The following is a 51,723-nucleotide window of genomic DNA, read 5'->3' on the forward strand; positions in this document are numbered from 1 at the left end:
CGGCATACGAGATCCTGAGATGTCTCGTGGGCTCGGAGATGTGTATAAGAGACAGGCGCAGGATCAGCTCCGGGGTTCGGAACGGGCGAAGGTGAGGTCCCTCGAGGCGTTAAAAGAGCTGGCCGTCCTGCGGTGTGGGCTCCGTCGGAATCTCACCGCGTTCGGTCGCGCACATGAAGAGTTGTGCTCGGAGTTCCTTGCGCTGCTGCTTGGTCAGACCTCGGAAGTCGACGAAGCAATGCCCCGGTGACCGTACATGGCCGACCGGAAGCGAGCACGCTGAGTCGTCGATGACGTAGCGGTTGGCTGCGATGACCTCTCCAACGGTCACGCCCCAGACACCCTGCGACTCGCTCTTCGCGTTCTGGTTGAACCAGTCCCGGGCTTCCTGGGCGGTCACGATGGCCGAGCGCGAGTACGACGGCATGTTGTTGTCAGACGAGTTCGGACCGAACGCTATGGTGGCGATCTGGCCGTTGTCGACGAGCATGTGTGGTGCGATCTGCCGGTAGGCGAGCTCGTCCTCGTCACTCATCAGCTGTTCGCCGTCGAGCAGCTCCACTGCGACTTCGATCACGACTGCAGCCCCTGCACGAACTGAAACGCCTCCGCCACGCTCACCGTCGACCGATGCACACCACCGCGGTCCTCACGTTGCACGGCGAACAGTTCGAACGTGCCGTCGGGCAGTACCTCAACGCTCGCGACGGCCTCAGCTGACCCCCACTCCGCGAGCACACCACCTTCCTCGGTCGGGAAGACGCCGGGTCGTTCGATGGGCGCTTCGTCGATCCGGCGCAGCAACGCCTGCGCCGCGTCGAGGGCGACCGCGGAAATCTGCGCCCCATCTCCATCGTCCCAACCCTGTCGAAGGGAGGCGAATTGTGTGAGACGGCGACCCCATGCCGTGTCGTCGAACTGGATGCGCTCCACCCCTGTCGCGGGCCGGAAGCGCCACAGCTCACCGTCGCGGTATTGCAGGTGACCGACGATGCGGGTGAGCGGGCCGTTCGCGGCGTCGTCCACGACCGCGCGAAGGTCCTCGAGGAGGTCTGGGTCTTGATAGGACCCACGCAGAACCGCACCGTCAGCGAGCGTGACTTCGAAGCCGCGTCGGGCGGCGTTGATGGCGGTGACGTGAGCAACCACGCTGCCCTCAACCGTTTGCAAGCCCTGCTCCGACGTCGGCGCGTCATCGGCGATCAGGAAGTCTTCGATCCGGGACAGCTTCTCGATCGCAGGAGCGCGGGTCTCGACGGAGATCGTGATCGGGGCGGCATCCGCTGCCACCGGATAGAAATCGATGCTTTGATTCGGTTCGAGACTCGCGCCAAGACTCGATAGCGCTTCCCGGAACTGGCGGTCGGCTTCGGGATCGAGCGTCGGCGGTGCCGGCAGCGGAGCGTCGGAGTAGGCGGCAACTAGGAACGCGTCGGCGGCGTCCTGGGCGTCGGCCTGGTACTGCACATAAGCCTGCTGCTGCTCGAACGCGAGGTAGACGTCGGCGCTGCCGTCCTCGATGCGCTCGATCGTCAACCCGACGCTGTCCGCGAAGTCGGCTGGGAGGTCGTCTCCAGGGTGCTGGCGGCGCCACTCAGCCTCCGCTGCAATCTGGACGATCCGCTGATACTTCTGCAGCTCGACGAGCGACGCGACCGGGAGCCGGCCCCCCGTGAATCGCTCACCACGGAGGCGAACTCGTCGCAGCTCCGCAGCGTTGTTGTCCCCCACGCCGCTCATGCTAGCCGCCCCGTGACCTGCATGACTCGGGACGCCGTCTGGGTGGAAGCGAGTCGTGGCGAGACAAAGCTCGCCCCGTGTTTATGGCGCAGCTCGGTGAAGCACCGAGGGTAGGTCAGAGGGACGTCGACCTGATTGACCGGTCCTAGTCAGTCGGGCAGTCCGTACCGGAGGTCGTAGCCTGTGTCGGCGAGGAACTGGAGCCGGTCGCGGACCTCCTGCAGTGAGGCCGCGTCGTCGGCGTTGCGCAGGTCGGCGCGGAGGAGCGTGTTCGCGGTGATGATGTCGTCGGTCTGGTCTGTGTAGCCGGCGGCTGCTGCGGTGAGGAAGATGGTGGGGTCGGCGGGGCGGATGAGTTCGGTGCCGGAGTAGCCGACCGGGTCGGGCTCGAACCCGAGATCGGCCATGTCGAGTTCGTGTTCGGTGTACGCGACGAGCCGGTACGGCATGGCTCGCTTGCTGGCCTTCGGGTAGCCGGGGCGGTCGGAAATGGCGCGGCCGGAGATCCGGCAGCCGGCGCTGATGAGACGCTCGGCTTGCTCCTTCAAGGGCAGGTCAGATGTCCACCGAGTCCGGACGCCGCCTGGGCCGGGGTAGCAGGCGATGGCGAAGTCGATGAGCCCGCCGACTTGCCGTGATTCCCATCCGATGTCGGTTCGGTGTACACGTTTGCCGAGCCGTGCGATCGCGTCATCGACCTGCCCCGCAGTGAGTCCTGCCCGCACGAGCCTGTCGAAGTTGGAGCCGTTGATAGCGAGCATCCGGGCGACGGCGAACGTGATGTAGATCGGTGCGGCGTCCTTCCACCGCTCGTGCACTCCGAGGACTTGCTTCCCGTCGATCCATACGCGTCGCCGGTCGATGTCGACGAGTAGAACGGTCGAGGTCTGTTCGGCGAGGGCAATCTGCGTGACTGTCACGGTCCGCGGCGCCAGGAGCAGCAAGTCCGCGTCCGCGACTGGTTCGCTGCGAGGGTTCTGGGTGAGGGTGGGGAAGCGTGCGCGGCGGCCGTCGGCGAGGCGGATCGTGTCGTGCGTCTCCACGACCGCGGCCAGACCGGCGAGTTTCAGGACGGCGAGGGCGTCAGTGAGATCGGTGGTGTCGCCGAGCCCGTATGGCATCGTGATCTGCGGTCGACCGGCGTACGCAGCGGCCACCCATTCGAGTCCTGGGCCCATCAGCTGCGTTCCTCCGGGGTGTCTGGTCTGATGAGGGCCATGAGCCAGCCCGCTTCGGTCAGGAACGGCTCCCACCCGTCACGGGGGTCACCGGGTGCTGGTTCGCACCGGTAGCCAGAACCTCCGTCGGCGCTATGGACGATGACCTGCCGGAGTTCGGAGCCGGTCGGGTCGCGGAAGTACATGTGTCCGTGGGTGCCGGCGAGGTCGAAGGCGACGCTGAGTAGGAACAGGTCCGGGCGGCTGGTGGCGCTCACCATTCACGTCCCCGGAACAGGGCGATGACTGTCTCGAGCGGGCGCCCTTCCCGGATCCACTGCAGCGGCGTCAGGGCGCGGTTCTCGACGGTGAGGTGGGTGCAGGGTATGGTCATGAACTCGGTCACCGCCGCCGCATCCAGGAGCGGCTGCGGTGCCGCCGCGTAGAGCACTTCCAAGCCTGGGAGCAGGACGGAGCGGTCACCGAACTCAGGCAGGGCCGGGGCGAGGATCTGCCAGTCGGGGATGCGTTCTTCGCCCTCGAGGTCGAAGCTCAGTAGGCGGTTCGACCCGAACAGCTCGCCGACGTCGTCGATGCTGATTTGCAGGGCTGCTGCGGCTTCTGCTTCGGTGAGGGTCGAGTCGAGGAGGTGCCGGCGGATCCGGGCCTGCGTGGTTCGCCACCAGTCCTCGGGTACGTCGGCTGCGTTGACGGCGCTGTGTTCGGGGTCGCGTGGGATTTGCCGGCCGTTGTCGGCGTAGGCGCTGAGTTGCTCCGGGGTGACCTCCCCGCGGGCGTACATCCACAGCTGTGACTGCCAGGGCATGTCGTCGGGGAACCCTTCGAGGTACCCGGAGTGGATCACCGCCCGGACAGCTTGCTCGCGCCTGGCGACTTCGGAGGCTGGGATGAGGAGGGTCTGCACGATGCGGTTCGCTTCCCGTACCGCCGGCACGGTCAGGTCTGACAGGACCGTGTTGTGCTTGTCGTAGAGCTCGTACCCGGGCTCGGCATCGATGGGGCGGACGAGGATTTGCGTCAGGTGCGCGTTCGGGTTGTCGGTGTCCTCGAGGAGCACATGTCCCCAGAGGATCCGGTCGTTCGAGAGGTGCATGGACACCAGACGCATCATCAGTGAGTACCTCCAAGTTGGAAGTGGTGCGGGGGTGGGTCAGGACTGTTCGGGTTCGGAGTGGGTGCGGCCGAGACGTTCTGGTGCCCAGGTGAGGATGAACCGCATGATGCGGTCCGCTTCCGCCATCGCCGGATCCGACGGGTCCTCGGCGTCGGGGTCGACGTTGCTGAGCCGGAACCACGGCGCCTGGTCGGCGTGGTCGATGAGGACGACTGAGGGCTTGTCGTTGGGGCGGGTGGGGTTGGTGAACATGACGGAGCCGAAGAAGCGGGTGTCATCGAACGCCAACGTCATGGACAGCAGCTGCAACATCATCGGCGTCCCCTCGTCAACTTCCACTGGGGTGCCAGCGGAGGTCATGTGCAAGGTCGGCTTGGAAGTGCAGCAGCTGCCGCAGCCCGTTCACCGCGTCGGTGTTCACGTCCACCCAGCTGTCTTCGTGGATGACATGCGCGGTGATGAACTCATCCGTGCAGCACCCCTGATCGGTCGCGGTCAGGATGGTGGTGTCCTGCGGGATGACGACCGCCACGGTGGCGTCATCCGCTGATGCCGGCTCGTAGCCGAGCGCCTGCATGTCGGGATGTTTCGCGAAGAACGCGGTCAGCCGGTTCGGCGGGACCAGGACGCCGGCCTGCTGCGCCGCCCACCGGTCCGACATCACCCCACCAAGCCCGATGAGTTCATCTGCTTGCGCGTCGATGCTGTCGTCGCGTTTCCAGCAGATACGCACTCCGCCGGGACCCGGGTAGGCGGCGAGAGCCCAGTCGATGAGGGAGGGCCGGTCCGTCGCTTCCCACCCCAACGGCGTGTGAAACGCATGAACGCCAAGCGTCGGCATGACTGCACGGACGTCGTCCGCCGGGATGCCGATGTGTTCCGCGACCGCATGGGTGCCGCCGCCGTGCAGGGCGATGGTCCGGGCGATGGCGAACACGTGACGCCAGCCCGGTGTCGCGTCTCGTTGCATTGACGTTCCGTGCACTTGCCGGCCGTTCGCCCAGACGCGTTGCCGTTTCCCGTTCACGACCACCAAGTCTGGATACCGGCGCACAAGCGACAGGACGCCGCCCTCCGATCCACCTGGCAGGAGGACCAGGTCGTCGTGGTGGCCGTCCCCAGTTACGTCATGAGCGGTGGTGGTGGGGTCCGGAGTGGCGAGGAACGCAGTCCGGCCGTCCTCGAACCGGAGCCGGTCGAACGACTCCACGCGAGCGGGCATACCGGCGGCGGCGAGGGCGGTCAGCGTCTGGGTGATGTCGATGGTCCAACCGAGCCCGAACGGTAGCGACAGGATCGTCTGCTGCTGCCGGATGTCCTGCACCCACTTCCGGTCAGACATCAGCAGGGCCGGCCGCTTCCACGCCACGACCCAGCGACCGGAGTTCCAGTAACACGTTCGTCACCTGGGTTGCCGCTTCGACCAGGGGGTCCGCTGGATTGGTCAAGGGTGCCCCGTTGAGGAGATTGAACGTCCACGTGTCGTCGGAGGCTCGGACGGTGACGTGCCGTTGCAGGATCGCCGAACCGGTGGAGTTCGTGAACGTCATCCCGACCAGCGTCGGCCAGATGACGGCGTCGAACTGAGCAGTCAACGACAGCAGCCGCAACGGGACCGGCTCGAACCTCGGCGGCCGACGGTCAGGCATCGCCAGCCAACCTCGGGTCATCCTCTGACAGGCGCTCCAACCCGAGACCGGACGCCTCGAGGATCGCGTTCTCGGACTTTTCCGTGGCGACGAACGAACCGATCTGCGCGTTGACCGCGACAAGCGTCCCGATCCGACTCCGCGCATCGAGAACGACCGCGGCGACCTCGTCGTCGGCGCAGTCGGAGGTGAGTTCCGGCTTCGAGGGATGCAGGGCAGGGAACTCCAGCTGCTGCACCGGCGGATGCCACTTCACACCGATGCGCAGGATACGGCCGTCGGCGTCGTTGCGGTAGAACATCGCACCGAACGGGTGACCCTGATTGAGGGCGAGGTCGGCGCCGTAGAGCGTCCACCCTGTCGCGGCGTACGACGGCTCCCAACGCTGCACGATGAGGGCACCGACACCCATCTTCAGGCCCGGGATGAGTGCCTGGCCGTCCTGCACGTCGGCGTAGAGCTCGCGGAGGTCAGCGGCCCGGTGATTGCGAAGCGACGCGAGCGGGATCCGAGTGAATCCGCGCATTGGGTCCAGCTGTCGCCTGCGGTTTTCATCATCATCGTCAGTACTGGCTCTCACCCTGCATCCCTTCGTGGTCACGAGGTCTCGCCGCTCGTGTTCATAGTAAGGAACGATGCCCGGTCCGTCTACATCTGATCGACCACGCCCTCTGCCTCGGGACCTATGCCGGCGCCATCAGGCAGGTGCGCCGGATGGCCTCGCAGAAGACGGCGTGATCGAGAATCGACGCTCTCGATGCGGCTGAGCACGCGATAACAGGCTGTCAGCTGGTTTCTGCTTCCCGCTGTGAGCGCAGGGGTGAGTCACCAGGATCCGCGTCAATCCGGGGGAGCAGGGCGGCCGACGGGGGCTTCCTTACTTACTTACCTCTACCTCTCTCTTATATGTTGGTAGTAGGTATATAGCTGGGTTCGGTACACATACGTCCCTATCCCAGTAGCCGTACCTCCCGCGGAATGCGTCGAGATCGCAAGACGCCGTGATCGAGGACGCTCGGCCTGCAGGATGCGGCCAGTCGACGAGATCAACCGCCGTTCCGCGCATAGCCGCTTCGACGCCGCACCCCGTGGTGTGAGAAGGAGCAGCACATGCAGGAACGAACCTGGTTCACCGACGACCTACCGGACGGGGTCAGCATCGCGACGGTCATGGATGACATCTCCGTCGTCGTTGACCCTTCCGGACTTGTCACGATCGACGGGCCCGCTGGAGGGTCCACGACCCTCGACTTCGACGACGCCGTCGTTCTCAGCGCCGTCCTCATCGAAGGAGTCCGCATCCTCCGCGAGAAGGGCTGCGTCGAGCGGGATGCCGTCCTCACTTGGCTGAGAGACCACGGGGCCCGCTGACACGCCCGTCCACGTCACGCCGGGTCGTCCGCGCATAGAGGGTGCAACCGAAAGGGGCACCCCATGCCGACAGCATCCCGCGCAGACCGACTCGACGCCTTCATCGCCGCCGCCACCGCCAAGCACGACGGGAAGTACGACTACTCAAGGGTCCCCGAGACCTTCGTCAACGCACATACGAAGGTGACCATCGGCTGCCCGGACCACGGGGACTTCGACCAGGAACCAAACGAGCACAAGCGCGGACAACGCTGCCCGGACTGCTCCGGCCGTCGGAACTCGCGTGCGTCAGTCCGCGGCGCCCGCTTCGTCACACGAGCCGCTGGTATACACGGGAACCGGTACGACTACTCCGCCGTCGCGTTCGTCGACCAGCACACCGAGGTCACCATCATCTGCCGACGGCACGGCCCATTTCTGCAGCGACCGACGAACCACCTCGACCACGGCGGGCCGAGCGGGTGCCACCGCTGCGCAGAAGAGCGCCGGCCGGCCGCGCTGAAGGACGCGTGGACAAAGCGCGACCGTTCGCAGCGCCGCGACGCAGACACCGGCGAGTACCTCGCAGCATGAACAGGAACGACCGGGCCGCCGTGGGGAACGGTGACCCGGTCGTGGGGCTCGTGTGTGACGAGCCGCATTTCAGCCCAGCGACGGTCAGTTCGCCGCGACGTACGTGTCGCGAACGTGCTAGCTGATCCGACCACGCGCGGCGACCTTTTGACCGTTCGCCGACGCCAACTCGCGGATCTTCGTCAGCTCGTCAGGAGTGCTGGGACCCTTTGACGCGGGGCGGGAGAATCCCACCCGTGCAGCCGCCTGGTTCGAACGGACTAACCGGGTTCGAACGGACTAACCGGGTTCAAACCGACTGACCGGGCTGCTCTCCGCGCGCTAACGAAGGCGTCGCCCCTACTCAACCCGAACCACCGGTACGACTCGCGTCCCGTCCTCGTCCCGCCAGACACCTGATTGCGGAGCGTTGCGCCTAGCGTCGCCGGGTCCGCCAGCTGGCTAACTCGTTCGACAAGTTGGCGAGCACCAAAGTCGTTGCCGCGTCGACCTCGCGATACGAATAGGCGTCATCGGTTGTCGCTTCAACCAAGCCGTATCCTGGCCGATCAAGGCGCATACCGCTGAGCTTTGGGGGGATGCCATAGTGCATCGACCGATTGCGAAGCTGCCGAAGACTAGCGAGAAGCTGCGCCTCCGAGGAGTTCAGCACCGCTTCGAGCCCGGCACGCAAACCTGGCGCATCCGAGTTCGGGAAACGACCGAGCAGCTGCCGCACGGCGCTCAGCGCGTGCGTCGCTGCCACGAACCGCAGACGGAACACACTCCCGCCGAGACCCCGTTCAGCGGGCGCGAAGACGTGCAACGCCGCATTGACGGAACATTCCGCGAACATCGCGACGTCTCGCGCACCGGCCGGCAGTGCTGGCTCGTATGACTCATCAGCAAACGCTGCCGCGGAGAGCTGCACGAGCTCCGGCCGTGACGCTTGCACATGCGGAAGACCATGGATTGCCGTGTTCGGGCGTCCGAACGACCGTTGCAACTGGATGACTCGAGATCCCATGCTCTCGCCGAGATCGTGGGTTCGACTTCCGGAAGCCTGATCGAGGGAAGCAAGCGCCTGGTAGCTGGTCAGTCGAGCCGAGGCGAACGCGCGACCGTCGCTTTCCAGGAACGCGAAGTCGTTGTTGGCCCCGAAAGTGGCGCTCTGGTCTCGCCCGATGCGGTTGAACTCCTCGACAACCGAGTCAACCGTCTTCTTGTTGTCATCGAGCAGTTTGACGGTGTGCCGCGCGACCGCAATCTCCTCGTCCCACCCGACCGACAGCGCCGCCGCGGCGTCCGGTCGGCGTCGACGCAACTGGTCCAGACCCTCATGAAGGATGCGTGCGACCTGCGGCGCGACAGCAAGCCCGACCGTCTCTGACCATGGCGAGGCGGCCTCCGTCATCACCAAGGAGACGACGAGGCTTACGTCGTCCGCAAGCATCGCGACGTCAACCTGTTCTGGCGTCGGCGCTTGACCCGCTCGGCGCCTCGCCTTCGCAGCGCTCCCACTCATACCCACCATGATGCCGGAGGTCAGCGAACTGCTCCCCGCCGGAACACAAGCCGAGTGGCGGGTGCGATGCTCAGGGACCCGCTCGCCATCGTGAGGCCGTGGCGGCGTTAAGTGACGGCGCGCTCAAACGCTCGGTGCCGCTCTAACAAGCCGTCGACGTACTCGGCCCGGACCGGCGACACCTGCTTGAACACGGGATGAAGCACGATGTGCGCTCTGCGGGCATCACTGAGGGCAGGCTGAAGCGGCCAGCGGTTAGCACGACCGGCCGGCCCTCACAAGCGAGGAGCAGATCCTCACAGTTCAGACGTCGACCAACCCGGGGCAGACCCGTCGTCATGATCGCCTCCGGCTGCCATCGCTAAATCGTCCAGTAACGTGAGGGCGATGGAAGAGCTCGCGCGTTTCGGAAGGGCGTCACTCGCGCAGGTCGCCGAGTTGATGGGTCGTAGTGAAGAGCAGGTGGCGGAAGCCGCAGTCCGCCTAGAAGGCGACGGCGCCGTCGTGCGTGGCATGCTCGCGGCGTCAGCGGTCACCGCGCTCATCTCGGAGGCGGAACCAGCTCGACCACTGCAGGACGCAGAGGCGCTACTACGCAACGCCTTCCGCCTGGCGCGAGAGAACGCGAAAGCCGATTGGGCATCGATGGCCGTCCCAGTGCTCAAGAATCGACTGCTGCAGTTGACCGACGGCACATTCCGCGAGAAGGACTTCGGAGCGCCGAGCATCTGGCACTTCGTGACGCTGTTCCCCGGGCTGGTGGCCTGCGAGGGGGTCCGACCATCCGAGCGCGTGCGACTGCGTGAACCCGAGCTGATCGAGACGGACGACCGAGATGAATCCGCCGAGCTCGACCCAGTCGGGAAGGGTCGCATCCGCGACGACCTCTGGCGCGCAGTATTCGACTACCGGTCCGGTAAGACGTACGCCTGGGACGAAACGCGGGGCCGGGCCAGCGATCACGCGGACCCTGATAGCGCCGGCATCCGTGTGCCCACGATCACAGCCGCAGAGCTGCGGACGTTGCGCCAAGAGTTCGTTCGTACTCAGGAGACGGTGTCGGAGCACGACGCTGCACGGTTGGCGGAATGGGTCGACGGCGCGGGGGCGACCGCGGCGCTACCCCGGTTCTACCGTCCGCTCTGGAACGCTCACCTGAAGAGCCACGCCGCTGATCGCCTGCGCACCTTCTTTGTCCAAGCAGGCCTCGACGTCCCGTCCGACCTGATAGCGCATGCCAGTCCTCCTACCGCACCAGTCTCCGATGTGGAACACGCCCGCCGAAGGGCGCACGCGTACATCGACGCGATGACTGGGGAAGAGCTGGGCCGCCTATCCATCGAGCTGAGCGTCATCGCCCGAGTGCGGATCTCCGACGAAGGGTGAGCGGCGACCGAGTCCGCGGCATCTGCATCGTCGCGCCGCCCCGTGGCGGAGACCCCAACCATCGGATCACGCCAGCACAGGCGACGTGGGTCGACGCTGTGCGCGCACACGCCGTCGCTCGCGGAGAAGAGGTGAAGATCTTCCGGACGGTCTTCCGCCGATCCGCTGTACGCAACGACTCGGGCCGGTCCTTCCACGTGTTGGACCCGTGGGAAGCCGACAGGTTCTACCGCGATATTCACCGCGGCTACGACGCCGTATTCCAAGCGGGTCAGGCCCGTATCTCACTGCAGCCGACGAAGCCGCTCGAGTCATCGCACCTGATACCGGTCAGTCGTCTCGTGCGTCCCAAGGCCTTCTTCGTCCAGTTCGACGGGTTCACTCCTCCCGCGGACAGCTTCGAGGACTTCGACTCCTGGGCTGCGGCCGTGGACTGCGGCACACATCGCGACTGCCGAGTCCTACCGCACCACATGTTCTCGCCGAGCACGGATTGGCAGGCGCTCGAGACCGAAGACCAACGACAGGCCTTCGAAGCCGCGCACGGAGGGCCGACGCACCTTCACGATGAAAAGTCGCGCCCGTGGAATCAGACCAACGCCTGGCACGGCAACGACACGCTCGAGGTGGCGCGTTTCGATCTGCCCACCGGCTTCCACTGGGATGTGGTGTCCGCCCGCAACACTTCGAGGATGTCGTCGCTGACATCAGCGTGGCGGTTCGACGGGAAGGCCTACCTCAACATCAGCCCCGACGGCTTCATCCGCGCAGGCCAGAGCAAGGGCGCAACGGCAACCAAAGAAGACGAAGCGCCAAGACCAGCTCCTCCAGAACCGGCGACGCCAAGCAAGCGCGAGCGGGACCGCGCACGCCGTGAGCGGCAGCGGGCGCAACGCCGCCGCTAGTTGCATCCACCCAGCCTCGGCGCATAGAGTAGCTGGTGATCCGGTCCGCGGAAGCGGATTGGAAGGACGGTGCGGGGTTGCTTCTCGCGCCTGAAGACACCAAGAAGCAGTGAACGTGAGCAAGCCACGGTCGTCTCGAGCCGTGAATGCGATTCATCCAAGGTCGTGGGGACCTCACGTAAGCGCCAACGCGCCTCTGTTGGTTGTCCAGAATAGGCTCGACCTATCTTCTAGTGCCCCGGCTTATCGTCCGGGGCACTTCTCTTTGTCCTACGCCTCGCCCACGACATGCGCGAGGCGACGTCTGCTTGCAGTACGGGAACGGCGGCGGATGAAAGGCAGTCCTCGCGACCTGCTCTACCAATGTGCTCATTTGCGATCGGCGCCCTACTCGAGCCGCACCACCGGTACGACCCACGTCCCGTCGGCGTCCTGCCAGCCGCCGAGTTCAGGACGGACACGCCATGCAGACAGCAGCATCGTCACCTTGAGCTCGTCCTCTGGCTCGTGGATGTTCCCGCTGAACCCGATGAGGTCACCAGCTTTGTCTCCGGTGCCGGTCGCGTCGGGGTCGAGGCGCAGGCGCCAAACGCGATGGTGCGGCTCGTACGAGATGTGGGCAATACGGACAGTCATGGTGTAGCTCCTAGTGTTACGGCTCCAGCTTCGGTGCTGTAACCCCTACTATCGGCACCGATCGTCGCTACTGACGGCCCGGGTGGCGCATGTGGCTCACACGTTGAACTGGTCCTCGTTCCAGTGGTCAAAGTGGTACACCGACTGCTCGCTTACGGGACGCTCCGACGTTGCTGCCGCCAGCGCGTCAGTGTCCTCCTGTAGCTCAGCGAACCATTCCTTCCAGTCCGAGTCCTCATCGTCCGGGAACGACGCCGGGTAGGTGTCGGCAAATACTTCCGCCTGACCGAGGATCATCGCCAGGGCCAGCTCCTGCAGCACGCTCGTCGCCGTCGGCAATGACACCGCAGCGCGCTCGCGGAGGAGCCGAACCGCTCCTCGAAGCGCGAACATGAACTCGTAGTCGTATCGGGTGAGGAACTGGGCCGGAAGTTCGTCGACGAACCACGACACGTCCAACTGTCCGAGGTGGGAGCCGCGGGGGAGTCGGGCGAGTTCGCGAAGCTCGTCAGTCGCGGTGTCGTAGACGAGGTCGCTGCCGACTGCGAATACGGCGGCGGCCGAATCGCCGAGCCTTTCGGCGAGCGGAGGCGACCAAGCCTTGTGCGAGTCATCAACGTCGAGCATGTCGTCATCGTCCACTGGGGCGCCTGCGGCTTCCAGACTTGCCCACCCAAGCGCGCGGCAGACGCCTCGTACCTTATCCGCGCGAATCGACGCTCCGCTTTCGTACCGCGCCCAGCTCTTGGCTCCGACTCCGGCCCGGGTAGCGGCGACCTCGACCGTGTGCCCGAGGCTGATGCGACGGGCGCGGATCGCCTCGCCGATGATGGTGTCGCTGGACTTGACTCGAGGGGGCATCCGACATCCTTCGGTACTGACTGGTAAGTGACTAGACAGTATCAAGGGCTGCATCAGCGACGCAAGGGTGCGGTCGGAGGGGTCCTGGAGGGCGGCCACGGCCGTGAGCCGCAAGCACTCACCGAAGGGGTGGCTCGGGTTTGTGGGCCCATTGCGAGCAAGTCGGTCCTCATCGAACAAACGGCCCCTGACCTGGGCTTTCGGCAAAGGGGGGAAAATGAGGGCGGCCCCAGGGGAAACCCAGGTTGAGGCTTTCACGGAGGACCGCTCGATCCGCACCACCGCGCGGGTCCGTAAGACCTGCAAATGACCCGCCATAGAAAACCCCCGTTCACGCGGGGGTTTTCTTCTTTTGAAGAGCGTCCTCGGTGCATCTCTGGTGCACTCTCCTGAGTGCACGACTCCGCGCCGTGGCTGCCTCCTCCTTGGCAGCGCGGTGAGTGACGGCGCGTCGGACCCGGTGTGCCAGGCCCCTTCGCCTGTTCCTCGAGTGTGCGCAGCGAAGCAAGCCTTCACGTCGGTCTCCACTGGGCCTCGCCACCGCGTTGCGCCGCTGAAGCTCTAGATCAGCGCGCAGATGTGTGGCAGAGGCCCGAGGGGAACCCTAGAACGACAGGCGCACAGCCAGCCGCGACTGTGGTGCTGGGGTATACCCCAATGCGGCAGAGCCAGCTAGACTTCTGGAACGTTTCTGGGACGTCTCTCGTTGGGTGTTCGCGTGATGGGGGAGGACGCTCTGTTCGTGTTGCAGATGGCAGTGCCGCAAGGTCCGGCCCGGTCCTCTCGTGTCCGCCCTCGCCCGCGTGAACGAACGCTTCGGCAGAGCCCGTTGATGTCGGTCGCGTGCAGTAACTTCTTGGCATGAACAATCGTGAGGCGAATTCGCTAGCAGCGTGGCTGGTCAAGCAGCCCACCCAGGAAGGCCGCGGGCGCAGCATCGCGGTGGCGCTCAAGGACGCACACCGTCTCGTGAACGAGCCGACGCTCGACATCTGGCGGCAGCAGGTCGTCCTTCCGATGCTTCCGCTAATTCCGGGGCTCGCTGAGTCGATCGAGTACCTGGACATCGACGTAAAGTTGGCGAACAACCGATCGACCCTTTCTGGTGAGATTGTCGTGATCACCGACACCCGGATTGTCCACGGGCAGTTCCAGACATTCGACAACATCAACAGCCTGCCGACCGCGACAGCGAAGTCCTGGCCGCGCAGCGCTGTCCGCACCATACGACTCGACGAACTTGAGGTCCCGGACCTCGATGACGAGGACGAACCCTGGGACGCGAGCGGGACCCTCACCCTCAAGGGCGACGACTTCAACCTGACCCTTCCCGCCCGCCCCGGACGCGAACACGCGATCGCGGAGCTCGCAGCGTCGTTCTCCCGCTGACAGAACCCTGCGGGCTGCGGCTATGAACCTAGAGGGAGTCGCGGCGCTGCTCGCCCTGCCGGCAGGGCTCCTCGCTGCGGTCACGCCTTGGGCGCTCGAGCGCACGTGGTCGGCCCACCTGGACCGCGTGGTGAAACTCCAACAGTCGGGGATCCCACTTGGCGAGCTCGAATCGCGCATGCTCGAAAGCGTGCGGAAGCGCCTTGTAGAGAAACTTGCGGTCGCGACGCTCGTTCCCCGCCGACTCGAGTTCCTGGTGCTCGGAGTGATGGGGATCGTCGGAGGAGTCGCATGGCTGGTGGTGTCCTTCATCGACGCGTCTGCGGCGGACGCTCGGGGGGTGGGCGACCCTGCCCAGATCCTTGAGCAAGGAGTGCTGGACACTCTGATGCTTGTCCTGACCGGTTCGCTCTGTCTTCTCTTCCGCGTTGGTCTCCGAAACCGTCGCATCATCGAGTTGCAGCGGACTGGTGACGTCAGGCGCGAAGAGATCCAAGACTTCCTGCAGCCACGGGACACCCCGCTGTGGAGGCGACGTAAGCAGCCTCCACAGCCAGCCGAAGAGCGCGACCCCGAAGCCTGACCCCACGCAGGTGCACGCGCTCATGGAGCTCAGGCGGCGCGCTTCTTCCACACCTCTGGCGGGTGACGACAAAGTAGCCGTCGCGTGCGGCTACCGGGTGGCGAGGCATTGTGCTGTGGGCGTTGCGGTGGCCGGGATGGTCGTCCGTTTGCGCCGTCGCGTGGTAACCGCGTGGCAGCGGCAAGCCTTCCGTACGGTCTGCGTCGTAGAGGAGGTGCTGCGTCGGGCAATGATCTAGCACCTGATCGCATACCTATGTAGAGTTAGACCTATGAAGGTCACCTATTCGCTGGCGTTGGTCGCCATGACGGTCCTCGAGATGGATCGTGAGGACGACGGGCGTCTCTGGGGTTACGCGATCTCGAAAAGGTCAGGCGTCCGATCGGGAGTGTTGTACCCGCAGCTAGACCGCATGCTTGGTGAAGGATGGCTCGCGGATCACTGGGAGGAGCGGACTGAAGGGCAAAAGCGACCGGCCCGCCGGTATTACACGCTCACCGATGAGGGGCGCAGAGAACTAGGGGCTATCGCTAGCAGGGTAAAGACAGAGCGGCAGTTCAAGGGGCTTCGGGGGGTGTTCGCATGATGCAGCAGCTCATGAGTGCTCCGGCGGCGCTGGCTGGACTTGGGGTCGCGGTGATCGTGTTCGGATTTGCGCCTGGCCTGGTGCTCGCGCTCATCGTGCGCCTGATCCCGGATCTCGAGCGACGCCATGAGTTGCAAGCTGAGCTCTATGCCGTGCCTTACTGGAAGCGACCGTTCTGGGTCGCGGAGCAGTTTGAGGTTGCGTTGAGAGTAGGGCTATCGCCGCGTATCGAGTGGATCTGGGGGCGGCACGTGTGGCATCGGTCCAAGTTGATGTCGGGTTTGGACCAGCATCGCGAGTTTCCGGAGACGTTTTGGGTCCCGGATGCTGAGGTGAAAGCGCTCATCGGGCCTGGTGACGAGGTGAAGCTCATGTGGTCAGTTTCTCGGTCTCCCGGCGAGAGAATGTGGGTCGAAGTGACCGAGCGGCATGGTAGCCGCCTTGTTGGCAAGCTCTCCAACTGGCCCGTATGCGTTTACATGAATCCCGTAGAGCGGGTGGACTTCGACATTGACGACATCATCGATTACGAATTTGCAGAAGCTGACACCGACCTCCAGGATGCCAAATCTTCAGCGTGACCCTCGTGATTCGAGGAAGTGGCGCTGCGCTGCCGACCGAGCTGACATAAGAGGCCGCTATCAGCTCGAACAACGGCCGGCATCCCGCGAAGGGTTGCCGGCCGTTGCCATGTGGGGGAGTGTCAGTGTGCGGCGTCGTATGCGTCGCGGACGGCCTGGCTGATGCGGCCGCGGCTCGAGACTTCGTGGCCGTTTGCGTTTGCCCACTCGCGGATCTTCGCGAGCTCGTCCGAGTTGCCACGCTTGGGCGCGTTCCCGGCGCCGCTGCGGCCGGAACGGCCGCTGACCTTCCGGGCCGCGGCAACGTAGTCGGAGAACGCTTCACGGAGCGCGTCTGCGTTGTCGTCGGTCAGGTCGATCTCGTAGTTGCTGCCGTCAAAGCCGAAGGTGACGGTGCGGCCCTTACCGTCTTCGATGGTGTCGCCGGTGAGGTCGTCGACGAGGTGCGTAGTGACTTTCTGCGCCATGGTGAGGTCGCCTTTCGCTCGGGGGTCACTTCCACCCTGGCATAGCTGGTCCCGGAGAACGCTTTGTTGGTTCTTCCTCGTGTAGGTGGGTCGGGCAGACTGAGTGGTGATGTCTGATTCGTCGCCGGCCGTATTTGGGTATGCCGCCGCTCTTGCGGAGCTGAAGCAGCAAGTGCGCGCCGCCCGCTTCGCCGCCCAGCGCAGCGTGAACACGGAACTCATCCGCCTGTACTGGGGGATCGGTGCGACGATCCTGCAGCGCCAAGGTGACGAGGGGTGGGGGAGCAACGTCATCGGCCGGCTCGCAACCGATCTCCGCGCGGAGTTCCCGAAGATGAGGGGATTCTCGCCGCGAAACCTCGCCTACATGCGGGCGTTCGCCGCTGCCTGGGCTGACGACCAGATTCTGCAACAAGCTGTTGCACAACTGCCCTGGGGTCACATCACCGTCCTCCTCGACCGACTCGACGACCACGCTCTCCGTGACTGGTACGCCGCCCAGGCAGCCGCCCACGGTTGGTCCCGGAACGTGCTCGAGCACCAGATCCGTTCCGCCGCACACACCCGCTTGCAGGCAGCGCCAACGAACTTCGCCGAGGTCCTGCCGCCGGGGGACTCGGACCTGGCGCAGCAGATCACAAAGGACCCGTACGTTTTGGACTTCCTCGCCCTCGACGGCGACGCGAAGGAACGCCACCTCGAGCAGGCACTCGTAGACCGGATCATCGACACCCTCCGCGAGCTCGGGGAGGGGTTCGCGTTCGTGGGCCGGCAGGTGCACTTCGACGTCGACGGGGACGACTTCTACGTTGACCTGCTCTTCTTCCACGTCGAGCAGCTCCGCTACGTCGTTATCGAGCTGAAGACCGGGAAGTTCAAGCCTGAGTACCTCGGGCAGCTTGGGTTCTACGTCGCGCTCGTCGATGACAAGCTCCGCCGCTCGCAGCACGCGGACACGGTCGGGTTGCTCCTCGTCGCGGACAAGAACGACGCCGTCGTCCGGTACTCACTTGGCGGCCAGCAGGCGCCGGTTGGTGTCGCGAGCTACGACCTGCTGCCACCGGCTGTCCAAGCGGCTCTGCCTTCAGAAGACGATCTCGCGTCAGCGCTCAACCGTCCGGTGGACTGAATCCACCCCCTCGTTGAGACCGCAGTTTCCGGACCTGAAGGGTTTCGTCGCGGAAGCCTGCGCACATGCGTACGTTCGCGGCGGCATGGCCGGACCGGCGACTCCTGCAACAGGCTGTTGCACAACTGCCGTGGGGTCACGTCACGGTCCTCCTCGACCGGCTAGATGACGCTAAGGCACGCGACTCTCGAGCATTGCATGTCGGACGGTCGTTCTATCCTCGGCAGTGTGAACCCCACGGACGTTTTCGCTCAATTCCCCGCAGCCCTCCTGCAGGGACTCATCCACGCGTTCGCCGATCTGATCGCAGCAATCGGGCAGTTGTGGACCCAGCATCCCGTCATCGGCACCGCGTTCGGCCTTCTTGTCCTCGCTGGCATCGTCATGCCACGGCGGAAGCGTCACCGCCGATCCTGGTGATCGTCGTTCCGTCCTAGGGCTGAGCGTATGTCGGATGAGTTGCAAGCCGCAGTAATTGGCGCCATCGACGGCGCGGTCATCTTCGGTGCTATCGCCGTCCTCGTGTGGGTTCTGCAGGAAGCCTGCAGCATCGAGACGCTCAATCAGGCAGGCACGCATCCACCTCGCTCGCGAGGTCATTCGGGTCCGCGGCGACTCACCCCGAATGGTGGTTCCGCTGAACGAAATCCCCATGCTCTTCGCACATAGGAGCCGCTCGTGGCGCACTAGCGGCAGCTAGTGGACCACCCCGGCAGTCCCAAGAGCGACTCGGGGCTCGAGGCCATCTTGCTCCGAATGGGGGAAGATGTCGGTCAAGGACCATCCGTCCCACAGACCTCGCCGGGTTCCTTCGCGCTCAGGACGCTCAACCCCATGCACTAGCCTCAGCCCCGGATGTGAGAAGCCCCGGGCTGGGTGCACGGCTACGCCGAGCGTGCAGCGTTTGGGCCCACTATGAACTCCGCCTTATCGAAGGTCTCCGGTCTAGACGTGATCAGGTTTGACACCTGCATCCCGAAGGATGCCTGCGCGACGTCCCATGTGTCGCCGATCGGCATGATTGGGATGCTCTGATTGGACGCGCAGCAACGTGATCGAACGCTTTACGCCGTGCGACGGAAGCAAGCAGGTCGAGTTCCGCAAGCGACGCCTGGCCGACGACATCTGCACTGTCCTCATCTACGCGACCGCCCCAAGCAGCCGGGTGACCGGGCAGTTCACCGTCAGCGAGATGGTCACCGACAGCCCGGCACGGACCTGGGAGCAGTTCGGCCACCTCGGCGTGATTGAGAAGGAGGCGTTCTTCGCGTACTACGGCGACGCACCAACAGCGGTCGCCATAGTTGTGGGTGCTGCCGAGCGCTTCAATGCGCCACTCGCACTAGCTGCGTTCGAGCCCCGACTAGCGGTGCCGCAGTCCTTCGCGTACTTGCCCGCCGACGCGCGCGAGCTTGCGATGGCTGGCTGAGGACGTTCTGCAGAGCTCCCCGTGCCCGGTGGGCTTCCATGGCTACAAGCCGTGCTCCGCGACCTAGCCACGCTCCTCCGTTATCGCCATACAGCCCACGCTCGCTGCTGATCGATCGAGCCTACAAATTCGGTCTTGACCCTTTCGAGAGAAGGGCGTCCGGCGACGCTCCGCTCTAGACTGGTCGTCGGCCGGACGTGTCAGGGGGGGCGTATGAACGACGAGCGAACGGTGGCGGGCCACCTGTGGGACTACGCGGAGCAGCATGAGCGATACCAGCTTGCAGCGGCGCAACTCGCCTCTTACCTACGCGAGCTATTGAGCGATGCCGGGATCGACACCTTCACGGTGGAGGCACGCGCAAAATCACTGCTGTCCTACCGAGTCAAGTCCGAAAAGACAGATGCTGCGGGGAGTCCCAAGTATGTTCGCCCTGCACAGGAGATTGAAGATTGTATCGCTGCGAGAATCATCGTCTTCACGAAACGGGCCAGATCGCAGGCTGTCAAGCTTCTCGAACAGACCTGTGCAGTACGCGCGCCCGGAGCTGTGAACCCTGGCCACGACAAGCACAACGGTTACGACAGTGACCACCTCATCATCACGGCGTTCCAGGATGAAGAAGTTCAACGTCGCGCGCGCGACTTGCACTGGTTCCTCACTGTTCGTCCCGGGCTAGAAGTGCAGATCCGCACAGTCGCGGGGCATGCCTGGGCGGAGTATGAACACGACGTTCGTTATAAGACACCGTCCGACGAGGGGCAAGACGCCGTCACCTCGGGATACGACGCTTTGCCCGCGGATCAGCAGCTTCTCATCGATCAGCTCTTCGTCGAAGCGGGTGGCCTGCGCAAGTACCTCGATGCAACTTTCGACCACATTGAACAGGTCCTGCGTCCGGACATCACGAACCAGGCATCGCATACTCAGCCGGAGCCGGACGACGACCTTATCGTCATAGATACCCCGACCGTGGCGCTGAACGACACCTCTCTGTTGTCGTACCTCACCGGCCGCTACCCCGATCACGACCTTGGATCCGAGCGATCCCGCGAATTCGTCTTGGAGTGCGCACATCGGCTCGGCCTCTCCACGGTCGAAGCGCTTGATGCCGCTCTACAAGACGTGGATACGAAACGCGTCGCGTCCCTCATGCCTTACGAGAATCAGCCGACCGCCGTTCGACGGCTCGAAGATGACCTTCTCGCGCGCTTCGAAGAACAGTTGATCGTTGCCGCACTCCAGATCAGTACGGATCGTGGTGCCCTGCTCGAGGGCCGACTTCGACGTCTACGTGGCAAGCTCTTGATTTATACCGTGATCGGTGTAGATAGGCTCGAAGGGCGTTTCATGACAGCGGCTCGCACCTTCCGGGAACTCGTGCGATATGTAAGCGAGAAGCAAGGTCCGCAAGAGGCTACGATCCCCGGCCTGGTCTCGTTGAAAGATGATCTCGACTCCGGAGCGCGCGCAAGGCAAATTCGGACCGCGCAGGGTCCGCTTTGGGTGAACTCGAACCTGTCGAGGTCTGCCGCGGAGGTTGGCATGGTGACTCTCCTAGGGCGACTACAGGGCACCGGCATTCGGTTGCTGCGCGCCGGAGATGAATTGGCCGCGTCGCCGTGACAGCACCCAGGGTTGCAGTCACCTGCACGTGAGCGCGTTGCCTCACTGGAGGTTCCTCCGAGATCGCTGCTGCAGCAGTAGTCGACCACCTGTGAACACGCAATTGAGGGAATCGACACACGACGCAGCGAGACTCTCGATCGGACAGCTGCTAGCGGTGACACGATTCCCGGCGTCGTCGTACGTGTACGTGGTCAAGGTGGCTGCGGACGTGCCGGTGGCCGGGGTGCTCATACCGGTGACCTGCTGCGCGGCGTTGTAGTTCAGACTGTTGCCCGCTGCGGACGTCAGCGATCCGGCCGAGCTCGCGGCGAAGGTGCTGGTGTTGCTCGAGGTGAGCTGTCGAGCGCGTCGTAGGTGTATTGCTGCGTCGCGGCCCTGACATCCCGGCTGTAGGGTCAGGACGTGGACGGCCGCTACGACCAAAGCGAGTTGAACTTGTACGGCGCGGAGGATGACTTCGAGATGGACACGATCCTGCGCGCGCTTGATGCTGCGGCGGAGCCTATGACCCCCAGCGAGCCAGCAGGACGGGACTGGGGAGGGCTGCTTGCAGCGCCGCGGTGCCAGGCAGGCGAGCTTGACCGAGCGGACCTGCCCGACGAGCCAGGTGTCTATCTCTGGCTGCGTCGCGAGGCCCCACAGTACGTCGGTACCGCAACCAGCCTGCGGAAGCGGCTTTTCGATGCACCTGGGGGGCGGAGTGAGCCTGGCGGGGTCGTCCCTCAGGCGCAACGTCTGCGAGCTGCTGTTTCAGATTCCGCCCAGCGTCACTGGAAATCCCACACGGCAGAGGATCACAAGTGAACAAGCGGCGGCGATTCAACGTTGGCTGCGCGACTGCCAGCTGTCTTGGGTTCAGTCCCAATCGGCCGGAGACGCTGCTGCGATGGAGACTCGGTTGCGGCGAGCCTTCCGGCCGCCTCTGAACCGTATGTAACAGTGCCGGTCAGCTCGGGAACAAATGCTGCGCCCTAGCAGAGAGTAAGTACGAGGCCATGTCGGTCTGCAGGAGCGGCACTCCGTCGCGCTGTGGAGTCGTGAGGTCGGTGTACCAGTACAGACGGCGGACGTTCTTTGGGGAGCGCTGCTGAGCGACCTCGCGCGCTTCCTCGGCCGTGAGTAGCCAGACGCGATCTTGTTCGAGTGAGCAGAACGCCAGGAGCTGTGCGGGCGTGTCGTGCGGGAAGTTCCATCCGATTGCCGACCGGCCGGTCCCTCCAGCTGGAGTTGCACGTTCGACGGTCTTGACCTGAACGGTGGTTGCTGCACCGGTCGCTGGGGCGTAGACCACCAGATCGATGCCGGCATCGGTGGTCAGCCGAGCGCTATCGACCCCGAGTTTCAGGAGCTGGTACTGCACCAGTAGCTCGCCGGCGGCGCCGATGTGTTGCGTCGTCCGGCGTTTCTTCGGCGTCGACTCGTCAGAGATCACGAGCCCACTCTGCCCGCTCGTGCGCCCAGAAGTGGGGCTGTGCTCTGCGAGGGGGATGAGGACATGAGCTGACGGAGAACTGGCATAGTGATCCAACGATGGACACCGACAACGCGCTGCCGATCCGAGTGCTGACCAGCGATGCCGTGAGGTGGGCCATCACGGAGCTGAAGGGCAGGCGCACTCACCCGTTCTTCCTGCCCTATCTGCAGCTGTGCCGCCGCAGTGCGATCGAGCAGAGCAGCAGCAACATTTCACCCCAGTGGTCAGACCTGGGGGATTTGCTCGCAGTGCCAGGCGGCCCGCCGAATCGCCCGTACTACCGGCCTCTCAGCACGAAAGCTGACCGCGACGAGTCCAGCTACTGGATGAACAGCAACCTTGCCGGCATGTGGGCACCAAGCTCGATCCGTACGACTGCCGGGTTCTTGCTGGACGGGAACCAGTTCCGGCTCCCACAGAACCACGCAGAGCAGGCCCTGCACGCCTTCCTCTACGACGACCCGATGTCGGCTCTGGCGCTCGGCACCTTCCTCTTCCGCGACTACGGCTTCAATGGCGTGCCGGAAATGACTGCGACCGACCGCTTCTTGCGCGAGCGCGGCGTCATCGTACGACGCCAATCGGACGTGGTTCCGCGCGCGCTACGCGAGTGGTTCCGCCTTGACGACGAGGCTGCTGGTGTCCTTTTCAGTGATGCCTCGCCCTCGGTCGAGTTTGACTGGCTCGAGCTTCCGACTGAGGGGGCGCTCAATGGCTGACGCAGCACTTACCCCGATCCCGCTGCGACAACTCGACGCGGACGACCTCAGCATCGGCGTGGCAGCCACGGTCGAGCGTACTCACGCGTCGAACTCACCAGCGGCGCCAGCTTTGGACCCCGAAGATCCCATGCTGGCCCTGGTTGTCCGGTTGCTGCCACTGTATGGAGGCGTGATCTTCACCGGACCGCCCGGGACCGGAAAGAGTTTCAAGGCAGCTCAGATCGCAGAAGCGATCGCTGGCGACAAGGCACGGACCGAGTACGTCCAGTTTCACGCCTCGTACCAGTACGAGGACTTCATGGAAGGGTTCGCGCCGGACCCCGTGAAGGGCGGGTTCTCCCGGAAAGACGGCGTCTTCTTACGAATGTGCAAATTAGCCGGCCAGCAACCGGATGAGCGCTTCGTTCTCGTGATCGACGAGCTGAGCCGTGCGGACGCTGCGCGCGTCTTCGGGGAAGCGCTGACGTACGTCGAGAGGACCAAGCGTGGCCAGACCGTCACGCTGCCATCCGGTCGAACCACATCGGTCCCCGGGAATCTCGAAATCCTCGCGACCATGAACCCGATTGACCGCGGTGTTGACGAGGTCGATGCCGCGTTCGAACGACGCTTCGCCAAGATCCGCATGGATCCTGAGCGCAGCGCACTTGACGCCATTTTGGAGGACAACGGCGTCGATGACGCGCTTAAACAGCGAGTCCTTGCATGGTTCTCGATGATCAACAAGCTTGCCGACGACAACCCCGCAGCGGCCGTTGGCCACGCTTACTTCGTACAGGTCGACGGGGTCGACTCGCTGCGCGATCTTTGGGCCTTCCAGCTTCAGTACCTCGTGGGCCGAGCCTTCCGACTTGATCCCGAGGGGCGGACCGACGTTGAGACCGGCTGGCGGGCCATGTTCAGAGACGTCGACGGTGGGTGGGACGGGCTGCAGCCGCCAACGCCCGGCGCTGCGTCAACCACAGATGACGACGCGCCCGACAGCACCACGTAGGCATGCAAGTTCGGGACTGCGTCGAGTATGGGTACGTCGAGCTTGACCCAGCGGAGCTCCTTCGCCCGGATGGGTCGCTCGACGTCGCCGTCATCAGCCGGCTCAACCCCTTCACAGTCGACTACAAAGACGGCGCATTGCGCCTCCAAGCCGGAGGGATTGTCGGGGTTGTACCCGTCAACGATCGCTTGCTGTTGCGAATCAGGCCTCGCATCCCGATCGGCAATCTCAGCCGGATGGTTGAGCGCAGCGGCCATCAGCCTGCCGTAGTTGACGCCCTCCGTTCGTATGCCACAGCGCCGACCACCGCGGACTGGATGGTTGATTTCCTCGCTGACCGGCTCATCACCCTCGCTCACGAAGTCATCAACAGCGGGCTCTACCGAACGTATGTCCGTCGCACGGGATCTGGTTCCTCACCCCGCGGCCGCATCGACGTGGGCCCGACGATCAGGCATTTTGCCGCGCGCAACGTGACCTACCGAGCGCAGTACTCGTGGTTCGAACGAACCGTCGATAACCCACCGAACCGCTGCATTCGAGCCGCGCTCGACACGCTTCACCGTCGCTATGTTCTGGACCACGGGAACCAGCACGGCAGTCGCAAACGTGTACGGCGGCTCTCCCGTCTTCTACAAGCGTTCTCCGAGGCGTCCTCCGACAACGGCTCGCACTCATTTCTCGCTGACCCAGTCGTTGCCGGCATGACACCCCTGCCAGCATCTCGGAGCTATTACACGGACGCTCTACGAACAGCGGTCGCTATCGTGACGGGCAAGGGGTTGTCGCTCGACGATCCGTCAGGTGCTCTGCCCTTGGAGTCGTTACTACTCGACATGGGTCCGCTGTTCGAAAAGTACGTCCGCACTACCCTCCAGAGGCGAGCCGCAACCGACCGCTGGGGAATCAGCGTTCTTGACGGCAACAAGGACGGTGCGCTCCCGCTGTACGCCGACCCCCCAGCGGACGTCTACGTCAACGGGCGTGTGCAGCGCCCGCTCGGTCCCGCAGCGAGCGCAGTGCGGGTGACGCCTGATGTGGTTTTCCGCCGGGAGGACGGCTCCGTACCCCTCGTCGCAGAACTGAAAAACACCCTCATCAAGAAGCAGCTTCCCGACCGGTCCGAGGTCGAGCAAGCCGTCACTTACGCAACCCGGTACCAGACATCCGCGGTTCTGCTCGTGCACCCTAAAGGACACGGCGTCAAGGGCGGTCTGCAGTTCTGCGGACAGATCGGCGACGTGGCGGTGTTCGACTACCGGTATGACCTTAACGCCGCCGATATGGACACCGAAGACCGGCTCTTCAGCGACGCCGTAGCGAGTCTCTTGGACTCGGAGCTGATCAGCGAGACGGGCGAGGCGACCACTCGGGGGCTGCCGGCTCATCCATGAGCGGCACCAGATCCACACCGATGGCATCTCGTCCCATGCTGACTGCGGTCTTTAGGGTTGTTCCTGTTCCCATGAAGGGGTCGAGCACGACGCCGCGGCCTGGAGTGCCGTGGCCACAATCAGTCCAGCCGACTGTCACCTTCTTCGAGAAGGTGAACTCGCGGAAGTAACCGCCGAGCGCAGCCTTCGCTTCGGTGGCGAGCCGCTGCACTTCTAGTGAGTTTCGGCCGGTGCCGTTTTGGAACTTGGTGGCCTTACCGACGTCCGAGACCCCGGTCGCCTGAATCGCTCTGATGTGTTCATCGGTCAGTCCAGCCGCGTCAGCCAGTTCCATTGCGCGCTTCGCTTGCGGCCGGCTGGGATCCAGCTCTCGAGTGCGCTCGATCACGCGCCGTCGAGCGGTCCCGCAGGTTGCGCACACTTGCTCTGGAGCACCGAGGAGGACAGCACGTCGAACGAGTTCCTGTGGGTAGGGGGCGAGGTGTGCGCCCATGTTTCGTTCGGGGTTAATCGTCCACACGTCGCCCGGATTGGCGCCATTGCCCACAGCGTTCGAGTACCCGACGAGGTCGTAGTAGTAGTTCGGCTTATAGGTGAAGTGAATAATGTACTCGTGACGCGAGGCGAGCCGATCGCGGGCGGGGTCAGGCATGCCCCCTTCTTTCGCCCAGATGATGCGGTTTCGCACCGACCAACCAGCGTCGATGGCCTTCGCTTCGATGCGAGACGGGATTCCAACGAGGGAGCGTCGGTGGTATGTGTCACCGACGTTCAAGAAGATCGAACCGCTCGGGCGCAGAACGCGCCGCCACTCCGTGAGGCAATCCATGATTGAGGACACGTAAGCCTCAGGCGTTGCCTCCAAGCCGATCTGGTCCACGTGCCCGTAGTCACGCTTGTTCCAGTACGGCGGCGAGGTCACGATGAGATCGACGGAGTCGTCAGGCAGATCGATGCTGCGAGCGTCTCCGTTGATGATGCTGATTGAGGGGGGAACGAGTCCCGGCTCCCAGGCTTCCAGTGGAGTAACCGAAGCGGTGCCAAGCCGAGCACCAGACAGTTGCCGGCTCGGTCGTGCAGCAGCTTCGGGGTCGCTCATCGGCGGTCTTCCAATCCTCTGGGCGCGGGTCCGCGCTGTGTACGGGAGTCGACGTTAGTGGAAGAACGCCAGCTCGTCGACCCCTGATTCGCGCACACCGCGGCGGTATGCAATGCGTCGCGTAGACGCTATCCGGAACCACTGACCATGCTCCATCAGGAGCCAAACGGCTCCGACTGTTCGGGCGGTGCGACACCGAAGTGGGGTGCTCGTCACCCAGATCAGTTAGCCCTCGTCCCGCTCTTGCTCGGCTCGCTCTGCCGCGCGAACTTCCCGGCGGGCGCGCCAGATGGCAGTGACCAGCGGCGGACCCGCCTGCATCGCGACTTCGCACCCTATGAGGGCGCCCCACCCAAGCAGCGACGCGCGCGTAGCGCTGAGCCCTGCACGGCGGAGGTTCCCCGGCGCCGCTGCTCGGCCACCGCCGCCGCTCGCGATGGAGCCGCCGCCGATGTGCGCCTCCGCCGCGCTCTGATGTGCTGCGCCATGCAGACCCGAGACGGGGACACCGGTGCCGGCTACGCCGTTTTCGGCGCGATGCCACAGATCCTGCCTGGCGTTCTGATTTGCGGCGAAGGGGCCATCGATGTGCGGTCCGAGGTTGGCGATCGGAGACGGTGCGACCGGCAGTGTGTACTGCTGCTGGTCGGCGATGAGTTGCGCCTCAAGATGGTGCAAGAACGCCTGACGCTGCACGTGTCTGCGTTCGTTCTTGTCCATCGCACTGCCTTCGTATTGGTTCGGTCGGCTGTCAGGGAGGCTGTCTCCGTGAACAGTACCGCCGTAGAGCAACACAGAGCGGTGAAGGCCGCGTGTGGGCCGCTGCGCCCGCTACCATCCAGGTCGGAGGATGACCCGTTTAAGATGACCCGCATTGCACACCGCTTCGCTGGTGGCGTCTCGCTTATCGAGCGCCCGGTTCTTCCGGCCGCATGAACTGGCCTCCGCAGTCCGAGTCGGATGTCCTCGCGGCGCTCAAGCGTGGCGACGTCGTGGAGTCGAGTCAGCTCGACGTCAAGCTCACGGTCGGCACTACTGACGGGGAGCGTCGGGGGACGGCAAAGGACCTGGCGAGCTTCGCGATCGATGGCGGCGCGCTCCTGATCGGCGTCCGCGAGGACAAAGTGAATCGAACGTTCTCCCCAGAGCCGTTCGCGCTGCACGACATGGTCGAGCGGATCGAACTAATCGCCGCGACCCTAGTCGAGCCGTCGCTGCCGGTGCACCCACGCGAGATCCCCTCTGGCACAGACGGGCTCGGATACGTCTGGGTCGACATCCCTGAGAGCCCCGACGCACCGCACATGGTCGACGGCCGCTACTACGGACGGGGCGAGCGAACCAACCGGAAGCTCGGCGACGCTGAGGTACTTCGGCTGCATCGTGCTCGCGGATCCGAGCTCGAACTGAGCCGTGTCGCGCTTGACGCCCTGCACAATCAGGACCCTTACGTTTCGGCGAGACCGAACGCCCCGGCTGCTGAGCCCGCCGCCAGCTACGGGCACCTCTACCTGGTGGCCACACCGCATCGTCACGTCGCCGACCGCGCCGAAGACCTCTTGTGGGAATCGCAGGACAAGCTGCGAGCGTTCGATCAAGCCTCCGACGACGCTCTTACGCCCTTTCTTAGGAACTGGTCGTCGTACCTCAGCATGGGTAGTTCGCTCGTGCAGCGCTCGACAGCGATCTCCCTGACGAACCTTCGCGAGAACGACCCCGACAACAAATTTGGGGAGCAGTACGGCCTGGAGATCAGGATCGAGTCAGATGGCACTGTCGGCATGATCTACACCGGGTTCAGCACCGCCGCGGACGAGGAAGATCCGGGCACGATTCAGGATGGGACCCTGGTCGGGGGAGCGTGGAAGCTCCTGAGCCTGGCCCGGAGCGTCGCCGAGCACGTCGGATACGCGGGCAGTTGGGACGTAGCACTTAGAGCCACCCTCCTCCAAGGACGCCAGTCCTCCGCCGTCGATGATGGGCGCGGATTCTACCGCGCTCCGAAGCCTGCCTACGATCAGCCCATCAACGAGCAGTTCACCCGCGTCCATCATCAAGAGCTCGAGCACCCAGCGGCGGCAGTGCGTCGCCTCACCAGGCCGCTCCTTCGTGCCGTGGGCAGCTGGAGGGTCTTCGAGGAGAACGTGCCAGAGCTTAGTGCGCTGGCGACCTCAGGGCGCGCGTAGGCCGCGCCCTCCCGCGCGACCGCGATTGGCACAACGGATGCGGCACCGTTCCCGTTCCACGCTTCGGCGCTGTCTCGGAGGGCGTCCCGGGCGTATTGGGCGTCTGTACGATTCAGCAGCTGAGCCCCTTCGAACGCGAGTGGGGCACTTTGAAGTGATTGGTGCTTCACCGTGACCGCCCTGGTGGGGTACTGGCTGAGCTGTACTTGCCATCGCCAGGGCCGCGGACTCGAACCTGTCACGAACGCCTCCCCGCGGCACCACCGAGCTCGGCGACTCGTAGCCCGAGGAAGTAAGTGCTTCACCCGCACTCGATCATTTGGACGACCTGGGCCGCTCCGGACCTCCTCGCTTCGCGGCGCGCTCGGAGAGATGTGTCACGCGACGAGAGACCCTCAATCGCCCCGGGGGGAGTGCTGGTGTCTTCATCTAATCGAATGTCACCCGTTCAATCTGAGATAAGACACATTATCGGCTCTTAGATACGACAAAGTCCTGCTCTTTAAGCGTCCGCATGCGTCGTGCGTCGAGGGCACGGAGAGTCGTCCGGCGGATCACCGCAATGGGTGCGGGCATGGCCTCGCCCGCTGACGTCGTGGAGCTCGGTCTTTATGGTCACGCGGCCCGTGCGGGCAGGATCCAGTGCGAGCGTGTGCGTTGCCGTGGCCGTGTAGTGGTGCGTGCGCTCGTCGATCGTCAACGGGTAGTCCTGCACGAGGCGCGTTCCGCAGAAGCTCGCGTCCGTCGAGCTAATGCGCTGCGCCACGGAAATTGCTGAGGCTCGAATATCTCAACTGTTCACCTTCTTGATCACGATGCTTGAAAAAGCTAAGCCCGGCTCGGTTCGGGTAGTCAGCACGGCGACCAACTCATCGTCGCCTAGTATTCGTATGGGCGCCGGATGTGAGCCACGCTGAGGAGCCGACGAAAGCGACGGGTCGGCGGCCGCGGCATGAGAGGTTAAATCCCTGTCGCGGGTGTGTCGCCAGATGTCAGTTAGGCTTCTCGGTTTTCGGAGAGCGCTTTCTGATATCCGGGTAAAGATCGGAGATATTTTCATTGACGAGCTTCTCAACCATCACTGGGTCGGTTTCCCAAACGCACGGGTACTCTCGCAGGAACTCGTGAACGAGAACGGCGTCACTGAGCAGCCCGGCCATCTGATCGGGAAATCCCTCACCATCGAGTGATGGTAAATCACGATGTCCCGGCAGGTGAAGTACGAATCCGCCGTCGGGCGGTTCTCCGAAAGTCTCCAGCCAGATATATTCGTTCGACGAGACTATTCTGCCAACAAGTCCATCCGTGGGCCAACCATTTTCATAGGATGGGAGCCCATTCGGGTAGTCAGTAAAAGACATGGTGGCTCCTTCTCATGTGCTGGGTGCCGAGGTTGTAACTGTGCCCCTTACGCGGATCATAGGAGTAGCGGCTCCAGCGTTTCCTGCCTCGCAAGAAGCCGCGACCGTGCCCCGATCTCTCCCATCGGGCCCCTCTTCCGGCCCAGACTCGTCCATTGAATCGAACTGCGTCGCGCCTGTCTTCGCCGGAACCGACCATTGCTTGTGACATGCGGCTCCCTTGCTGGCTCACTGCCGGTTACACCGCACTGGCCACACATGTCGACGAAGGTCGTGCAGGTCGGGCGAAGCTCTGGGTCGCATCACGAGGGCGCGCCGTGCGTCGGCGCGGAAGTCACGCCGGCGGCGAAGAGCTCCTGCGCAGCAGCTGGCGCCCGGCGGTAGCCGCGGAGGTGTTGGCTCGGTTATCGCGGCCGACACCTCACGCGAGTTGCTTCATAACGCTCGTTATCGGTCCTCGCTCGGTGAGAAGATCTTGGAATGAAGCTTGACGAGATCCGAGCGCTGATTGCTCAGACGGGCTCAGATGACTGGCAGCGCATTGAGGCACCGCTCTACAACCACTGGATCGACTGGAGCAGCAGCGGCTTCGAGGGGTCCATCACCCACACCAGTCGTGCGGTTCTTCGAACGGACATCGACATATCGGTCGAATGGGGTATGCATCGGCCTGGTGAGCGCGATGAGTATCACCCGTGGGCGGAAGGTCTTTTCGCCGACCCGGACGTGCATTCGTTCTGGGTCGACGTCTTCTACCGAGGCGCCCACGTCGACCGACGCACTTTGGTCTCGGTCGACGGCAACCGCGCGTACTTCCCGTCCCCGAAGCCGACGCGCGCGGACAGCGACGAGCTGGTGCTGTCTCCGGACGACGCCGTGTTCACGTGGTCCGTGACGGAGGAGGAGTACGCATTCGCTGCGGCCATCAACGACCTGGACCGCAATGATTTCGAAGGGCTATTCAGCAGGACGGACGTGATGATCGTCCGTCCTGACTAGCTCAGCCGCTCGCCCCGAGCGTGCCCCGCTGCTAGCTCGCAATTGTGCGGACATCGACGAAGAGGCCGGGCGGCGGTGCCGTGTAAGGCAGCAGTTCGCCCGGGCCCGTCGTGCCCGACGAGTTCCCGAACGGACCCGCGGGGCTCATCAGGACACCCATGTGGTGATCGGCGTGGTCACGCCACCACACACTCATCCCGGTCGCTCGGTCGTTGCGGAAGTGCTCCCAGGTGCGCCAGAGCGCGTCGAGGCGTGCGACGGCCTCCGGGTGCATCCACCAGCGGCCGTCCCACGGGTAGTCGCCCTTCGGGCTGACCTCGCGCCGGTACGCGACGACCAGGAACTCGCGCACGAACTCGTCGGCCGAGCCGTATAACGTCTCCGGCCCGGGCTGCAGCGCGTCCGCCGCGTCGTCCACGTGCCCGTCCCACTCCGCGACCATGCTCACCGTCCGTCCTCCGCCTCGAGCGGCGTGCCCGTCGACGCGTTCTGCCACGGGTTGCCCTCAACGGGCACCGTCGCGGTCGCGGTAGCCGTCGACGTGGTCCGTCCGACCCGCTCGCCGGCGTCGTACGCCGCGATCGACGCCTGCACCTTGTCCGCGTCCTTGCTCTCGTACCAGGGGGCCGTGCGGATCATCGAGGACCGAAGCCCCGACGCGAGGAGGATCGCGCGGCCGCGGGGTAGCTCGGCGAGTTCGGATGTGTCGAGGATGCGCCGGCGGTTGTTCTGTACGTTGGCCGACCGGACGCCCTTGTTCATCGAGTACGACACTGTTTCGTGGTCGTAGTCACCGATCAGCTCCGACAGCTCCCGCAGCCACTCGGTCTCCTTCACGCCGCCCAGGTACACGACCTCGTTGGCGGCGGAGAAGAGCTTGCGCATCCCGGCGAGGCTGAACACGTCGACGCCCTGCGACCAGGACTGGAAGATTGACATGATCGGGATCCGACGCGACCTGTAGTGCGAGTACAAGTCAGGGAGGGCCTTCCACCGGCACACGTTCGCGGCCTCGTCGAGATGCACAGCAGCGGCGTCCCCAGTCGTCCGCCGTGCTGCGTCTTGGCGGTCGTTCGCCGGCCTCGACGACGGCGACGGTCAGCGCGGTCACCAGCGGCGCCGCGGTGCCCTCACCTTCCTTGGACAGCGGGTACAGCGTGTCCGTGCCCCGCACGAACTCGTCCGGGCTGAACTGCGGGCGACGATCGCCGGCCATGTTCCCGCCGAGCGGGGTCACCCACCGGCCGATGCGGCTGTTCTTCAAGCACGCCGCCATCTTCCGGGCAGACCCGTGGACGCCGTCGCGCTGCTTCGGGGACGTGCGGGACTGGCTCTCGACGTCGTCCGCGATCAGGTCGCACCCCGCGGCGGAGCACGGACACAATCTCGCGATTGTCCGGGTCGGTCAGCCACGTGAACACGGCGGTGATCGGCGGCCATCCAGGGCCGCGGGGAGCAGCATGCCGGCGAGCAGGTCCTTCCCGGCTGGGTGGAAGAACGCATCGTCCTTGTCGCCGGGCTCCAGGGAGCTGGCGGCGAAGTGCCCGGCCAGCTTCGCGGCCGTGGTGTCGTCCGTGACGTACGACAGCGGGTTCCACCACCACGTCGGCGGCTCGTCGACGACTTCCTGCGGGTCGAACACCCACGTCGTGCCGACCTCGTCGCGGAGCGTCCGGGTCGTCTCGACCGTGTCCGGCTTGTTCGACGTGGTCAGCAGCGCGCCCAAGGCGGCGAGGATCGCTGGGACGACCAGCAATGCCGTCTTCCCACGCGGGGGCGGGCGATGCCGATCATGAGGTCACCCCACGAGGCCCAGCGCACGCGGGTCGGGCTCGTCTAATGGTGTTCGGTCAAGCCTGGCGCGACGACGAATCCCTCTGCACGACCACCACCGTGATCTGAATCAGCGCGACAACGATCCCGATGGCCGTCGAACCGTGGACCATCTGTTCCGCGGCCAGGCGACGTCGTCACATCAGCCGCCGGACCCCGAGTATCTCAACCAAGGGCTGAACCTCACGCCCCCTGGCGAGCCACTCGACAGGGTCGATCGGGATGCCGTCGATTCGTGTGGAGGAGTGCGGTGTCGTCATGAAGCCAAGGATCGACGCTGGGTGCATGTCATCATCGAATGCTTCGATCAAGGTCGACAGCTGATGCAAGACCGGGCGGCCGGGGTCGTCCGTAAACTGCCACGCCGGGAACAGCAGCTCGTTGTCCGCGACGAACGCAAACAGGTCCCCAGACGCGAGTCGCGCTAGTACCCGCGCGGTCCCCACCTTCAGCCAGTCGGATGCCTCCTCGAAGGTGATTGCGGCGTTCAGCGCGCTTTGCCTGACGCTGCGTTCGAGCGCGTCAAGGTCGCCACGCGCCACGGATGTCCTTGCTGCTTCGTATTGCTCATGCGTCCAAGGAAGGGACTCAAGGATCGCTTGCTCTGCGCGATGCTTTAGCCCCTGGCCGTCCCGCCGGTGCTCCAACTCTCGTGAGCGCCCAAAGTCGTGACCCGCGGCGTGAACACCCAGCAATGGTGCCAGGTTTCCGCGCCACGGCCGCTGGCGGCCTTCGCGACCTCGGCCAGTCGCCGCAGTGTGGTCGGCATCTGCGAAGTCCATCGCTGCGAGTATGTGAACCCTGTCCGGCAGCTCCTCGCCCATCCTGGCGGCGAGGGCAACGCGAGCGCGCGCTCGAGCGATCTGGAGACGTGTCGGCATGGGATCAACCGTCCTTGTTCGGCTTGCTTATCGGTAAACGCTGGCCCCGACGTCGTGCCGCTTCGCGGTCTGCCTCTGCGCTGATGTACCGCGAGGCGGCAAGCCTGTCGGCATCGGCGTAGGCCTGGAGGACCTGCACGACCAATCGACGAAGGGCCTCCCGTTGCGCCAGCGACGACTGTTCCCAGGGAGTGTGATCCCCTACTGAATTCCCGTCTGGGGCGTTCGCGAGGCATTGGGCGGTCAACTCGATGACATCCTGCCAGGGTGGCGGCCATCGATTTGAGAGAGAAGAGCCGACTTCACGGCGGAGCTCTGGAGGCTCCGGAGGGACATAAGTCATGCGACCAGGGTGCCGGGTAGGGGGAGGCTAAGAGCGGAAGCGGGGTGGTCTTTTCCTTGGACCGTTCCAAGTCCTCGAAAACGAGAAAAACATGTGCGACACGCGGGGTAGGAGTGCAGGTCGATGCCCGCAGCACTCGCTTGAGGTCGTTCAGCAGCAGTGGCGCCATGCGCCTGGTTGGCCGTGGGTTGTCGCGCCGGATGCCGGCGAGGGTGTCCTTGACCGTACGGGTCGCGCCCGGAGGGGCGAGGTTCTCGCGCTCGTGCCGGACGTTGATTGAGGTGACCCACCTCGAGATCGTGCTCGGTGCGTAGACGTGGTCTCCGCTGCCCGGCTCAACGAGCGCAGCGCGGTCGGTGATGTAGGCCGCGACGGTCTGTGGCTGCGCGGGCAGGGCCCGCCGGCCATGGACGTCCCAACAGCGCTCGAACGCCGCCCAGTCGCCCTCGTAGACCCGTCTGGTGCCCGCGGCGCTCGCTTGCGCAGTGTTCTGCGCGATGCCCTCGAGCAGCTCAGGACGGAGAGGCGAATCTGCGAGTTCGAGATCGTTCCCGATGTGCGTGATCACGCGCGCAGGGAGGCCCTGGGCGGGGAGTGGCAGCAGTTCGGTCATGGCGGTTCGAGCCTACGAATCACCCCGGACACGAGCAGATCCGACGGCTTCAGAGCACCGATCGAGTCGAAACCGGGCGAGTAGACCATCCGCCGAATAGCTGCGATAACTGTGATTCTCGTCGGCTTGGATCCGACTTCTTGAAGTGACACTGGGCTGAGCTTGTCGGCGGGTGCAGAGGACGACGATCACCTCATTGGCGGCCGTCTGATGAGTCCGGCGCTGGGTGTCCGACGACGTGACGTCGGCGGCAGCTGCGACAGGGGAAGCTGGGTGCATCTCGGATACTTCCTCGACAAGTGAGTGGGAGCCCCGGACGCTGGTTATCGGCGCGAGAACGCAGCAAGATGGGGATGAGGAGCCGGGGAGGAATCAGGTGAACGACGCAGTGGACGTGCCCGCTGCCGCGGACGGTCATCCGCAGCTCGGTTCGGTGCACAAGAACGGTGACCGCCGGTTCGGGACGACGGGGCTCCTTGCGAGTGTCTATGCCAGCCGCGGGACGCCGCAGGCGTCGAATCTCTACCGCTCGAGCGTGACCGAGCGCATGCGTGGGGTGCGCTTGGGCAACGAGCTCTGTGTGCGGTGGGATGGAAGCCACTGGTGGGCGGCCTCGCCCGCCGGGACGGTCGGACGACTCACCTGGTCGAAGAACCCCCGGGAGGCGACCGCGTACGTCCCTTACGGCCGGAGGCCGTTCGACTTCAACGACGGGAAGTTGCACGTGCAGAGCGTCACGATCAGCGCCGTCGGCGAGGTCGTCAACTGCGGCGGGTACGTGGTGCCCGACCACTACGTGCCGGCGGACTGGCCGATGACGCCGATGCCGGACCCGGCGGAGCGAGAGCTGACCATGACGATCGGCGTTCCCGTGCCGGCGGGAGCCTCCGAGGCGCGCGTCGCACCACCGAGACGCCGCGGGTGGTTCGGGCGGCTCACGGGACGATGACGATGACCTCGAGGGAGTGGTGACCATGAGCGATCAGGCAAGGGTGCCGGCGTCAGCAGTCGGGTACGTGTTCAGGACCGCACCGGCCGACAAGGCGTGGACCTACATCGGTCAGAGCACGCGCCTCGACCCGAAGCACGTCGATGGCTACCTCGGCAGCGGGGCCTTCATGACCGAGGTGCTCGCGGAGCATGGCACCAGTGGCCTCACCAAGACGATCGTCGCGACGGCGGAGTCGCCTCTCGAACTGCACTACCTCGAGATGCTGCACATCGCCGAAGCCCGACGAGACGGTGTCCGCGTCGGCAACGGCGACTTCGGTGGTCCGCGACCGTTTCCGAACCTGCAGCGGGCGCTGTGGGAGGTCGCCCCGGCCGTGATGCGTGTGGCCGACGACCCAAAGCGGTTCTACGACGCGCTCGTGAAGCACCGTGACCTGGTCGAACAGGCGATCCTCGACTCGTCGAGTGTTCCGGTGGACGCGTTCTACGCAGGTATGGAGCGCGATCTTCGCGCCACCGAGGACTTGTCCCACCCATGCCCGTCGTGCGGCTCCAGAATCGGCGAGCTGTGCCGGACGAACTCGAAGTCGCTCACCAAGCCTCGGAACCCCGCGCGGAATCACTCGAAGCGGCCGCGCTCGTGACGACGTACACGCCGCGAGAGCTGGCGGCCGAGCTCGGCTACACGAATGAGTCGCGGCCGGGAAAGGTGGTGCGGGAGTACATCCGTGAGAAGTACCCGGAGCACACCGGACTCTGGGAGCTCGACGAGACACAGGCCGATGACGTGAGACGGACGTGCCTCGAGCGTCCTGACTCGGCAACAAGCGGCTCTGATCAACGCGATCCAGGGGAAATCAATCGTCGACATGACTGTTGCGAGGTGGCCGATCGAATGGTTTCGGCGAAGCATAGAGTCCACGCAGCACAGGTTCTCGGGCGGCGACCGACGCGGCGTGACTGAACCGCTGCGGCGGAGAGCCGCACCCATCGTCGGGCACGGGTGCTCAGGCTCGCCAGCCACTTCGACCTACTCGAGGGCGCGATCGGACCACATGTACCACTCTCGCGTTCAGAAACCGGTACAGGCTCGCGTGGCAGGTTTTCCCAGGTCAAACCGGCATTTGAGGGCTCGTGCAGGTGTGAGTCGTGTACCACTTTTGAGCCGTGATTTTAGAGAACCGGTACGCCCCATGAGCCCTACTTCCCTAATTTTCCAAGGAAGTAGGAGGGTAGAGAGGCAGTTTGTACCGGTTGTACCGGTTTCTGCGAACCTCTACGCACGCACGCACGCATGCGCGCACACGCACGCATAGGGCTTCCTCGAAAGAAGCGGTACAACCGGTACACGGCACGCTTTCCCCCGATCAGGACCGCTTTCATGCCGATCTGCTCCCGGTACACGAAGTGGAACACCGCGTGCCCACAATCGGTGATGCGGCGAGAATCAGGCCTCTAAACTGGGGTTTTCGTGGCGTCGTTGAACGCGTGCCTGTACCGAGAAATCCGGTACAAACCGGTACGACGAAAAATCCCCGGGGAGCAGAGGCCCCTCGGGGGATCATTCGTGTGGTCGACGCCGGCACGGCGTGTTCGCACAAGCTGGGCGCGTCACCCGATTGTGACGTGGCGCGCTACTGTGCCCGCTGTTGGCGGGTGAGCGCATCGGAGTGGACTTGCCACCCCCGGTCTGTCAGTCACGCCGGTCACTCCTCGTGCGCTGACGCTCCGGGAACCGCCATCAGCTGCAGTTGCTGCGCAGCCTCGACGCGCGCGTGCGCTTCGTCGTCGATCGCGACTCGGATGACCTCGACGCCGCTGTCGCGGAGTGCCGCAGTCAGCCACGCCTTCGGCCTCGTCAGGTACTGCTCGACCTCGACGTCTATGACCGCGATGACGAGCCGCGTCGCCTCGAGCTTCCGGCCGGCCCAGAGGAGCTTGAAGGCGTCTGTCGCGAGCTTCTTCGGTTGCCCGCCTCGTAGCGCGCCGACGTGCGCGTACGCCTCGACGAGGACCTTCTGGTCCTCGGACGCTCCGTCGAGCTCAACGCGGACACCGTCCTCGAACTCGACTCGCGCCGGCGCCAGCGGCACTCCGACGTGCGCCGCGATCGCGGCAATGATCAACGGCTCGGCGTCGCGCTGAGCGAGGGAGTCGGATACGTGCGCTGTGCTCACGGCCGCAGCGTACCGAGTAGGGGCCGCCGGCACTGGTCGGTCACGGCGCGGCCCGCTGTGGGTCGTTCGTGGCCAGAACGGGGCCGCTGCCCTCCCTCTCGCTGGCGTTCGACGGTCGCTGCAGACCAATCCGCCCACCTTCTGGCCCAGACGTGACCGCTATGCGGTCACAGCACGGCCATCTGACGCTGAACGCGTCCGGGTGCCCCCCTTTTTCCTCCGATGCGCCGTGGAAGGAGCTTCGACGGTCGCCTCGCGGCCCAGAGAAGGCCGCCCCTGGTCACGATTCACCCACGAGTGGATCAGCCGTGACCAGGGACGTGGCACAGAAGCCCGGTGCTAAACGCACCGGATGTGGCTCGATCACGGGCTGGGATGGGCGGGAGCGAGGCCCGACCAGAGCCCGAACAGTCGCGAAGTCCATCGTCGCCGGTCGCTCCACAGTCGTGCCCGATGGGGCGAAAGGAGAACTCAAGGGCGCCGCTGAAGCGGCGGCAGCGGGACCCGCCACGGCGTCGTTCCTCCCCCGTGACGATGTGGCTACAGCGCTACGCGAGAGGTCTCCGCGATGCTCCGACCTGCGCTGCTTGCGAGGGCCAAGGCAGCCGCGTGCCCGCGTCTGCGTCGGGGTTGATCAGGTGCTGATCCGCAGGCTCCTCAGCCCCTGGCGTCGCTGCGCTCGATGGGTTGATCCCCGGCGTCACGATGCCCAGAACCGTGGATCAACCCAAACCCCGACTTCCCGCGGCAAACGGATGCCACTTGATCACCACCACCAGGCTTGATCCTTCGGAGCTGGTGTTGATCAAGATGAGGCTGATCCATCCGTTTCCCCCGATCACAGCAGCAATCGTGACCTCGATCCGTCGCTGGAGCTCCGGATGCGAGTAGGAGAAGAAAAGGGCATAAGGGGAGGTGACGCCGAGCTGCGTTCTCGACTCGCTGCGCTCCTCGTGAACTTGCTCGTCGGTCGGCTCAGCCGACACCTCTTCGGGCGTCCCTTCGACTCTCGCTGCGCTCGGTCTCCGGGCCTCCCTCACCACTCGTCGCTGCGCTCCTCGTGGCCCTTACTGCGTCGCTGCGCTCCTTGCCCTTCAACACCCATCAGGGGCGTTCTCGGGTGCCTTCCGCCGGTGCCGCACCTCCGCTTCGCTTCCCCACGGACACCGTCGGCTGACCACGCTCTCGCGAGGCGTGGACCACGAATGCCACAGAGGCTGCGCCGCCCCTTCCTGCGACAGCCCATCGCACGGCCTGGAATGAATTCGGAAATGATTCCCGCCATGCCGAGACCCGCGACCGTAGCGGCTGCCCATGGCGAGGTGATGCCGGGGCAGAGTGCACACCTCCCGAGTAGGCCGACCAGGCGACGAGGTGCGCGCAGCAATGACCGAGCGAGGGATGACGCCGGTCGATGCTCCATCCACGTGCGTTTGTCGCCACCTGGCTCCACGTGTATGGTCTGCTGCAGGTCTGAATGATTGAAAAGGACCAGAGCCAGTGACGGCTCGACGAGTGGGTACGCCAAGCAACCGTTAACAGGTTCGGCTAGAGGGCCTCCTCGAAAGCATCGACTTTCGAGGAGTACCTATGTCTCAGATCGCTCTGACCCCATCCGTTCAGTCCGGCGACTTGCTCACCCCGGACGCCCTCGCCGCTCGGCTCCACGTGACGACCCGGAACTTGCGGCAGTGGCGCATCACCGGAGCAGGCCCGCGATTTGTCCGAGTCGGGCGGTTCCCGCTGTACCGTCAGGAAGCCGTTGAGGCGTGGCTTCTCGAGCAGGAGTACACCAGCACCGCCGACGAACTGCGCTGAGCCATGGGGACAGTCAAGTCTTACGAGACAAAGACCCGAGGCAAGCTCTACGAGGTCTGGTACACGAAGCCTGATGGGACGCGCGGCCACGACCGCGGCTTCCGCCGCAAGACCGAAGCCCTTAACTATCTCAACACCGTCGAGGTGTCGAAGTTACGGGGTTCCTACGTTGACCCGACGGATGCGCGAGCGACGATCGGCGAGCTCGGAACGAGTTGGCTCGAGATGCATCGATTCAAGCTCACGCAGAGCAGCTTCCACTCCGTCGAAAGCTGTTGGCGCGTGCACGTCGAACCAAAGTGGGGCGGGTACGCCGTAGGCCGAGTCACCAAGCGAGACGTCCAAGCGTGGCTGAACGAGCTCGGTGGTTCGCTCTCGCACACCTCGGTGGCGAGGGCCCGAGATTTACTCGCTGGCATCCTCGATGAAGCCGTCGAGGAGAACCGCGTTGTGAAGAACCCTGCGCGCGGACTCACAGTCAGGAAGAAGCCGATCCCTGATGAGGTGTTCCTGACTCATCGGCAGGTCGAGGCGCTGGCGTCGGAGGCCAGATACGGCGACCTTGTCCGGCTACTTGCGTATACAGGGCTGCGATGGGGTGAGGTGACTGCCTTGCGTGTTCGTAGCGTTGACCTCGGTCGCCGTCGCCTCAACATCCGAGAGGGAGTTACAGAGGTGAACGGTCAGCACGTCCTGGGCAGTGTTAAGTCGCATGAACGGCGCTCCGTCGCGTTTCCCGACTTCCTCGACTCGGCTGTTGCCGCGGCCTGTCGGAACAAGCACCCCGACGATCGCCTCTGGTCGTCACCCGTTGGAGGCTTCCTTCGGCCAGGGCACTCCAGCCAGGGATGGTTCGCGAAGGCAGTTCAGCGGACTATGGCGGCCGACGCAAGCTTCCGCCGCGTCACACCACATGACCTCCGGCACACCGCTGCCTCACTCGCGATCAGCGCTGGCGCCAACGTCAAAGTGATCCAGCGGATGCTGGGCCACAAGTCGGCGAAAGTGACTCTTGACACTTACGCGGCGCTGTTCCCCGACGACCTGGACAACGTCACCTCCGCGTTGAGCCGACAACGAGCGGAACAGCTATAACCGTGGCGAGCATCATGCGCGGCACGGCGCACTCCGGTAGTCATGACGGGGCATTGACTTGGAATCGCCTGGCGCTGTCCCGCAGGTGAAGCACCAGACCGCGATCGTTTGGAGCGCCAGTGGTGCAACAGCTCTACGGCGCAGCCCAAGGCGGAAGGAAGACCGGGGGAGGTGTGCACGACTTCGTTGTTCAGCCGCGAGTCAGTTTCGCTCGCTCGACGTGTCAGAGTGCGGCGCTGGGCCGTGAATGAACCGACTTGGACTGCCGAGCGCGTCAACTGACGAAAGGCGGGCAATGGTCATAGAGCTCCCCTATCGGGGATCACCCCGTGCCCGCGGCTGGGCCAATCTCATGTTGTGAGCTCCAACCAAGTCATTCCGCGCCCTTTCGGCCGGAAGGCGAGCGAACCCTCAGGTGCGAAGTACATCGAGGTAGTCGCCGGAAGTCTTGATCGTCGCGGCGAGGTCAGAGGCCGCGTCGTCCACCGCGAGGCGTGCCTCGTCGAACGCGTCGAGGACGTCCCTGCCGGTTTGCGAGCCCACAAGGGTCCCCACGAATTCGGTACTGAGCAGGTCGACCTGTTCGCTTGCGACGAGCAGGAACAGCCTTAGTCGGTCGACCTCGTCGATCAGGGCAGCAAGCGCGGCGCCGAGGTTTTGGACGCCGACGCCGCGGCTGGCTCCGGTTGCTGTAGCCGCGGCGGCCTCTGCGACCGTGGTAGCGGCTGCGCTTGCCGCTCCGGTGGGGGGCTCATCCGGGCTGCCACGGGCCTGGAGTGTTGCATCCGGATTTTGCGGGACAGCGGGCGAGTAGTCGGATTTCAGCGCAGCGTGGTTCAAAGCAGCGGTCTTCTGCAAGCCGGCATGCACGGCGGCGATGAAGGCGGCGCGGTCACCCGGTGGCTGCTGGTTGTAAGCCCGGCGCAGGAGGAGCGCCGCCTCTCTCGCCTTCGATTCCATTCCGCTCGCTCCGACCCCGCCGAGTCCAGCCGCGACCGCGTGCTTGGCCGCAAGGATCGACGATTGACCCCAGGCGGGGACCCAGGACGGTTTCGTGCCTGGCCACATAGCCGAACGACCGTCCAGACGAGCTGCTTCGGCGCGGAGCCCATCCATCGCCTCAGAATCGTCTACGAAGCGAATCTGCTTCCCGACGGCCCAATCAGTGCCCGTCCGGCTAGCCTCGTCGGCACCCGCCGGCGGATTCAACCCGGAGACGACCGCTCCGAAGGCGATCGGGAGGAGCACCGCAGGTGTCAGAGCAGCACCGACGATTGCTGCCGTGCCCCCCGCCGCGAATACGGCCGGCGCCTTGCGCGCGGCGGCGACGGCGGCTCCGATGGCTCCGCTCTTCAGGCGAGCACCGATCGATTGGTCGCCGAGACGGGCGAGGGTCGCCCGGACACCGGCTTGCATCGTCGCTCGTGCGCTGGTCATCGCAGATCCAGCACGACGAGCCCGGCTTGTGCCGCGAGGACGAGGGCGAGTCGTGCTACGTCGTGCAGCTCGGTGAGCCCCGGGTCTTCATCCGGACCCCGTTCGAGACCGGCCTCTGTTGCGAGGTCGGCCATGGCCTGCGCCACCGCGGCCTCCGCCGTACGCTCGCCGTCGACGGCCTGCAACACACGAAGCACCACGGCAGGGATCGTCGCCACGCCGTCCCCGCGGGGGACCCGCACGTCGACCATTGCCAGGAGGTCGCCGGGGTCCCCGGCGACCTCGAGCTGCTCGTCGGCGCCGATCGCGATCACCGGCACCAGGTCGTCCCGGCAGAACCCACCGGTGCCGAGGACGAACGGCAGCAGGAGCCCGTCGTCGACGAGTTCCTGCACCTGGCCGCGGGCACCCTCCGGAACGTCCGCTATGCTCGCCCACGCACCAACGTCGACGAGCGCCGCGACCGCCGGGACCTGTTCGTCGGTGAGCGGCGCCGGACCGGCGCTCACCCGGAGCCAGAACGCGTCCGCCTCGTCGAGGACGGGCGCCCCGACCGGCACGAGCAGCATTGACCCGTCGTCCCGCACCGTTGGCCGATCACCGCTCCCGATCCAGCGGATCGTCGTCCACTGCGCCTGCCGCTCGACGTTGGTCTGGCCGCGGTCGCTCATCGTGTTCCTCCTCGCCGGGTGGGTGTCAGCTGTTCAGCAGCGTCTCGGCGTAATCGCGCGCCTGCTGAGCCGCCTGTGCGAGCTTTGCCTCGGCCTCCTCGATGGTCGAGATCGCCGTTGCGAACGCATCGGCGACGTCACGACCACTCGACGAGGAACTCAGCTGTGCTTCCATCTCAGCAGCCTTGTCGGTGACGTTCCGCCGGGCACCGGCGAGTTCGGTCGCCTGCTGCTCGGTGTCGTCGGCGAGGGCGGTGAGGGCCTGGTTGATGTCGTCAACTGCGGACATGGTGTTTCCCTTTCGTTGGTGCGTCGATCGACGCGGGTCAGGACTTGAGGAGACCGGTGAAGGTCCGGACGACCAGATCGCTGTCGAGCGACTGGACGAACCCCGGCTCGCGGCGGAGCTGGTCGAGGAAGTCGGGGAGGGTGAACGCCGGGATCCCACCTGGCCACGTCACCCCGTCGATGCGGCCGACGCCTCCGTCGGTCGGGACGAGGACGACGGCGGCGCGGAGACCGAGGGACCCGTAGTTGCGGTACCGGGAGCCGAACCGCTCGACAGCCATCTGCATGTTCTTCGTCATCCGCTTCGGCTTGCCCACCGGCAGACCGGTCGGCACGTCGATGCACTGCAGCTCGGTCCCGGCACCCCGGTAGACGACGTCGCCGCCCGGGTAATACTTGAGGTCAATCAACCAGATCGTGCTGCCCGTCACGATGGCGCAGTCGACGTCCGACTCCTGCTTGCCGTATGTGTCCCCGGTCAGCATGTGGATCGACCAGAAGCTCTGGAAGCGCTCAATGAGCCCAGCCTTCGCGAGCGCCTTCGCGAAGTTCTCCTCGCCGCGCTGCCCGAGTTGCTTGGCGGTCGCGCTGAACCCGGCGCCCGCGAGCCCGGCGCCGGGGACGCCGTGCACGGTCGCGCCGGTCGGCACGGGGAGCGCCTGGAGCGCAGCCGGCTCGTACCCGCTCATCACGCCTCGTGCCGACGCCCTGTCGAGCAGACCGCGGGTCGCGGGCGGTGCGGGATGGTCGGAAGCCCCGCGCGGGGCGGCGAACAGTGCGAGCAGCTGTCGGATCAGTCGTCGGAACCAGCTCTCGGCCGGCGACGGCTCGATCGGCACGGGCGGTGCCGGCTCCTCTACCGGCGTGGGTGCCGGTTCAGCGGGTTCCGTCCGCTGGGCTGCCAGGGCTGCACGCCGTGCCGCGAGTGCGGCGGCGGCATCGGCGTCCCCGCTCGCGGCCGCGATCCAGGCCTCGACCGCGCGGTCGAATTCCGACGCGGCCTCATTCTGCCCCCGAGCGGCCGCCGCGACGTCGAGCGTCGTCGCCACCGGACGGACCCGCGCGGGCAGCTGCACTCCGCTCGCGACGACCTTCCGGTCCTGCAACCGACGGGCTGACCGGGCGTACGACGTCGCTGCGTCGCGGGCCTGCTGCTGGACGCGGGCGACGCTCGTCTCGTGGCGCGCCGTCAGGCGCTCGGCGGTCGTGCTCACCGCACGGCGGGCGTCAGCGCCCGCATGCTCCGCCTCGACGATCGCGTCACCGAGCGCGACAACCCGCTCGAGATACTCCTCGTATGTGCTCACGCGTGTACCGTCGATCGGATCCGCGCGACGTCCCCGTTCGCTAACCGGTAGGGGATGAGCTTTTGCGGGCCGGTGCCCGAGCCCGAGTCGCGGTAGAGCGCGCGGTTCACTGCCCCGCTCCACTTGGTGAGGAGTCCGTTGGTGCGCTGGGCGGTCTCCTCCGCACCGAACAGCACCGCGGTCCCGCTCGTGTAGGTACCGACCTTCTTCTCGATGTGCTGCAGGTAGGTCGAGCTCTGCGCCCACCAGGAGATGCTGTGCAGACCGGTCGTCGGACCGTCCTGCCAGATGCCCTGGAGTTGTTTGAGCAGGGGGACCGAGCGCACCCCGCCCTCCCGCTCCGAGATCGGCGGCATGCGCTCGAGCCCGAGCCCCACGACGAGCACCGGAGTGGATGAGTCCGTCCGCTCCGGCAACGACCCTGCGGTCGCCGCGATCCACTCCTTCACCTCCCGAGCGGTCACCCGAACGACACGGTGCCCGAGCTCCACGAGTTCCTCGAGCCATGCGTCCACCTGACCGACGGCGCGGTCACGCTGGTCGAGCAGGTCGAGGACGACCACTTCGATGTCGCCCGGAGGGCGCTGAGCGAGTGCGGACGTCACTGCCGACCGGATCAGGTCGAGCGCTAGGTGGTCGGCCCGCGCCCCCGGCTCGACGTCAATCTCGCCCGCGCTGCCGACGATCGCCAGGTTGCGTCCCGGCACGCGGTCGAAGGTGAAGGTGACGGGCTCCTGCGTGACGGCAACGGGTCGACCGAGGAACGCCCGGACAGGAGCCTCCTGCTCCGTCACCGCCCGGGCCGTCGCGCCGATCGTCGCCGTGTCGGCGCCGAGGTCGACACCCGATGTGCCGTCGAACACCGTGGGCAGTGCGTGCCCCGCCGGCTGGTTCGCGCACCAGTCCGCCCGGAGGGACGTGAGCGTGTGGGGATCGGCGAACGGCGTGCCGCCGATCCGGTTGCCGTCGAGCGCTCCGGCCTCGGTGTTCACGACGACCTGACCGCGCTGCCGGAGGTCGGCGGCGGCCCGGTTGCCACTCCCGAAGGTGTGCTCGGAACCGACCGGTGTGTTCCGGAGGCCGACGCGCAGCTTCAGCTGTGCGAGCAGCCCCTCGCGCACGTTCCCCCCGAGGGTGTCGATCGACCCGATCTCCTGGCTCGCCAGGATGATGTGGATCCCCGCTGCTCGCACGAGCTTGACCAGGGAGAGGAGCTTGGCGGCCGCGTCCTGGCCGACACGGTCGGCGTCCGAGGCGAGCAGCAGTTGGAACTCGTCGATGATGACGACGATGCGCGGCATCCGCACGTCGGGGTTGGCCCGGCGGTATGCGGCGATGCTCTGGGCGGAGGAGATCTGTGCCATCCGCCGCTTGTAGACCCGCTCGATTTCCTGCAGCACCGCGAGGCCGTATTCCTGGTCAGCCTGCAACCCGATGACCCGGGCGTGCGGCAGGTAGGCGGCCTCGCTCATCGACGGCGCCATGGTCGCGAGCGTCACGCCCTCCTTCATGTCGAGCAGGTAGAACTCGAGCTCGTCCGGGGAGTAACGCGCTGCGAGGGCATGGATGACGAGCTGGAGCAGATTCGACTTCCCCTGACCACTCGATCCGGTGACGAGCCCGTGCACGACGTCGTCGCCGAAGGTCACGTCCACGGGACCGGCCGGGGTCCATGCGATCGGCGCGGTGAGCCCCTCGACGCTCAAGCCCGTCCACCGGGCCGACGGCAGCATCTTCTCGATCCGGACCCTGGCCTGCTCCGCGGCCTGCGCGAGCACGTCCGCGACCGCTGAGGCAGCGGACGCGGGCGTCGTGCTCTGCACCACGACGTTCACGTCCGGTCGCCGTGCCCACAGCGCGCGGTTCGCTCGCACCTCGATCGAGTCCCCGAGCGCTCGGAGCGATGCCAGGTCGAACCAGGCCGGCACCGCGGTCGGCTCGGGGACGTGGAAGACCATCGCGATGCCGTGGCGCGGAGCGACCTTCGCGAGGGTCATGAGGCGCTCGTGCTGCTGTTGCGTGACCGACCGGGGATGGTCATGGAAGGTCACGAGCGTGTACCGCTCGACCTGCCGACCCGTCGCACGGCGGTGCGCGGTCAGGTCGGGATCGACACCCAAGAGCCGGTTCCCGACGCGGGAGACGGTCGCGGTCAGCTCGTCGAGGAACGCGTCGAGGGCGCGGCCGGGCTGGACCACCCGGACGAGCGACGGGTCTGCCTCGGTGAGACGTGAGAACGGCGCGAGCGGGTTTGCGAGGTCGGGGTCGTGCGCGACCAGCGCGAGCTGCCCGGCCGCGGTCGAGCGCAACGCCTCCGCCTGCACGGCTCGGAGGAGCCCTTCGGCAGCCTCGCCCACGCCGACCACGGTGAGCGGAGGGTGACCGATCAGCGGTACGAGCAATGGGAGTTCGAGTGTCGTGTCGAGGCCGACCGCCTTGGCGTTGAAGAGCATGGTGCCGACGTCGACGAGCTCGGCGACGCGCAGTGGATCTGACTCGTCGACCGCGCCCGTGAGGTTGAAGGCGGCATCACGGGCACGTGACTGAGCAGTGAGTACGCCGTTCCTGGCTCGGGCCTGCCATGCCGCCCGCTCCCGCTCCGCCGCCGTGGCAGCGGACGTCCGCTCGGCCTCGTGCTCTCCCTCCAGGCGCTCGAGCTCCGTCTCGAGGGCACCGAGCGTCTCGGCGTGCGCAACCCGCAGTGCCTCGGCGGCCTGCCGGAGAGACGCTCGCGAGGGCTCAGCCGACATTCGACGCTGCGGCCTCGTGACGAGCTACCACGACCCGCGCGGGGCGGAGGAGTCGGTCACCGAGGAGGTACCCCTCGCGCTGGACCGACACGATCACGCCCGCTTCCCCATCCCCGCTGGGGACGGTCGCGACGACTTCGTGCAGACGCAGGTCGAGCGAACCGGAAGTCTCGACGGCGCGGAGTCCGCGGCGTGCGAAGACCTCGAGCAGTTCCTCGACCACCGAGGCGTTCAGCTCGGCGGACGGAGTCTCGGTCTGCAGGCGGTCGAGGGCGACCAGCGTCTCGGCGAACACGTCACGGTAGGCGTTGCCGAGGTCCAGGGCGTCGCGCTCAGCGAGACTGCGCTGCACCGACTCGATCAGCTGGTTTTTCGCGCGGTCCTCGAGGAGCTTGCGCTGGAACAGGTCGCGCAAGTAGGCGACCTCCTCACCGATGTCCTGGCTGGTCATTGCAGCCCCGTGCCGGCCGCCCGGCCGAGCGCTCTGCGGTTGATCTTCCATTGCCGCGGCCAGCACCGTTCGACCGTCCACCAGATCCAGAGCCCGAGCATGAGGACCATAAAGACGATCGAACCCGCACTGTTCGAGCCGAGCACGACGAGCGTCACGATGACGAGCACTATCGTCGCCAGGATGCGGCGGACGCTGAGCCGGTGGAACCGACGACGCTTGGCGTTCTCGAGGTTCTGACGCTGCTCGTTGAAGTGCGCGATGACGCCCTCGTCCTGCGAGCCGAGTTCGGCGACCTGGGCGAGCCGCTGTTCGACGTGCGCGATCTGCCGCTTGTTCGTGAAGTAGACCCCACCGCGGTCCTGGCTCAGTGCGGCCTCGGCGTCCTGCAGCAGCATCGAGGCGTTCATCTTGCGCGCGTAGGGCTCCCCAGGGAACTGAGCCGTGATCTGCCCGGCGAGCGACAGCGCCTCCTGCAGACGCCCCTGGTCGGACAGCGCCCAGGCGACGCGGCCCAACCAGTACGGGTTCGACGGCTCGATCGCCGCTGCGCGTGCGAATGCCCGCTCGGCGTCCTGGTAGCGGTGCTCGGCGTCGTAGACGTCACCGAGCAGTCCGGCGATCTGCGCGTCGTCCGGGTTGCGACGCTGCGCCTCCGAGGCGGCGAAGTCCGCGTCCGAGTAGTCCTTCAGTTCGAGGGCGGCGTACGCGCGCAGGGTCCAGGCGCTGATGCTCTCCGGATCGGCGTGCGTCGCCTGCTTCGCCGCCTGCGCGGCGTTGCGCGGCTGTCCGTTCGCGAGGTACGACCTGGCGGTGTCCTCCCAGTCGGTGGTCGGACGGGCCACTGGCGGCTTCTCCTCCGGGGCCGGGCGTTGCGCGGCGAGCTCGGCGTCGTACGCGCGCCGCTTGTCCGCGTCGAGGAGCGTCTCCTCCGCCGCAGCGAGGCGGTCCATCATGACCTCGGCGTTACGCGCCTGCTCCTTGTTCGGTGATCCGGCGACCTGCCGGTACCGCTTCCGGGTGGTGCGGATGGCGTCGCGGATGACGTCCTCCCCCGCACGCGTGTCGACACCGATGGTCTCGTAGTGGTTGTTCATGTCGTCTTCCTGCGTCTGGTCCAGGACGGACTCAGTTGATGCTGATGGCGGCGATCTTCGCGGCGGCAGCGTCCACCGCGTCGTCGTCCAGGTTCGCGAGCCGGTCCACCTCGAAGGTCCCGAGCGAGGCGTTCGCGGTGAGGTCCGTCACTTCGATGGCGATGGTCTGGTCGATGTCGTACTGGTACGAAATCTCGATCGGCGCTCCGGCGGGGTACGGCGGGATGCGGAGGGTCGCTTCACCGACGATCGTGACGAAGTCGGGGTCGGCGTCGTCGCCCTGGGTCACGCGGATGCGGAGCTCGGTCTGGTTGTCCGTGACGGTCTCCCCGCCCTTGCTCCCCTTCCCCGGGATCTTCGTGTTGCGGGGGATTACGACCGAGTTCACCTCGTTGTGGTCGTCGTCCAGCATGATGACGCCGAGCGCCTGCGACGTCACGTCGGCGATGCTCACCCGCTCACCACCGAAGAGCGTCGGAGCGAGCGACGCCGAATCGCTGTCGACCGCACCACCGCTGGCCTGCGCCTCGAGGGCAGCTTGCACGGCCGCGCCGAGGGCGACGGCCTCGTCGGGGTTCACGTCCAGGGCGACCGGCTTGCCGGAGAGCTTCTGCACGAGCTCCCGCACCGCGGGCATCCGGGTTGAGCCGCCGACCAGCAGGACGTGGTCGATCTGGTTCCATGCCAACCCAGCTTCGGCAAGGACGTCCTCGACGAGCTCCTCAGTTCGCCGGAGGAGCGACGCCGTGGCGGCCTCGAACTGCGCGCGGGACACTTCGACGCGGTGGTGCCCGCCGTTGAACGAGAGCTGGATCTTCGTGTTACTCAGGTTGGTGAGAGCCTTCTTTGCGAACTCGGCTTTCTCGCGCAGATCGGCGACCGCCGCCAGGTCGTCGAGGATGCCCTTGACGCCCTGTCTCGCCAGGTCATCAGCCACGAGGTTCATCAGGGCGTTGTCCCAGTCGAATCCGCCGAGGTTTCGGTCGCCGTCGGTCGCGAGGACCTCGAAGTCGGCACCGGCGATCGTGAGGACCGTGACGTCGAATGTGCCGCCGCCGAGGTCGTAGACCAGAACGGTGCCCTCCTGCTGCGTGTCGAGGCCGTAGGACAGCGCCGCTGCCGTCGGCTCGTTGAGCACCCGGAGGACGTTGAATCCGGCGATCTTCCCCGCTTGGCGAGTTGCCGTGCGGCGCGCGTCGTCGAAGTACGCCGGGACGGTGATGACGGCGTCGGTGACCGCCTCACCGAGCTCGCGCTCCGCGTCCTCCTTAAGGCGCTTCAGGATAATCGCCGAGACCTCCTCGGAGCGGTACTGCGCGGTCGCCGAGTCGAAGCGCCAGTTCGGGTCGCCCATGAAGCGCTTGACGTACTGCACGATGTCGTCGGGGTAGGCAGCTGCCTGCCGCTTCGCGAGTTCACCGACCAGCGGCTCGTCCTCGCCGCCAAATGACTGGAACAACACGACCGAAGGGGTCGTCGTGGAGCCCTGGTCGTTTGGCAGCACCTCCGGGCTGCCAGTGACTCGCAACACCGCGACCGCGGAGTTGGTGGTGCCCAAGTCGATGCCGACGGCCCTGCCCATTGATCCCCCTTTGCGCTCGATCGATGACGAAACAGACGTCCTGGGATCGATCGAGCGGAATGAGCGTATTGAGAATTTGTCCGGTGTGTCGACCTTTGCCCCCTGAACTGGGTATCGGAGGGGCAGGTCGACGGGCGAGCGCCTCCTCTCGTCGGCGGCGCGGTCAGTTACGGCCTGGAGGCACGGCCGGGCCCGCACCGTCCCTCCTGGCCGTCAGGTGGATCGCGCCGGCCCAGGCGCGGCGGGTGGACTCGCTGCCGGGTGGCACCCGGTCAGCTCCCCGTTGCTCAGACCTCTGGCTGGGCGCGCCGATGTGACCGGGCGCGCCGATGTGTCCGGGCGGTGCTAGCCGGGACCTCCGCGCTGTGGCCGCTCGTTGAAGAGTGCGGCTTCGGGCGGGCGCATTGGCGTTTGGCGTCGTCGTCGGCAAGATGCGGCAAGTAGCTCCCGCTTCCCGTCCGGTGCCGTCGGAACTCGCGACTGATCGTTGACGGGTACCGGCCCAGACGAACGCTGATCTGGCGGATCGAGAGTCCCAATCGGCGGAGCTCGGCGATCTGAAGTCGTTCCCGCATCTCAAGGTAGTGTCCGACCGCTGCCGGTGCGGTCGGTGTGAGCGATGGGATGCGGTAGCCGGCTCGTTGACGTATCCGGGTGCCGGAGCATCGGGTCAAGCGCAGCAGTTTGCAGGTGTCGGTGTTGCTCGAGTCCTGACGCATTAGCTGCCGGTACTCGTCCTCGACGTCGCGGAGTTTTTGGCCTCGCTATGCCGTCGCCAGGGTGAGGTCAGCAACGTGCGTCAACGCTGCCAGCGCTCTCCGCAGCGCCGCCATGGCGGCGTTTTTGTCACGGCGAAGCCGACCCTGCCCTTCCAGCTCGAGCAGGTCAGCGCGCTTCCGGCTCATCCGAAGCGTGCCTGCGGCAGACACGACGGAGCCTCCCTCCCATAGGTCGTCTTATCGGAGGCACAGGAGCCGGTAGCCGATCGCGCGGCCAAGCGTGGATTCCACCGCGGCATCTTCGACAGATGCGCCGCCTGGAACGCCGACGAGAACTGACCCTCGACCCTCGACCCTCGACTCGACACGCATATGTTGCCCGCCATCGAGGTCCAGGCGCGCTTCCCAGGAGCCCGCGACTGCTCGTCGCACCGATCACGTTCAACGCTGCCGCAGGGTCAGAACCGGAACGGCGAACTGCAGATACCGCTCGCGAAGGAACCGGTATTCGGTCTCCTTGCTAATTGCGGCGATTCGTGTGGAGAGTTTGGAACCCTGTCCCTCACGGATCGGAACTAGGAACCGGACAGCTTGCGGTGACGACAGGGAAAGGTACACGCGGAACGAGTGAGTCCGGGGATGTTAGCCGGACGCCGGTCGGGCGCGGAGCGATGGCTGCGACCGATCGGAGCATTCCGCTGTTGCGTAGTCCTCCAAAGGGGGGCCCTGCGGCTGTCTCTTATACACATCTCCGAGCCCACGAGACATCTC

56 protein-coding genes are annotated in these 51,723 nt (G+C 65.5%); 22 read left to right on the forward strand and 34 right to left on the reverse strand.

The features are described 5' to 3' along the window. Positions 1-109 precede the first annotated feature (109 nt). The 9 genes from DEJ32_RS14665 to DEJ32_RS14705 all read right to left on the reverse strand — a co-directional run bounded on the left by DEJ32_RS14665 (position 110) and on the right by DEJ32_RS14705 (position 6,261). Positions 110-577 carry a hypothetical protein gene (locus tag DEJ32_RS14665; protein WP_146234172.1) on the reverse strand — a complete coding sequence of 156 codons (468 nt, stop codon included), beginning with the start codon at positions 575-577 and terminating at the stop codon, positions 110-112. Then, positions 574-1,731: a hypothetical protein gene (locus tag DEJ32_RS14670; RefSeq protein ID WP_146234173.1), complete on the reverse strand. Its 1,158-nt coding sequence runs from the start codon at positions 1,729-1,731 to the stop codon at positions 574-576. The genes DEJ32_RS14665 and DEJ32_RS14670 overlap by 4 nt, the downstream gene beginning before the upstream one ends. 158 nt (positions 1,732-1,889) lie before the next feature. Continuing rightward, a complete protein-coding gene (locus tag DEJ32_RS14675) occupies positions 1,890-2,897 on the reverse strand; it encodes a hypothetical protein (protein WP_110901811.1) in 1,008 nt (335 codons plus the stop codon). Between the two features lie 20 nt (positions 2,898-2,917). Then, positions 2,918-3,175 (reverse strand): hypothetical protein, encoded by a 258-nt coding sequence (locus tag DEJ32_RS14680; protein WP_146234174.1) that lies wholly within the window; start codon positions 3,173-3,175, stop codon positions 2,918-2,920. Next, the gene (locus DEJ32_RS14685; protein WP_146234175.1) at positions 3,172-3,975 is read right to left on the reverse strand and encodes an antitoxin VbhA family protein; all 804 of its coding nucleotides are present in this window, start codon (positions 3,973-3,975) and stop codon (positions 3,172-3,174) included. The genes DEJ32_RS14680 and DEJ32_RS14685 overlap by 4 nt, the downstream gene beginning before the upstream one ends. 93 nt (positions 3,976-4,068) lie before the next feature. Further along, positions 4,069-4,347, reverse strand: a complete 279-nt coding sequence (locus DEJ32_RS14690; RefSeq protein WP_110901814.1) for a hypothetical protein — start codon at positions 4,345-4,347, stop codon at positions 4,069-4,071. Positions 4,348-4,360: 13 nt separating this feature from the next. Then, on the reverse strand, positions 4,361-5,401 hold the full coding sequence (locus tag DEJ32_RS14695) for a hypothetical protein (RefSeq protein WP_110901815.1): 1,041 nt from the start codon (positions 5,399-5,401) through the stop codon (positions 4,361-4,363). Continuing rightward, entirely contained in the window at positions 5,367-5,582 is a 216-nt protein-coding gene (locus DEJ32_RS14700; RefSeq protein ID WP_146234177.1) for a hypothetical protein, read from the reverse strand. Before DEJ32_RS14700 ends, DEJ32_RS14695 begins: the two co-directional genes overlap by 35 nt. Positions 5,583-5,673: 91 nt before the next feature. Continuing rightward, positions 5,674-6,261 carry a hypothetical protein gene (locus DEJ32_RS14705; RefSeq protein ID WP_146234178.1) on the reverse strand — a complete coding sequence of 196 codons (588 nt, stop codon included), beginning with the start codon at positions 6,259-6,261 and terminating at the stop codon, positions 5,674-5,676. 530 nt (positions 6,262-6,791) lie between these two features. Between DEJ32_RS14705 and DEJ32_RS14710 the strand changes: the two genes are divergently transcribed. Both DEJ32_RS14710 and DEJ32_RS14715 read left to right on the forward strand, forming a co-directional pair. Further along, positions 6,792-7,052 (forward strand): hypothetical protein, encoded by a 261-nt coding sequence (locus DEJ32_RS14710; protein ID WP_110901818.1) that lies wholly within the window; start codon positions 6,792-6,794, stop codon positions 7,050-7,052. Positions 7,053-7,115: 63 nt separating this feature from the next. Beyond that, positions 7,116-7,625, forward strand: a complete 510-nt coding sequence (locus DEJ32_RS14715; protein WP_110901819.1) for a hypothetical protein — start codon at positions 7,116-7,118, stop codon at positions 7,623-7,625. A 415-nt stretch (positions 7,626-8,040) separates the two neighbouring features. On the opposite strand, the gene DEJ32_RS14720 is transcribed toward DEJ32_RS14715, so the two are convergent. Then, positions 8,041-9,057, reverse strand: a complete 1,017-nt coding sequence (locus DEJ32_RS14720; RefSeq protein WP_110901820.1) for a hypothetical protein — start codon at positions 9,055-9,057, stop codon at positions 8,041-8,043. 459 nt (positions 9,058-9,516) lie between these two features. Between DEJ32_RS14720 and DEJ32_RS14725 the strand changes: the two genes are divergently transcribed. After that, complete coding sequence (locus DEJ32_RS14725) at positions 9,517-10,515, forward strand: hypothetical protein (RefSeq protein WP_110901821.1); 999 nt, start codon at positions 9,517-9,519, stop codon at positions 10,513-10,515. A gap of 131 nt (positions 10,516-10,646) precedes the next feature. After that, on the forward strand, positions 10,647-11,420 hold the full coding sequence (locus tag DEJ32_RS14730; RefSeq protein WP_110901822.1) for a hypothetical protein: 774 nt from the start codon (positions 10,647-10,649) through the stop codon (positions 11,418-11,420). A 387-nt stretch (positions 11,421-11,807) separates the two neighbouring features. Here DEJ32_RS14730 and DEJ32_RS14735 read toward each other — a convergent pair whose 3' ends face one another. Together DEJ32_RS14735 and DEJ32_RS14740 are read right to left on the reverse strand one after the other, a co-directional pair. Further along, positions 11,808-12,056, reverse strand: a complete 249-nt coding sequence (locus tag DEJ32_RS14735; protein WP_110901823.1) for a hypothetical protein — start codon at positions 12,054-12,056, stop codon at positions 11,808-11,810. A 96-nt stretch (positions 12,057-12,152) separates the two neighbouring features. Beyond that, positions 12,153-12,917: a helix-turn-helix transcriptional regulator gene (locus DEJ32_RS14740; RefSeq protein WP_181420702.1), complete on the reverse strand. Its 765-nt coding sequence runs from the start codon at positions 12,915-12,917 to the stop codon at positions 12,153-12,155. 861 nt (positions 12,918-13,778) lie between these two features. On the opposite strand from DEJ32_RS14740, the gene DEJ32_RS14745 reads away from it, so the two are divergent. The 4 genes from DEJ32_RS14745 (at position 13,779) to DEJ32_RS16565 (ending at position 16,056) form a co-directional block, all read left to right on the forward strand. Further along, positions 13,779-14,306 carry a hypothetical protein gene (locus DEJ32_RS14745; RefSeq protein ID WP_146234179.1) on the forward strand — a complete coding sequence of 176 codons (528 nt, stop codon included), beginning with the start codon at positions 13,779-13,781 and terminating at the stop codon, positions 14,304-14,306. A gap of 22 nt (positions 14,307-14,328) precedes the next feature. Further along, positions 14,329-14,889, forward strand: coding sequence for a hypothetical protein (locus DEJ32_RS14750; RefSeq protein WP_110901826.1), 561 nt, complete (start codon positions 14,329-14,331; stop codon positions 14,887-14,889). A gap of 271 nt (positions 14,890-15,160) precedes the next feature. Continuing rightward, positions 15,161-15,475 carry a PadR family transcriptional regulator gene (locus DEJ32_RS14755; RefSeq protein WP_110901827.1) on the forward strand — a complete coding sequence of 105 codons (315 nt, stop codon included), beginning with the start codon at positions 15,161-15,163 and terminating at the stop codon, positions 15,473-15,475. Then, positions 15,472-16,056, forward strand: a complete 585-nt coding sequence (locus DEJ32_RS16565) for a hypothetical protein (RefSeq protein ID WP_258369088.1) — start codon at positions 15,472-15,474, stop codon at positions 16,054-16,056. The genes DEJ32_RS14755 and DEJ32_RS16565 overlap by 4 nt, the downstream gene beginning before the upstream one ends. A gap of 122 nt (positions 16,057-16,178) precedes the next feature. Here the strand turns inward: DEJ32_RS16565 and DEJ32_RS14765 are convergent, their stop codons facing one another. Next, complete coding sequence (locus DEJ32_RS14765; protein ID WP_110901828.1) at positions 16,179-16,523, reverse strand: Lsr2 family protein; 345 nt, start codon at positions 16,521-16,523, stop codon at positions 16,179-16,181. 109 nt (positions 16,524-16,632) lie between these two features. Between DEJ32_RS14765 and DEJ32_RS14770 the strand changes: the two genes are divergently transcribed. The 5 genes from DEJ32_RS14770 to DEJ32_RS16695 all read left to right on the forward strand — a co-directional run bounded on the left by DEJ32_RS14770 (position 16,633) and on the right by DEJ32_RS16695 (position 21,647). After that, positions 16,633-17,652 carry a YhcG family protein gene (locus DEJ32_RS14770; protein WP_181420703.1) on the forward strand — a complete coding sequence of 340 codons (1,020 nt, stop codon included), beginning with the start codon at positions 16,633-16,635 and terminating at the stop codon, positions 17,650-17,652. Positions 17,653-17,880: 228 nt separating this feature from the next. Next, on the forward strand, positions 17,881-18,072 hold the full coding sequence (locus DEJ32_RS16425; RefSeq protein ID WP_220033040.1) for a hypothetical protein: 192 nt from the start codon (positions 17,881-17,883) through the stop codon (positions 18,070-18,072). Between the two features lie 631 nt (positions 18,073-18,703). Continuing rightward, positions 18,704-19,081 (forward strand): ASCH domain protein, encoded by a 378-nt coding sequence (locus DEJ32_RS14780; protein WP_110901830.1) that lies wholly within the window; start codon positions 18,704-18,706, stop codon positions 19,079-19,081. A gap of 213 nt (positions 19,082-19,294) precedes the next feature. Then, the gene (locus DEJ32_RS14785; protein WP_110901831.1) at positions 19,295-20,707 is read left to right on the forward strand and encodes a RelA/SpoT domain-containing protein; all 1,413 of its coding nucleotides are present in this window, start codon (positions 19,295-19,297) and stop codon (positions 20,705-20,707) included. A 685-nt stretch (positions 20,708-21,392) separates the two neighbouring features. After that, positions 21,393-21,647, forward strand: a complete 255-nt coding sequence (locus DEJ32_RS16695; protein WP_375342328.1) for a GIY-YIG nuclease family protein — start codon at positions 21,393-21,395, stop codon at positions 21,645-21,647. Between the two features lie 9 nt (positions 21,648-21,656). Here DEJ32_RS16695 and DEJ32_RS14790 read toward each other — a convergent pair whose 3' ends face one another. Then, positions 21,657-22,142: a hypothetical protein gene (locus DEJ32_RS14790; RefSeq protein WP_110901832.1), complete on the reverse strand. Its 486-nt coding sequence runs from the start codon at positions 22,140-22,142 to the stop codon at positions 21,657-21,659. Between the two features lie 98 nt (positions 22,143-22,240). Here DEJ32_RS14790 and DEJ32_RS14795 point away from each other — a divergent pair, with 98 nt between their 5' ends. From DEJ32_RS14795 to DEJ32_RS14805, 3 genes are read left to right on the forward strand one after another with little or no spacing between them, the layout of a single operon-like run. Beyond that, entirely contained in the window at positions 22,241-22,903 is a 663-nt protein-coding gene (locus DEJ32_RS14795; RefSeq protein WP_110901833.1) for a hypothetical protein, read from the forward strand. Further along, a complete protein-coding gene (locus tag DEJ32_RS14800) occupies positions 22,896-23,900 on the forward strand; it encodes an McrB family protein (RefSeq protein WP_110901834.1) in 1,005 nt (334 codons plus the stop codon). Before DEJ32_RS14795 ends, DEJ32_RS14800 begins: the two co-directional genes overlap by 8 nt. 2 nt (positions 23,901-23,902) lie before the next feature. Next, positions 23,903-25,294 (forward strand): hypothetical protein, encoded by a 1,392-nt coding sequence (locus DEJ32_RS14805; protein ID WP_110901835.1) that lies wholly within the window; start codon positions 23,903-23,905, stop codon positions 25,292-25,294. Here the strand turns inward: DEJ32_RS14805 and DEJ32_RS14810 are convergent. Further along, positions 25,245-26,393, reverse strand: coding sequence for a site-specific DNA-methyltransferase (locus DEJ32_RS14810; protein WP_110901836.1), 1,149 nt, complete (start codon positions 26,391-26,393; stop codon positions 25,245-25,247). The two genes, DEJ32_RS14805 and DEJ32_RS14810, sit on opposite strands and share 50 nt — an antisense overlap. 225 nt (positions 26,394-26,618) lie before the next feature. Beyond that, the gene (locus DEJ32_RS16050) at positions 26,619-27,113 is read right to left on the reverse strand and encodes a hypothetical protein (RefSeq protein WP_146234180.1); all 495 of its coding nucleotides are present in this window, start codon (positions 27,111-27,113) and stop codon (positions 26,619-26,621) included. A gap of 212 nt (positions 27,114-27,325) precedes the next feature. Here DEJ32_RS16050 and DEJ32_RS14820 point away from each other — a divergent pair, with 212 nt between their 5' ends. Next, complete coding sequence (locus DEJ32_RS14820; RefSeq protein WP_110901838.1) at positions 27,326-28,579, forward strand: helix-turn-helix domain-containing protein; 1,254 nt, start codon at positions 27,326-27,328, stop codon at positions 28,577-28,579. 992 nt (positions 28,580-29,571) lie between these two features. Here DEJ32_RS14820 and DEJ32_RS16055 read toward each other — a convergent pair. Further along, positions 29,572-29,940 carry a hypothetical protein gene (locus tag DEJ32_RS16055; RefSeq protein ID WP_146234181.1) on the reverse strand — a complete coding sequence of 123 codons (369 nt, stop codon included), beginning with the start codon at positions 29,938-29,940 and terminating at the stop codon, positions 29,572-29,574. A 480-nt stretch (positions 29,941-30,420) separates the two neighbouring features. Between DEJ32_RS16055 and DEJ32_RS14830 the strand changes: the two genes are divergently transcribed. Further along, positions 30,421-30,939, forward strand: coding sequence for a hypothetical protein (locus DEJ32_RS14830; RefSeq protein ID WP_110901840.1), 519 nt, complete (start codon positions 30,421-30,423; stop codon positions 30,937-30,939). A 31-nt stretch (positions 30,940-30,970) separates the two neighbouring features. Here the strand turns inward: DEJ32_RS14830 and DEJ32_RS14835 are convergent, their stop codons facing one another. The 6 genes from DEJ32_RS14835 to DEJ32_RS16065 all read right to left on the reverse strand — a co-directional run bounded on the left by DEJ32_RS14835 (position 30,971) and on the right by DEJ32_RS16065 (position 34,609). Beyond that, the gene (locus DEJ32_RS14835; RefSeq protein ID WP_110901841.1) at positions 30,971-31,381 is read right to left on the reverse strand and encodes a DUF4913 domain-containing protein; all 411 of its coding nucleotides are present in this window, start codon (positions 31,379-31,381) and stop codon (positions 30,971-30,973) included. 2 nt (positions 31,382-31,383) lie between these two features. Beyond that, positions 31,384-31,965, reverse strand: coding sequence for a TraG/TraD/VirD4 family protein (locus DEJ32_RS16570; protein ID WP_309146434.1), 582 nt, complete (start codon positions 31,963-31,965; stop codon positions 31,384-31,386). Then, positions 31,916-32,203, reverse strand: a complete 288-nt coding sequence (locus DEJ32_RS16575; RefSeq protein ID WP_258369089.1) for a hypothetical protein — start codon at positions 32,201-32,203, stop codon at positions 31,916-31,918. Before DEJ32_RS16575 ends, DEJ32_RS16570 begins: the two co-directional genes overlap by 50 nt. A gap of 141 nt (positions 32,204-32,344) precedes the next feature. Next, positions 32,345-32,695, reverse strand: a complete 351-nt coding sequence (locus tag DEJ32_RS16580; protein ID WP_258369090.1) for a hypothetical protein — start codon at positions 32,693-32,695, stop codon at positions 32,345-32,347. 214 nt (positions 32,696-32,909) lie between these two features. Beyond that, positions 32,910-33,554 (reverse strand): hypothetical protein, encoded by a 645-nt coding sequence (locus DEJ32_RS16060; protein WP_146234182.1) that lies wholly within the window; start codon positions 33,552-33,554, stop codon positions 32,910-32,912. 401 nt (positions 33,555-33,955) lie between these two features. Continuing rightward, a complete protein-coding gene (locus tag DEJ32_RS16065) occupies positions 33,956-34,609 on the reverse strand; it encodes a hypothetical protein (protein ID WP_146234183.1) in 654 nt (217 codons plus the stop codon). 376 nt (positions 34,610-34,985) lie between these two features. Here DEJ32_RS16065 and DEJ32_RS14860 point away from each other — a divergent pair, with 376 nt between their 5' ends. Further along, complete coding sequence (locus DEJ32_RS14860; protein WP_146234184.1) at positions 34,986-35,558, forward strand: hypothetical protein; 573 nt, start codon at positions 34,986-34,988, stop codon at positions 35,556-35,558. A gap of 25 nt (positions 35,559-35,583) precedes the next feature. Beyond that, complete coding sequence (locus DEJ32_RS14865) at positions 35,584-36,204, forward strand: hypothetical protein (protein WP_146234185.1); 621 nt, start codon at positions 35,584-35,586, stop codon at positions 36,202-36,204. 1,062 nt (positions 36,205-37,266) lie between these two features. Here DEJ32_RS14865 and DEJ32_RS14870 read toward each other — a convergent pair. After that, positions 37,267-37,737 carry a hypothetical protein gene (locus DEJ32_RS14870; protein WP_146234186.1) on the reverse strand — a complete coding sequence of 157 codons (471 nt, stop codon included), beginning with the start codon at positions 37,735-37,737 and terminating at the stop codon, positions 37,267-37,269. 722 nt (positions 37,738-38,459) lie between these two features. Further along, positions 38,460-38,723 (reverse strand): hypothetical protein, encoded by a 264-nt coding sequence (locus DEJ32_RS14875; RefSeq protein WP_110901848.1) that lies wholly within the window; start codon positions 38,721-38,723, stop codon positions 38,460-38,462. Positions 38,724-39,327: 604 nt separating this feature from the next. Between DEJ32_RS14875 and DEJ32_RS14880 the strand changes: the two genes are divergently transcribed. Together DEJ32_RS14880 and DEJ32_RS14885 are read left to right on the forward strand one after the other, a co-directional pair. Continuing rightward, a complete protein-coding gene (locus tag DEJ32_RS14880) occupies positions 39,328-39,555 on the forward strand; it encodes an AlpA family transcriptional regulator (RefSeq protein ID WP_110901849.1) in 228 nt (75 codons plus the stop codon). 3 nt (positions 39,556-39,558) lie between these two features. Next, entirely contained in the window at positions 39,559-40,650 is a 1,092-nt protein-coding gene (locus tag DEJ32_RS14885) for a site-specific integrase (RefSeq protein WP_110901850.1), read from the forward strand. Between the two features lie 411 nt (positions 40,651-41,061). On the opposite strand, the gene DEJ32_RS14890 is transcribed toward DEJ32_RS14885, so the two are convergent. The 9 genes from DEJ32_RS14890 to DEJ32_RS16700 all read right to left on the reverse strand — a co-directional run bounded on the left by DEJ32_RS14890 (position 41,062) and on the right by DEJ32_RS16700 (position 50,952). After that, positions 41,062-42,087 (reverse strand): hypothetical protein, encoded by a 1,026-nt coding sequence (locus tag DEJ32_RS14890; RefSeq protein ID WP_146234187.1) that lies wholly within the window; start codon positions 42,085-42,087, stop codon positions 41,062-41,064. Beyond that, the gene (locus DEJ32_RS14895) at positions 42,084-42,758 is read right to left on the reverse strand and encodes a hypothetical protein (RefSeq protein WP_110901852.1); all 675 of its coding nucleotides are present in this window, start codon (positions 42,756-42,758) and stop codon (positions 42,084-42,086) included. The genes DEJ32_RS14890 and DEJ32_RS14895 overlap by 4 nt, the downstream gene beginning before the upstream one ends. 25 nt (positions 42,759-42,783) lie before the next feature. Further along, a complete protein-coding gene (locus tag DEJ32_RS14900) occupies positions 42,784-43,047 on the reverse strand; it encodes a hypothetical protein (protein WP_110901853.1) in 264 nt (87 codons plus the stop codon). Positions 43,048-43,084: 37 nt separating this feature from the next. Continuing rightward, positions 43,085-44,353 carry a nuclease-related domain-containing protein gene (locus DEJ32_RS14905; RefSeq protein ID WP_110901854.1) on the reverse strand — a complete coding sequence of 423 codons (1,269 nt, stop codon included), beginning with the start codon at positions 44,351-44,353 and terminating at the stop codon, positions 43,085-43,087. Beyond that, complete coding sequence (locus DEJ32_RS14910) at positions 44,350-47,103, reverse strand: FtsK/SpoIIIE domain-containing protein (protein WP_110901855.1); 2,754 nt, start codon at positions 47,101-47,103, stop codon at positions 44,350-44,352. Before DEJ32_RS14910 ends, DEJ32_RS14905 begins: the two co-directional genes overlap by 4 nt. Continuing rightward, positions 47,093-47,554, reverse strand: a complete 462-nt coding sequence (locus tag DEJ32_RS14915) for a nucleotide exchange factor GrpE (RefSeq protein WP_181420704.1) — start codon at positions 47,552-47,554, stop codon at positions 47,093-47,095. The genes DEJ32_RS14910 and DEJ32_RS14915 overlap by 11 nt, the downstream gene beginning before the upstream one ends. Then, entirely contained in the window at positions 47,551-48,651 is a 1,101-nt protein-coding gene (locus tag DEJ32_RS14920; RefSeq protein ID WP_110901857.1) for a tetratricopeptide repeat protein, read from the reverse strand. The genes DEJ32_RS14915 and DEJ32_RS14920 overlap by 4 nt, the downstream gene beginning before the upstream one ends. Positions 48,652-48,682: 31 nt before the next feature. Beyond that, positions 48,683-50,431, reverse strand: a complete 1,749-nt coding sequence (locus DEJ32_RS14925; RefSeq protein ID WP_258369092.1) for an Hsp70 family protein — start codon at positions 50,429-50,431, stop codon at positions 48,683-48,685. Positions 50,432-50,520: 89 nt separating this feature from the next. Then, positions 50,521-50,952, reverse strand: coding sequence for a helix-turn-helix domain-containing protein (locus DEJ32_RS16700; protein WP_110901859.1), 432 nt, complete (start codon positions 50,950-50,952; stop codon positions 50,521-50,523). Positions 50,953-51,723 lie beyond the last annotated feature (771 nt).

The sequence above is a fragment of the Curtobacterium sp. MCPF17_046 genome (genome assembly GCF_003224295.1).
Taxonomy (GTDB): domain Bacteria; phylum Actinomycetota; class Actinomycetes; order Actinomycetales; family Microbacteriaceae; genus Curtobacterium.

What these genes read in the sequence shown, in the direction of transcription:
- DEJ32_RS14690 (WP_110901814.1), bottom strand. Translation starts at nt 4,347, where the DNA reads ATGATGTTGCAGCTGCTGTCCATGACGTTGGCGTTCGATGACACCCGC.
- DEJ32_RS14700 (WP_146234177.1), bottom strand. Translation starts at nt 5,582, where the DNA reads ATGACGTTCACGAACTCCACCGGTTCGGCGATCCTGCAACGGCACGTC.
- DEJ32_RS14710 (WP_110901818.1), top strand. Translation starts at nt 6,792, where the DNA reads ATGCAGGAACGAACCTGGTTCACCGACGACCTACCGGACGGGGTCAGC.
- DEJ32_RS14715 (WP_110901819.1), top strand. Translation starts at nt 7,116, where the DNA reads ATGCCGACAGCATCCCGCGCAGACCGACTCGACGCCTTCATCGCCGCC.
- DEJ32_RS14720 (WP_110901820.1), bottom strand. Translation starts at nt 9,057, where the DNA reads ATGCTTGCGGACGACGTAAGCCTCGTCGTCTCCTTGGTGATGACGGAG.
- DEJ32_RS14725 (WP_110901821.1), top strand. Translation starts at nt 9,517, where the DNA reads ATGGAAGAGCTCGCGCGTTTCGGAAGGGCGTCACTCGCGCAGGTCGCC.
- DEJ32_RS14735 (WP_110901823.1), bottom strand. Translation starts at nt 12,056, where the DNA reads ATGACTGTCCGTATTGCCCACATCTCGTACGAGCCGCACCATCGCGTT.
- DEJ32_RS14740 (WP_181420702.1), bottom strand. Translation starts at nt 12,917, where the DNA reads ATGCCCCCTCGAGTCAAGTCCAGCGACACCATCATCGGCGAGGCGATC.
- DEJ32_RS14745 (WP_146234179.1), top strand. Translation starts at nt 13,779, where the DNA reads ATGAACAATCGTGAGGCGAATTCGCTAGCAGCGTGGCTGGTCAAGCAG.
- DEJ32_RS14750 (WP_110901826.1), top strand. Translation starts at nt 14,329, where the DNA reads ATGAACCTAGAGGGAGTCGCGGCGCTGCTCGCCCTGCCGGCAGGGCTC.
- DEJ32_RS14755 (WP_110901827.1), top strand. Translation starts at nt 15,161, where the DNA reads ATGAAGGTCACCTATTCGCTGGCGTTGGTCGCCATGACGGTCCTCGAG.
- DEJ32_RS16565 (WP_258369088.1), top strand. Translation starts at nt 15,472, where the DNA reads ATGATGCAGCAGCTCATGAGTGCTCCGGCGGCGCTGGCTGGACTTGGG.
- DEJ32_RS14765 (WP_110901828.1), bottom strand. Translation starts at nt 16,523, where the DNA reads ATGGCGCAGAAAGTCACTACGCACCTCGTCGACGACCTCACCGGCGAC.
- DEJ32_RS14770 (WP_181420703.1), top strand. Translation starts at nt 16,633, where the DNA reads ATGTCTGATTCGTCGCCGGCCGTATTTGGGTATGCCGCCGCTCTTGCG.
- DEJ32_RS14785 (WP_110901831.1), top strand. Translation starts at nt 19,295, where the DNA reads ATGAACGACGAGCGAACGGTGGCGGGCCACCTGTGGGACTACGCGGAG.
- DEJ32_RS16695 (WP_375342328.1), top strand. Translation starts at nt 21,393, where the DNA reads ATGCACCTGGGGGGCGGAGTGAGCCTGGCGGGGTCGTCCCTCAGGCGC.
- DEJ32_RS14795 (WP_110901833.1), top strand. Translation starts at nt 22,241, where the DNA reads ATGGACACCGACAACGCGCTGCCGATCCGAGTGCTGACCAGCGATGCC.
- DEJ32_RS14800 (WP_110901834.1), top strand. Translation starts at nt 22,896, where the DNA reads ATGGCTGACGCAGCACTTACCCCGATCCCGCTGCGACAACTCGACGCG.
- DEJ32_RS14805 (WP_110901835.1), top strand. Translation starts at nt 23,903, where the DNA reads ATGCAAGTTCGGGACTGCGTCGAGTATGGGTACGTCGAGCTTGACCCA.
- DEJ32_RS14810 (WP_110901836.1), bottom strand. Translation starts at nt 26,393, where the DNA reads ATGAGCGACCCCGAAGCTGCTGCACGACCGAGCCGGCAACTGTCTGGT.
- DEJ32_RS16050 (WP_146234180.1), bottom strand. Translation starts at nt 27,113, where the DNA reads ATGGACAAGAACGAACGCAGACACGTGCAGCGTCAGGCGTTCTTGCAC.
- DEJ32_RS14820 (WP_110901838.1), top strand. Translation starts at nt 27,326, where the DNA reads ATGAACTGGCCTCCGCAGTCCGAGTCGGATGTCCTCGCGGCGCTCAAG.
- DEJ32_RS16055 (WP_146234181.1), bottom strand. Translation starts at nt 29,940, where the DNA reads ATGTCTTTTACTGACTACCCGAATGGGCTCCCATCCTATGAAAATGGT.
- DEJ32_RS14830 (WP_110901840.1), top strand. Translation starts at nt 30,421, where the DNA reads ATGAAGCTTGACGAGATCCGAGCGCTGATTGCTCAGACGGGCTCAGAT.
- DEJ32_RS14835 (WP_110901841.1), bottom strand. Translation starts at nt 31,381, where the DNA reads ATGGTCGCGGAGTGGGACGGGCACGTGGACGACGCGGCGGACGCGCTG.
- DEJ32_RS16060 (WP_146234182.1), bottom strand. Translation starts at nt 33,554, where the DNA reads ATGGACTTCGCAGATGCCGACCACACTGCGGCGACTGGCCGAGGTCGC.
- DEJ32_RS16065 (WP_146234183.1), bottom strand. Translation starts at nt 34,609, where the DNA reads ATGACCGAACTGCTGCCACTCCCCGCCCAGGGCCTCCCTGCGCGCGTG.
- DEJ32_RS14865 (WP_146234185.1), top strand. Translation starts at nt 35,584, where the DNA reads ATGAGCGATCAGGCAAGGGTGCCGGCGTCAGCAGTCGGGTACGTGTTC.
- DEJ32_RS14880 (WP_110901849.1), top strand. Translation starts at nt 39,328, where the DNA reads ATGTCTCAGATCGCTCTGACCCCATCCGTTCAGTCCGGCGACTTGCTC.
- DEJ32_RS14885 (WP_110901850.1), top strand. Translation starts at nt 39,559, where the DNA reads ATGGGGACAGTCAAGTCTTACGAGACAAAGACCCGAGGCAAGCTCTAC.
- DEJ32_RS14890 (WP_146234187.1), bottom strand. Translation starts at nt 42,087, where the DNA reads ATGACCAGCGCACGAGCGACGATGCAAGCCGGTGTCCGGGCGACCCTC.
- DEJ32_RS14895 (WP_110901852.1), bottom strand. Translation starts at nt 42,758, where the DNA reads ATGAGCGACCGCGGCCAGACCAACGTCGAGCGGCAGGCGCAGTGGACG.
- DEJ32_RS14900 (WP_110901853.1), bottom strand. Translation starts at nt 43,047, where the DNA reads ATGTCCGCAGTTGACGACATCAACCAGGCCCTCACCGCCCTCGCCGAC.
- DEJ32_RS14910 (WP_110901855.1), bottom strand. Translation starts at nt 47,103, where the DNA reads ATGTCGGCTGAGCCCTCGCGAGCGTCTCTCCGGCAGGCCGCCGAGGCA.
- DEJ32_RS14915 (WP_181420704.1), bottom strand. Translation starts at nt 47,554, where the DNA reads ATGACCAGCCAGGACATCGGTGAGGAGGTCGCCTACTTGCGCGACCTG.
- DEJ32_RS14920 (WP_110901857.1), bottom strand. Translation starts at nt 48,651, where the DNA reads ATGAACAACCACTACGAGACCATCGGTGTCGACACGCGTGCGGGGGAG.
- DEJ32_RS16700 (WP_110901859.1), bottom strand. Translation starts at nt 50,952, where the DNA reads ATGCGTCAGGACTCGAGCAACACCGACACCTGCAAACTGCTGCGCTTG.